A 52,614-nucleotide genomic window follows, 5' to 3' on the forward strand; every position below is an offset into this window, starting at 1 on the left:
TGTTTCACTCGATTTTCCGTACGAGGAAAATCGAAAGCTGAAAACGAAATGGGCCTCGCATTAATGGCTGTGAATTTACGAAAATTCACAGCCAACAAGCAAGAAGAAAGACGGCCTTATAATGGAAAGACAGAAAAAGGTGAAATGGAGCACATTCCATTTCACCTTTTTCATTATTTGAAGCTAGTTATGTCCCAGCCTCTTTTTGTTGGCAGCATTTTAGCTTTTTTAAAATCATCGATAGGTCGTTATCACTGTATATATGTAAGAAATTTTGTTTTACAGTATAATAATAGACAAAGAAAAGATGACAAGTGGAGTTAGGTGAATATAATGATCAAAGAAGTCAGAAGCTGGTCAAAACCAGACAATTTAAAAAATATCATTGGTAGAAAAAAGATCGATTTTTCTATGTTTGAATATGGGACTAGTGTACCTAAGGATTTTTATGAAGATTTTAATGAAGCAAACCAAACGAGTGCAATAATTCAAGATAAGAAAAAAATAGAATTAATCTATAAAGATCGTTCTTATGAAGCAGCTTTAGTAATGGTACAACGTAAAGACCATCCGGTATTACAAATTAGATATGATTCTAACAAAGAGTTGAAAGCATTATTGATAGAACAGTTTCAAACATCTTACAAATATATCTTGGCTAATAGGGACGAGAATTCTAAGAAGGCATTTATTACTCCACCTGAAATAGAAGAATTTATCGAATTCTACATGACTGATCAGCCATTTGTGTATGAAATGAATTTTCTTACGAAGAAAGTGAATAAGCCGATTCAATTTTGGTGGGTAAACCAAGGGCAAACACATGCACAGGAGAGAGATGGAGGTTATCTTTGGGCTCCTCAGCAGTCAAAACAAGGACGTCCATTATCACATCATGTTGATTTAGTTAAAGCGAAAAAAGGAGATTTGGTATTTTGCTATTCAGCTATGCATCTTAGATCCGTTGCGGTTGTGGAAGAAGAAGCTATTACTAGTGTTAAACCATCTGAGATAACAAGTCAGCAATGGCAGGATGCAGGATACTTATTAAAGGTGAAATACTTCCCACTAAATCCGTTTATTAATAAGGATCGTATACCAATTGATTGGCGTAAAGAAGAGACTGGTCCATTCGATGTGAATGGTAATGTGAAACAAGGATATTTTTTTACAGTATCTGATGGTTTTGTAGAAAAGTTATTTGATCAATTTAAAGAAGCGTTTCCAGATGAGATTAAAAACATTTTGATAGATTACAAAGTGGAAAGTAATAACCCAAATAATCAAATAAAGGAAAATAAAAATATGACTTATACGGATCTAACAACCCACATCCACTCCTACATCAAAAGCAAAGGCTTCTTTTATAGCAAAGAAGAAGTCATCAATCTTTTCTTATCTCTTAAATCCAAGCCGTTCGTTATTTTATCAGGCATATCTGGGACAGGTAAAACGAAGATGGTACAGTGGTTTGCGGAGAGTGTAGGAGCAAATGAGAAGAATGGACAGCTGACGTTAATTCCAGTTCGTCCCGATTGGAATGATGGATCGGATTTGTTAGGGTATGTTGATATTAAAGGGGAGTTTAAAGAAGGTCCACTTACAAAAGTGATTAAACGCGCTTTGGACAAGCCGCATTTACCTCATTTTATTTTACTAGATGAAATGAATTTAGCTCGTGTGGAGCATTACTTTAGCGATCTATTAAGTGTTATGGAAAGTAGAAAGTGGCAGGGAGAGAAGATGGTTACTTCTACTTTGCTTTCGAAAGAAATAACTGGTTGGCAGTCTGATTTAACCCTACCATCTAATTTGTATGTCATTGGAACGGTTAATATGGATGAGACAACGCATCCATTTAGTAAAAAAGTACTCGATCGAGCGAATACGATTGAGTTTAATAGAGTGGAATTATCAAATCTATCTTTTCTTGATGATATAGAAGAGATGGAACCACAATCCATACTAGATGATCAATTCCGTTCAAAGTATTTGCATCTGAAAGATGTATATGCTGAGAAGCAAGAAATTGTAAAGAAAACAACAGAAGTATTAGAGGATATAAATAAGGCTTTGCAGCTAACAAATGCTCATGTTGGTTATCGTGTTCGTGATGAAATATGCTTCTACTTAGCATATAATGAGGAAGGCAGACTATTAAAGTATGAGGAAGCACTCGACCATTGTATACTCCAAAAGATTTTGCCTCGTATTTCTGGCAGTGATACGCGTGTGGAAAAAGTATTGTTGGAGCTTTATTGCTTGTTTACGAATAAAAAGCTAAGTGATGATCAAGAAGCGAATGTTGAAGATATTAAAAATGCCCGTTATCCAAAAAGCACAACAAAAGTTCTTGAAATGATTGGGAGGTTAAGAGACGATGGCTTCACTTCTTTCTGGATCTCGTGAGGAGGTTGAGCTTGTCAAAATTGATCATCCTGACTTTTCGCTGGTTATTAAAGGACGACCGTTTCATGAACGCTATGAAGGGCTGAAACAATACCAAAGTATGGATCAGCATGATGTTATGCAGTTTGTAGTGAATAGTGATGAGGAGATCGTAGTAGAAGTGTTTGATGTGGAATCGATGGCATTAACCTCATCAACTGCAGTACGACCGATTTTTTTCGAAAATGGAACGTACCAGGTGATGATTGTGCCGAAAAATGGTATGAAGCTAAGCTTTTATCATGAGCATCCTATACTACGAAATGCTATATCTGAAATAGAGTTACCTCAAATGAACATGCTAATGGGCAATTTGCAGTTTCAAAATGAAGTAGGTTTAACAAGCTTTGAGATTCGTTCTGGAAATAATAGATTACTAGAGGTTACTTTAGAAATTTTTCCGACGAAGCTTGATTACAAGAAAGATTATCAGCGTTTGCTAGAGGAAGTGAATGATGAAATCTATAATCTAGCCTTTCATTTTATTAAGAAAACGTATTTGGGTGCTTCGATTAAGTTGGATGGTAATCCTTCGAGAGCAGAATTTTATCGTTTAATTTCCAAGCACTTTCAGCAATTTGTTCAAGCGATTACTCGGATTGAAGGGCAGCCACATCATAAGTTAGAACAGACGTATGTGAAGGTGCGTGGAGATCAGCTAAGTAAGTCGGATGCGACGACACGTAAGTATTTGCAGCAAAGAGCGCATGTATTTGTAGAGGTAAAGCAAGGAATATCCATTCGAGGAAAAACATACATGCCTCTTGAATGGCTAAAGCCGAGAAAACAATTGACCTATGATACGTTTGAAAATCGCTATGTCAAGTGGATGATGGAGCGTTTAATCCATAAGCTGAATGATTTACTTGATGCACTTTGTCAATCAAAGAGTAGATTTGAAGATAAGCCTGATGCGGAGTTAGTGGAACAATTGGAAGCTATGAAGAAAACATTAGAAGGTCGATTGAAAAATCTATTTTGGCGAAAAATCAGCAAACTGGACCGTAGTGTTATGAGTCTAGTTTTACAAATGGCACCAGGTTATCGTGATGCCTTTCAAATTTATTTGACCGTTTCAAAAGGATTAGTGTTACAAGGAAAAATGTATCGGATGTCGGTAAAAGATGTGGCGACTTTATATGAATATTGGACATTCTTAAAGCTTGGACAAATTCTTAGCAAGAAATATGAACAAGTAAGTCAAGATATTGTCAAAGTAAATCGTAATGGTTTGTTTGTCAATTTAGAAGCCAATCAATCAGCGAAGAGAGTGTTCAAGCATCCCATTACAAATGAGCGAATTGAACTGGTTTATCAAAAATATGTAGGGAAATTGCCAACTTTACCGCAAAAACCAGATACGATGTTAAGTATTCAAAAGAAAGGAAAGGAATACGATTACAATTATGTGTTTGATGCCAAATATCGAGTGGATTATGCTAATGAAGGTAGCTATTATGCCAATCGTTACAAAAAGACCGGACCATTAGAAGATGATATTAACACAATGCATCGCTATCGTGATTCGATTGTTGTAGAAAATAAAGGACCATACGAACGAACTGCATTTGGGGCATATGTGCTTTTTCCTTGGAATGATGAAGAGGATTATAAAGACCATCCTTTTTATGAGAGTATTGATAAGGTTAACATTGGCGGTTTTCCGTTTTTACCGAATGCTTCGAAAATGGTTGAGCAATTTATTGAACGGTTAATTGAAAAAAGTCCGGAAGAATTACAGAGTGAAGGCATTTTACCACGAGGTTCCTATGAAGAGTGGCAGTCTAGCTTAGTAGAGAAGGTGTTGGTGGGATTAGTCGTAAGTCCAGATGAGTATGTGGTATATAGTAAAAATGGCTATTACCGTATTGCTGCAGCTTCGTTGAAAAAGGGTTGGCAGGAAGCAAAGTATGTGGCACTTTATGTGAAAGCTGGTGTGGCACATTATAACGGTGTCTATGAATTCGGTGAGATTACGAGTGTTGAGCATGAGGATGGGTATGTTGTCTTCCATGTTATGTATTGGAATAAGTTAAAAAAAGTGATAAAGCCTATTCAATATGGAATTTCTTCTTATATGATGACGAGTTATTCACAGTTACAAGAAGCAACTGAATTACCAGAGCTTTATATGAAATCATCAGAAGAAACGAAGCTATGGCGGATGTTGCGTCGAGTGTCTGATCGAGTACAGGTTCAATTAGATCAACAGGAGATAGATGCTGCTTCTCAAGTTGATGAGTTTAGCTTTAGGGATGTTAAGGTGAAAATATTAAAAGAAGAAAATATGATTTATATCGAAAAGCTGGATGAGAGAAAACTAATAGACTTGCAAAATTTGGATAGTACTCCTTCTAGTGTGTTTAGGGAGATTTTGAGTTTTGGCTAGTAGTAATAAGTCCCATAGGGATGTCTTTGAAAATGACTAGATAAAGATCAATACTTCATTTTTTGATCTTTATCTAGTAAAGCTAAAATATATACTGTTTCTTACGTATTGTATAAAAATATCAATGATTTGTTATACCGTTTTCAGTTGCTTTATCATTTCTGACTGTACCCATTTTCGAGTTGTTTCTTTTTGAGGACACGGATGGTAGCAGTATAGTTCTTTTTTTGTTTGATGAATTTTCTGTCGCGAATAAAGAGCAATTTTTTTGTTTTTAGGAATTTCTTCTAAGAATTCAATTTTTCTTGAATTTAAAATGGTAGCGTCTTTAACGGACCATGCTGTCCAAATCCAGGGGTATTGTGTTAGGTTGGGTAAAGGTGAATGGAGCAAGATGTTGAATTTTGCCTTTTTAAGGAGTGTAGTATAAGTTTGAATCGCTTTATTTGAGTTCCCGCATCGAATGTTAAATAAATTAAGTATAGTCAGCCTGCCTTCTAATGTAGGATCACTATTTAACAACAATTCAACTACAGATTTCATAGTGGAGTCTAGTTTTAATTCATTTGAGATGCTAATGTTTTTAACCATTTTACTTTTTGATAAAAAGTCATCCCATTGATCGTCATCTGCTAAGCAAGAACTTCCTGGATTCAACATTATAATTAGTCCTATGTGCTTTGTAGAGTTTCCAAATTGTAGATATGCATTTGTACGAAATATATAGGATTCCAAAGATTCAAAAGTACCGAATGCTTTAACGTTCATAAAACCCTCCTTTATTTAATTGATATTATCTTCATTATAAATATATTTGTTAAATAAAGGTGATTAACTTTATATATTTCCATCTCAATTATAGCCTTGTACTGTGAAAAAAGATGCATTTTTTATTAAAGGATTGTCTAATTTATGTCTAAATGATAGGATACTTATATAAAATTCTGAATTTTTAAATAAAAGTGATGTGTGTTAGAAGTTTTGTTAAATTTCAAGTTGTATGACTTAAATGTATTAACAGTATTTAAGTTGGGAAATATGGAGATTTATCTAGGGGGAATGATCAAAAAGTGGCAAAAACAAAGAATAGGTGGTTGATTGCTGCCTCGGCGGTTGGGATTCACTTGTCAATTGGTTCTGTGTATGCGTGGAGTGTGTTTACGAAACCGCTCTCGAGTGAATTTGGTTGGGATTTGACAGATATTAGCTTAACATTTAGTATTGCTATTTTGTTTCTTGGTTTATCTGCAGCATTTCTTGGACATTTTGTTGAAAAATATGGTCCCAAAAAATCCGGGATTTTGTCAGCCACTTTTTTTGGTGTAGGGATTATAGGTGCTGGTGTAGCAACGAATTTGGAATCATTGCCTTTACTTTATATTACATATGGTGTTCTTGGTGGGATTGGGCTTGGTGTAGGCTATATTGCACCGGTATCGACGTTGGTGAAATGGTTTCCGGATCGTCGAGGCTTAGCTACTGGTTTAGCTATAATGGGTTTTGGATTTTCTGCACTGATTAACTCTCCAATTATGCAAAGTTTAATAGGTTCTGTTGGAATCGCAAATACGTTTTTTATCCTTGGAAGCGCTTACTTCGTTATTATGATTGCCTCATCTCTATACTTGGAGCCCCCTGAAAAAGGATGGCTGCCTGCTGGTTATAAAGAAAAAATTAAATCAGGTAAAGTGAAAGAGAGGCAGGACCTTTCACAGCTAACAGCCAATGAAGCAGTAAAGACAAAACGTTTTTATTATCTTTGGTTGATGCTGTTTATTAATGTAACTTGTGGAATTGCCATTATATCAGCCGCTTCTCCACTTGCACAAGAAAGTATAGGCTTAAGTGCCGTTGCGGCAGCGGCTCTGGTTGGTGTGCTAGGTGCTTTCAATGGTCTTGGCCGAATTGGTTGGGCATCTGTTTCCGATTACATTGGCCGTCCGAATACGTATACCGTCTTTTTTATACTTCAAGTTATCGCATTTCCTCTATTGATTGTTACGGATAACCCCATTGTATTTCAAATTTTATTAGCGATCATTTATACCTGCTATGGTGGAGGGTTTGCTTCGATACCTGCTTATATCGGTGATTTATTTGGAACCAAGCAGTTAGGAGCAATTCATGGATATATATTAACGGCATGGGCAGCGGCTGGGTTAGTCGGACCGATGTTTGCCTCATGGATAAGAGAAACAACCGGGAGTTACTCGCAAAGCTTAATTGTTTTCACAGGATTTTTCGCGGTTGCATTGATTATTTCCTTATTAATTCGATTAGATATAAAGCGCTTGAAAAATATGGAGACAAAGTTAGATCAACGAATTAGTGTGTGATGTTAACATTTCAGTAAAAAAGGGGAGTCCGAAAAGTGAGTTTCAATCACTTTTCGGACTCCCTTTGTTTAATGGTTTCCTATTATTTTCATAATACTAAGTAAGCAATAACCATAGCACCAATGGTAATTAGGACAATGCCTAGCTTTATAGGTAAGGAGAGGAAATCATTTTGTTGTTCGTTGACCTTCGACTCCTGTTCCTCGACGACTTTGCGATATTCTGGACTACAGCAGCCCATTAGGCTACCTTCTTCCAATTTGATACATCTTCATCAAGCTGGATATTGTTGGCACGTGCTTTCTTCGCTGCATGAAAGAATAGTGCAATCAGAATGGCCGCACCTATGAATCCACCAATCCAAGAGGTTGTCATCGATAGACCAAAGCCGATTTGTGCATTCAAAATGTAGGTAATGACCATGACCAACATAAATGATCCTGGGATCAGTGGTACGAAGTAGTTTTTCTTTGCAATATATAGATACATTGCTCCTACAAAAAGGGCGATTACTGCTGTAGATTGGTTTGCCCAGTTAAAATATCTCCATAGAATATTGAAATCTACTTGTGTAAGAATAGCTGATAGAACGAATAATGGAATGGCGATCCATAAGCGACTTGAAAACTTTTTCTGTGCGATATTAAAATATTCGGCAATAATCATACGTGCACTTCGGAAAGCAGTATCACCTGAAGTGATTGGTAAGACAACAACTCCTAATACAGCGAGTGTTCCTCCAATTGCTCCAAGAAGAGCTGTAGAAGCCTCACTTACAATCGCACCAGGGCCTCCAGCTGCTAAGATTTCATTTAAGCCAGTAGGACCGTTGAATAAGCTCATGGCAGCGGCTGCCCAGATCATGGCGATGATTCCTTCAGCAATCATCATACCGTAGAATATTTTGCGACCTTGCTTTTCATTTTGAGTAGTTCGTGAGATGATAGGTGTTTGTGTTGCGTGAAAGCCGGATAGGGCTCCGCAAGAAATGGTAAAGAATAATAATGGTAAAATAGGTGCTTGAGCAGGATGTAAGTTCTGTAAAGTAAGTTCAGGAATTGGTGCACCTGTTACAACAAGTCCGATCCCAACACCTAAAGCACTAATTAATAGTAATGCCCCAAAATACGGATATAAACGACCGATAATTTTGTCTACCGGTAGAAGTGTTGCTAAAATATAATAAGCAAAAATCGCTACAATGATAACAGTTAATGCTACCTTACCGTCCGTCAAAACATGAAGTAGACTAGCAGGAGTGGATACAAAGACGGTTCCTACTAATAATAGAAGAAGTACAGCGAAGCCGTTAACCACGTGCTTCATCACTTTTCCTAAAAATCTGCTAGCTAATTCTGGTAAATGGGCTCCCTTATTGCGGATGGAGATCATTCCTGTTAAATAATCGTGAACGGCTCCAGCGAAAATACAGCCAATGACAATCCAGATAAAAGCAACAGGACCGTAAAGTGCCCCCATAATTGGACCAAATACAGGACCAGTTCCAGCAATGTTCAGTAGTTGAATTAATGAATTTTTGGGTGTGCTCATTGGGATATAATCAACGCCATCACTATTTACATAGGCTGGTGTTGGTCGTGCTTCTTTAACCCCGAACATTTTTTCAACAAATTTCCCATACGTAAAATAACCAATGATTAAAAGTGCGATTCCACCTAAAAAGGTATACATGTGTTTCCTCCTTTTTTCACATAATGAAAGTGCTTACATGAAAATTATAAAGGAGAAAGCAGGGAGGAAGTGCTATTTAAGCTTAAAAGGTAGATAAACAAGGTTGAAATGCTGTTTTTGGGCTTTGAGATGCAAAAAATTTCTAAAGTTCTAAACGAGATCGTAATGCTTTCACATAATTTCGGCTAACGGAAAGCGTATCATTTCGATCCGCTATTTGTAGCTGATAGGCACCATTGAACCATGGTGTTAGCTTTGTAACGTATTCTAAATTGACGATAAAGCTTTTATGAATTCTAAAAAAACCGTGCATAATCAGTCTGTTTTCAAGCTCTTTCAGTGGAGTTCTTGTTTCAAGCTCACCTGTAGTTAAGATAAGCCTAGTTATTTTGTCATCTCTGTACATATAAAGAATCTCCTTTGGCTCTATATAAAAGATTTCACCATCCTGTTCAACAGCAAGTTTTCCAACAAAACGCTTTTCAACTGTAAATAATTTTTTTGTTATCCGATTAATCGTTACTTGCAGTCTTTCTTCATCATAAGGTTTTAGTAAGTAATCAATCGCATTATATTGAAAAGCCTCGGCAGCAAACTGTGGATATGCTGTAGTAAAGACAATTAATGGGGGCTTTTTTAGTTCCAAAAGAGCTTGTGCAGCTTGCATTCCGTTCATCTTCGGCATTTCAACATCTAAGAAAACGATATCTGGCTGCTGTTGAAGAGATTTTAAAACGGCAGTTTCTCCTGATCCAGCCTCATCTATAACTTTGATAGTGGGAAAAGCCCCTAATAAATGGTTAAGTTCTTCACGGCTGTATAGCTCATCGTCGACAACAATAGCTGTAATCGGTGAATTCATCTTACCCCACCTTTCTATAAGGCAATGAAAATACAATTTCTGTACCTTTATTTAACTCACTTTGGATCTGTAATGCTGCAGTAGCTCCATACATCATAGTGAGTCTGCGATTGACATTATAAAGAGCTAATCCAGCTCCTGTTTCTGAAGGAATGGGAGTTTTAATGATTTGATTAATTCTCTTTTGACTCATCCCTAGACCATTATCTGTAACTTTTACTACAATAGCTTGATTTTTCGAATAGATAGCAATTTTTAAGAAGCAATCCCTTTCCTTATTCTTCATCCCATGTTTAATCGCATTTTCTACTATCGGCTGCAAGGTTAGTGGTGGAATATACTGAGCAAGTGTATCATCTTCAACTTCATAGAAAACACTCAGCTTATTGGCAAATCTTGTTTCTTCGATTTCTAAATAGGCTTTTACATGATGTAATTCTTGCTCGAGTGTTGTCATGGTTTGTGTTGTGACAGTTAGATTTTGACGGATAAAATGAGATAAGGAAATGAGTAATTTTCTAGCTCTTACCGGATCAAGACGAATAAGAGAGAGAATCGTATTTAATGAATTAAAGAGAAAATGAGGACTAATCTGCGCTTGAAGTGTTTTGATTTCTACTTCTTTTGCCAGCTGATAAGATTTATCGGCATTTGCCATTTCAAGTTGATGGCTTAAAAGGGAGCTAAGTCCAGATATGAGCTTAATCATTACAGGAGTAATTTCCTTAGAAGAACGAAAATAAAAGATTAACGTTCCAATTGTTTCTTCGCGTTGCTTTAAGGGTGCAATGACAGCAGTTCTTAACAAACAGCTTTTTTCCGGACATTGTATGACGTGATAACGTAAGCTAGCATTCTCTTTAAATTTCTCCACATAAAGTGTTGTTTGATTTTCTGAAATATTCCCAGGACAAAAAATTGTATGACTATCTCCAACATGCGCTAATGTTTGGGAAGAATTTGTTATCGAAACAGCGCTAATATGTAGTTCTTTATGAATAATTGTACAAACGGTATGAGACGTTTGCTCTGTTAATCCATTTCTTAAGTAGGTCAGTGTCTTTTCTGCAATATGTAGAGTATTTTGTGCTTGAATCGCCAAAGCTTTTTCTTCTTCATTTATGACACTTTTAATAATTAAAAGGAAGAGTGTGGATCCAATGCCGTTTGCTAGAATCATAGGTAAGCCAATAATTTCGACTAATGCCCATGCTTTTTCAAACGGACGCGATAAAAGGAGAATAATGAGCATTTGAATGGATTCAGCAACAAATCCGATGAGAAATGCTGTATGTAATTTAACATGCTTGTTTTTTTTATAAAGTAAACCGGAAAGGAAGCCAGCTATAATGGTTGCGAATCCACAGGAGATAGCTGTGAATCCTCCTAATGTGAAGCGGTGTATTCCAGCAATTAATCCAGCTCCAATTCCAATCTTATATCCTCCAAGTAAACCAGCAATGACAACACCGATTACACGGAAATTTGCGATTGCTTCATCGACCGTTAACTCACTATATCTAGGGTTTAACTGAAGACTATCGGTATTTAGTGTCACACCGGTATAAGTGCCTATGATACCAAAAGCTCCGAAGAAAATAACGGCAATCACTTGTTGTCTATGATTCAGCTGCTCTTGATAAATCATATTTTTGAAAAATGGTAGTCTTGTCAAAATAAAAGCAATCATAACGATAATACCAAGCCGTTCAGCCATGATAATGAGCAATTCAATCATATAAAACCCTCTTTCTATTTTCCTATGTGATGTAGGAAATGGTGTTATTCCCTATGAAAACGTCTACATCTATTTTATCAGTCCTTTCCAATATAGTAAATTTATGACTCTATAATCAATAAGTTGTTCAATGAATGTAAAAAGCAGACTGATATATGTAAAAGAGACACTATTTATCAAGATAGTGTCTCTTTCAAATATATGTATAGTATGTTGGTCGTTATTAACACAGTTTTATCGTATTTCAGTGAATAGTGGTGTCTTCCAATACTTCTCATTTCCAGGTAAATCATCAAACCAAGCAGCATCTTCTGGACAGTCTAAAATCATAAATTTGCCGTAGTCTCCATCTCTGGATTGATGATATTTTACATAAGCCTTACCATCTTGAATAGCTAAAATTTCGATTTTCCCTGAAGAGTGACTCATGGCAAGCTTGACCCGTTTACCTAAACCAGAGGTTCTTGATTTTGCTTCTTCAACAATGTTGTACACTTCTTGTAGGCTTAATACGAATTCTTTATTACCGGCAACTGGTCGATTGACAAAAAAGTAATAGGGAGTAACTCCTGCCCAGGATAATTGATCTAATAATTCACTTAAAGTATAAGGGTCGTCATTAATTCCTTTTAACACAGGCGTTTGATTGACAACAATTGCTCCTGCGTTATGTAGAGCAGTGATGGCTTTTTTGGCTTCTGGGGTGATTTCTCTTGGATGGTTAATATGTGCCATTATGTAGATTCTTTTATCAGCACTAGAATATTGACGAATCAAGTCTAAGAGTTTTTCATCTTCATATATTCTCATTGGATTAAAAACGGGTAGCTTCGATCCTAGTCTTATAATTTTCACGTGATTTATACTTCTGAGTTCCTGTAGCAGGTTACCGATTTTTTTAGTAGATAACATGAGTGAATCTCCACCAGTTAGTAGTACATTATTGATTTCCTTATGCTGTTTAATATATTCAATGCCTGGACGAACATCTGTCGCTGCTTCATGTATATCATTTTTAAATAAACGTTTTCTAAAACAGTACCTGCAATAAGCGCCACAAACCTCTGAAACTACTAATAAGGCCGTTGTTGAATATTTATGCTGACAGCCTGGAGCAACATAGTTCATTTCTTCATTGGAGGCGTCCATGTGACCATATTCTAATAGTTCTCCTGTACTGGGAATCACTAATTTTCGAATCGGATCATTCGGAGCATTCCAATCAATTAGTGAAAGATAATAATCGTTTACTCGAAAAGCATACATATCTGATACAGCTCTAAGTGCATCCTTTTCTTCAATGGAAAGATCTTTAATTGCGTCAATTTTGGTTATGTATTTTGGAAGTGCCATAATAACTCCTTTCTTTGAAACGTGTTGAAATATTTCTAATATAATAAAGTGTATAGGAGTGTGACATCAGATAAAACAGTAATTCGTTAATTTTCGGAATATTGACATTAATTTGAAGACTTTTGGACTAAGATGTATTGGGAATAGGGGGTATAAAGCAGCATGGCGTAATGGTGAGGGCTTGAGATGTGACATGACAAGTCGGTGCTAAAAAATTGATATGGACAGTAGATCATGAAATGCCAACAGTAAAAATCGAGTTATAGACGGTAAATGTTGAATAAGAAAAAAATATGATGATTGGCGCGGGATTATTTCAGATACCATAATGTATTAATTGTTTACAATATGATTGAAGATAGAGCTATAATGGAAAACACTATTGTATGGGTGAATCGTGTAGAATTTATAATTGATTTAAAAGTATTTGATAGGAGGATTACTTGTTGTAACGCGATATTGAATGTTGCAAGAACGCACTGTAATCCGATCAAAGTGGATTTAACAGATCATACTAATGATTCGGTATAAGTAAGTTTTATCTGATTTAGGTAAGTTAAGGAAGATATGAATATTAAATTAGGCGTTAGATGATGTTCTAACGTTAGTTCCTTAAAAATCCTTGTCTAATTTTTATATTAAAATAACAATATTTATTTTTAACGAAAAATTAACTTTTTTTACAGAAATAAAAGAAAAGAAAAAACATCGAATGTCGTTGGTAGCAATGAATATTCGATGTTTTTTTATTGTAGAGACTTATTTGTGTATGTCTTTTGTAAAGGGAAAAGTCGTTATCTTAATATTATTTTAATGTATTTTCTCTAACTTAACATTAACTTTATACTCCTTTAATTTTCATGCGCTATTCTACTTTTGAAAGAGATTAGTAATGAGGAGGATGCAATGCTTCAAGAGTACGATTTATTGTTTTGGGATATTGATGGAACATTAATTGATGGAAAACATCTATTACCCGCTGTGCCCGATTGGATGACTACATTACGCATGCAAAATAAACGAATGTATTTTGTAACCAATCATCCAATACGATCGAAAAAAGCACATTGTAAATACTTAAATAAGCTTGGCTTGAAAATTCATGAAAAAGAACTTATTACCCCTATTGATGCCTTACAATGTTTTTTTCATTCTATTCAAAAGCCGTTCTCTGTCTATCCTGCTTGCTCAGTAATGATTAAGGAACAGTTAGAGAAATGGAATATCCCTGTTATAAATAATGTACATAGGACTTCAGAAAATACTTACGTTGTTTTGGGATTATCGCTTACTAGTAATTATCGAATGTTGCAGGATGTTTTTTTACATATTCAAAGAGGCGCGAGGTTAGTGGTGTTAAATGAAGATTTCTCCTGCCCATTTAATGGAGAGAAAATGCTTGATACCGGGGCATTTCTGTCAATTTTTCAACAGTCTGGCGAGCTAAAGGAAGAGCCAATTCCTGTAGGGAAACCTTCTGTTTGGATGCAACAAATAATGCGTGAAAAGATGCAATTATGTTCAGGTAGAAGTGTAATCATTGGTGATAGTTTGTTAACTGATATTGCAATAGGAAACGCTCTTCATATGGATACGGTATGGCTAACAAAGGATGTAGAGCATCATGACGCTCATAAAATGAAGCCGACTTATATATTTGAATCTTTGGCGGCTATTCATTTAGAAAAACGATTTTTATGAGTAATTATAATATTCAATGTAGAAAGAGGTTACTAATTAATGAAGAAAATCATTTCTGTATTTCTTGTTTGCCTAATGGCCCTAGGTTCTTTAATAGGATGTAGTAACACGGATTCGGAAACAAAGACAAAAGAGTCAGGTGACTCGATTGAACTATCTTGGTATTATCCAGTCAATGTAGGTGGTGCCATTACAGAGGTCATTGATAAGCTGGCTAAAGAATTTAATGAATCTGGAACGGAAGTTAACGGTAAAAAGGTAACAGTTAAACCTATATACAGTGGAAATTATGAAGAAACGATGACAAAGGTTCAAACCGCCGTGAAAAATAAGAAAACACCTGATTTGGCTGTTCTCCTATCGAATGATTTATACCAAATTAAAAATTCTGTTCAGCCATTAGATGATTTCATTGCTAAAGATGAAGATTTAAAAACAATGATAGATGATTTCTTTCCTGCATTTTTAATGAATGCACAGGATGAAGGAGAAACATACTCTATTCCTTTCCAAAGAAGTACAGTATTACTTTATTACAATAAAGACAGGTTTAAACAAGCTGGGCTTGATCCAGAAGTAGCACCTAAAACATGGGAAGATATCGTGACTTACGGTAAAAAGTTAACGAAACCAGGTCAATGGGGAATTGAATTACCAGCAAATATTAGTGTGAACTGGATTTATCAAGCATTAATGCTTCAAAGCGGTAATGAAAACCTTATGAGCGATGATGGTAAACAAGTAAACTTTAACACGCCAGCAGCTAAGGAAGCACTTCAATATTGGGTAGATTTAATTAACAAAGATAAAGTGATGCCAAGCGGAATCTTAGATTGGAATACGGTTCCAACAGACTTTATCCAAGGTAAGACAGCGATGATGTTAACGACAACTGGTAACTTAACAAATGTAAAAAATAATGCAAAATTTGATTTTGGAGTAGCTTACCTACCAGCAAATGAACGTGTTGCAACGCCAACAGGTGGAGGAAACTTCTATATCTTTAAGGATACTCCTGAGGAAAGACAATTAGCGGCGATGGAATTCATTAAATGGATGTGTACACCTGAACGTGCAGCTCAGTGGAGTATCGACACAGGCTATATTGCAACTCGTCAATCAAGCTATGAAACTGAGAGTTTAAAGAAATATACAGAATCATTCCCACAAGCGTTAACGGCGATGGAGCAATTAGAGTATGCTCAGAAGGAATTTGCTGTTTATGAGCAAGGGAAAATTAATAAAATTTTAACGGATGCAATCCAAGCTGCAATTAATGGGGCAGATGTCGATCAAGAGTTAGATCAAGCTCAAGAGAAAGCGGAACAAATTCTAAAAAAATATCAATAACTTCAATGAAGAGGTGAGGAAATGAGAAAAAGCAAACGCATAAATGATAATGTTACAGCTTGGCTTTTTCTCCTTCCGTCACTCATATTCCTTATCACTTTTACATTGTATCCAATTGTAAAAACGATTTATTTAAGCTTATTTCAATCGGATTTATTAACAGATGATCCTCTTTATGTAGGTTTAGATAATTTTAAATTGATGTTGGAAGATGAGACGTTTCGGAAGGCGTTTAAGAATAATATTTGGTTTGCAGTAGGGACAGTTCCGACAAGTTTAATGCTAGGTCTTGGCATGGCTGTACTAGTGAATCGTTCATTTAAAGGAAGCAGTTTTGCAAGAACATTTTTCTTCTATCCAACTGTTATTCCTATGGTGGCAGTGGCATTCATCTGGCTATTCTTTTATACACCAGAATATGGATTGATTAGTTCGTTTTTTCGTATCTTTGGAGCTGGTGAATTGAATCTACTCGGGTCATCTGGCACAGCGTTATTAGCGATTATTGTCATGGTTGTATGGAAGGAAGCAGGTTTTTTTATGATTTTCTATTTAGCTGCTCTTCAAAATGTTCCGCAAGATTTATATGAGGCGTCTCATATGGATGGAGCATCAAAATGGTATCAGTTTAGAAGGATTACTTTTCCTCTCCTAATGCCTACAACGTTATTTTCATTTATTATCGCAACGACTAATGCTTTTAAGACCGTAGATCAATTAGTGGTTATGACACAAGGCGGACCAGATAATGCGACAAATCTGTTACTATATTACATTTATGAAAGTGCCTTCCGCTTTATGGATTATGGCATGGCTTCAACTATTTCAGTTGTTGTACTAATTTTAATGATTCTTATTGCGGCTATACAATTCTTTAGTGTAGAGCGCAAAATTCATTACAGTTAAGGTGGTCTTTGATTGAAACGTCTTATTACAATTTCAACACATGTATTAGCTCTACTTTGGGCGTTGCCGCTCTTTTGGATTTTTTATATGGCCTTCAAAAATACGAAGGCAGAAGGCTATTCTTTTACACTTGATAATTTCATCAATGCATGGAATACTGCGCCATTCGGACAGTATTATGTAACGACTTTTATTGTTGTAATAGGAATACTACTAGTTCAAATCGTGACGATGACATTAGCTGCCTATGCTTTTGCAAGATTGGAATTTTTCGGTCAGAACATTGTTTTTATGCTTTTCTTAATACAAATTATGATTCCTATCGAAGTGTTAATCTTTCCAAATACAGATACGATTACACAGCTAGGACTGTATGATTCAAAGTGGGCAATTATGGTGCCATACTTTGTAACTTCGTTCGGGATCTTTTTGATGCGACAAACTTTTAAAGGCATACCTTATGAGCTAGAAGAAGCAGCTAAGATGGAAGGTTGCAATCGACTGAGTATTTTATGGAACGTATACATCCCATTAGCAAAACCTACCTATATTGCGTTTGGATTAATTTCAGTAAGTCATCAGTGGAGTAATTTCTTATGGCCGCTTATTGTGACAGATTCTGTTGAGAATCGACCATTAACGGTTGGATTATCGATGTTTGCGAAAGCTTCAGAGTCAGGTGCTCAATGGGGAGTTGTCGCCGCAGCTACACTGTTTGTAGCATTACCATTATTGCTAGCATTTTTTATCTTTCAAAAACAGTTTATTTCAAGCTTTATGCATTCTGGAATTAAATAAGAGAATGATGAAAGTGAAGGAGGAAGGGTATTGCACTATTCAATCTCGACTTATACATTATATGATCAATCTATATTTCAAGCTTTAGAAAAACTGGTAGAACAAGGATGGAAGTCCGTTGAAATCATGGGAGAAGGTTCACAGCATGGTCTACCGTTCTTGCAGATGAATACAGAGCAAATTGTGAGACTGATGCAAATGCTTAAAGAAAATGACATCACTTTAGGCTTTCATTTGCCAGTTTTGAATTTTAATCCTGCTTCCCCTGATGAAGAAACGGAACGAACGTGGCTCCAATCTAGAATGCTGTTAGAAATTATTCCTTTTGATTATGTTCTTATGCATCCAGGTAAGAATGAGTCAATTGAACAAGGAATAGTCAATGCTAGAAAATTTGGAGAAAGACTTTTAACTCAGCTACCTGAAAGTACAATAATTGTATTTGAAAATGTACCGTATGCAGAAGGAGCAATCGGAACATCGGTAAGTGAGTTAATTGCAATCGTGGAAAAGTTAGATTCAAATCGTTCAAAAATCATGTTTGATACAGGCCACAGCTATATGAATCATAGAGATGATATTATAGAAGAATGTCAAAAGGCACTTCCTTATTTATTTGGATTGCACATAAACGATAATCATGGACAGCAGGATGAACATTTGCAAATTGGAGAAGGTACCATTCCTTTTCAAAGAATTTTTGAAATTGTAAATGACAGACAAATTAACCTTGTATTTGAAACGAATACGGTTGAGCGAGCAGTTCGCTCGAAAGAGATAGTGGAGAATTTTTTACAGTGAGTAGTTCGGAGGAGAAGGAATGGCAACAATCGAGTTAAAGCAAATTGCAAAAAGATATCATAAAAGTAAACAGTATTCTGTTGAAAACTTTAATCTACATATTGAGGATAAAGAATTTATCGTGTTAGTTGGTCCTTCTGGTTGCGGGAAATCGACAACATTACGAATGATTGCAGGATTAGAGGATATTTCAGATGGAGACTTGCTCATTAATGGTGCTCGAATGAATGAGGTAGAATCGAAAAATAGAGACATCTCAATGGTTTTTCAAAACTATGCCCTGTATCCACATATGTCGGTGTTTGAGAATATGGCATTTGGTTTAAAGGTAAGAAAAGTACCGAAAGAAGAAATCAAGCAAAAAGTAGAAGAAGCTGCCAAAATTCTTGGCTTAACGGAATTTCTGAAGCGAAAGCCGAAAGAGTTGTCAGGAGGACAGCGACAAAGGGTTGCATTAGGAAGAGCGATTGTTCGTCATTCGAGCATCTTCTTGATGGATGAGCCATTATCAAATCTAGATGCGAAGTTACGTGTTCAGATGCGAGCAGAAATTACTAGATTACATCGCAAGCTCGGGACAACGACTATCTATGTAACACATGATCAGACAGAAGCGATGACAATGGCGACCCGAATTGTCATTATGAAGGATGGTTATATTCAGCAAATTGGTCGACCAATTGATGTGTATAATAAGCCAGCAAATATCTTTGTGGCAAGCTTCATTGGTTCACCTGGTATGAATTTTATAACAGGTGATTTAGTAAGCCAGCAATTTATCATTGAAGCAGGAAAAGCGATTTATACAATATCAGAATCCAGCCAAGCAAAAATGATAAGAAATAACAATCATCCTGTCATTATGGGAATTCGACCAGAGCATATCAAAATTCAAAAAGAAAAAACAACGTTCCCAGTAACAATTGATTTAATTGAAACAATTGGTTCAGAAATGCTCGTTCATACGAAAGTTGCTAATAAAAAAGTCGTCATTAAAGCTGCGACAGACGATACGTATAAGGTTGGCATGCAAGTATTTTTATCCTTCTCAGAAGCGAATGTACATTGGTTTGATAAAGAGAATGAGAAACGATTGGTTTAAATCTAATAAGAATGTTAGTAGTTTAATAGAATGTCCTGAATGTGGATTAAGGAACCACTTTCAGGACTTTTTTGTAAAAAAGAAAAGCTTATGTATGGTTTTAAAAAATTCTTCCTTGATAGTTGATTTCCTCCATAGCCATTCTATCAATCAGTAGATAAGGAAGATCCAAATTATTGGTTCATTTCCTAATGCATGAATTTTAACGATATAATTCTAAATAATAGAATATCTGTGGTAAAACGTTTCTCATAAGAATAAGAAAATCTTCTTTTTCGAGAGAACATGATGGAACTACATTTATAGAATTTAATATTCTGTACTTGCTGTAAGTAAATAAATAGATAGATATGGACAGTAAATCATGAAATACATGTCATTACCTTTAGATGTGAAAGTGAAATTCTTGTTTTAGCTATGAATTAATGCAGATTGAATTTCATTTCTTAATTCCTCTGTTGTTATTTCTTTAGGGTATTGGTATTCTTTGTTATTGATGAAAACAGTTGGTACCATTTTAACCTGTCTTCGAATCGCTTCCGCTGTTACGTTTAAGCTGATTTCTGTATTCTTCGGTTCTTCCTTTAAGTTATATTTTTCTTGTAAAAATGCTTTAATCTCTTGATTATTCTTTTGATCCCATTGAGGTTGTGTTGCGAATAACTCTTTTAAGATTTCTTTTGTGCGTACGGGATTCTCGTAATCTAAAAATAAATTAATCAATGTGCCATTTAACAGCATTTCTCTTGGTTTGTCATAATGTTTTATGATGAATTCTACTTGTCCATTTTCTATGTACCCATCTAATGTTTCCTCAGCAATTTTAAAAAAAGTAGCACAATAAGGGCATGTCAAATTTAAAAATACCTCTACCTTTACAGGTGCATCCTTCTGTCCAAAACTCAATTGTCCATTCTCTATTAAGGCTGTCATAATTATCACTCATTTCCATAAATTAGATTTTTAGAAAATTATAATAATTCATACCTGAATTGTCAACATTAACCTGAATAGGTGAATTCTTTTTAAAGACGAGAGATGGGTATTTTTCTTTAGATGAGTATGAGAACATAGGACTAATTTTTTATTGGAATTTTTTTGTTAATTAAAGGAGATCGTTATCCAAAAAACAAAATGAAGAAAACAGCTGCAAGGAGTATATTGTATGAGGACAGGGATAAGAAATATTTATTAATGCTGTGTATGTCCATATGGTTAGTTAGTTGTGTGGATAAGAAAGAAAAGTACCGAGAGGACTTTGTGAGAATTCAAGATTACAAGGGAGAAGGTTATACTCTACGAAATAGTGGTACCGAAACGAGCAAAATTGCTAAAAAGAATCAAAAAGAGATTGAAATTGCGGTAATAAAGTTCTTTAAAGAGACCTATAAAACAGAAGTGAAGGTTCATAATATCGTAGGAGCTAAAGATTAAGGCTCTGTTTTTATTGAATCGATTGGCGAACCCCATTTTTACACCTTTGCGATTGTACCCATTGATATCGAGAAAAAAGAAGTGAAAACAGATGAAGTTTGGTCACAAGAGGGAAAGTGGAGTATGCGATTAAAGGTGCCCTATATGCAATGATCTTTGAGAAGGAATTCGCGAAATTAGATGGATACTTAGAGAGTGTAGTGAATGAATTACCTGTAGTTGGAACACCTATTGAAGCTATCGAAAAGGTTGGTGGTAATGGATACAATATATCTTTTTATTATCTTAGTGCGATAGGAGAAAAGTTTGAAGATATTTATAATATGTATATGAAAAATCCTCGACTAAGTAAACAAATATTAAAAAATGCTCTTCTTAGGAATGAGTTTAAAAGTGAAGATGTGCGAGTTGTAATTTACTTATATATGAAAGAGGGAAAAGTAGAACCAGATAAAGCCATCTTTAATAAAGTAGTCAAGGGTATCGAAGCGATGGTAGGTATACCAAAAGGAGCTTATTCAGATTGTTGAACGATAATTTAATTGATCGTAAAAGAGCTAACGGTAATAAAGATAATACATTAGAAAGATCTGTGCCAAATGAAATATTAAAGGAATAGAGAAAGAATAAAAACTATTTAAACCAAAAGGGTAATAATTAAAAGGATATTTATCACATGACAAAATACTTATTTTCAGTAAGACATAGCTGAATGTAAGAAAATGATTTCACAATAAAGAGGAATTTAATTACAATAAAATGGATATTACTGTAATGCTAATGGTTGGATTATACATAAAAAGTATTTTAGGGTTTTTGCTGAAAATTCTAATAAGGAGGTTCATGAATGCATTTAAGGAAAAGCTCCATAATTGTTTTAGGTATGGGTGTATCATTATTGCTAGGAGGATGCGGTATGAATGAAACAAAAGATAGAAATGAACCAAACGTTGAGACAGTTAATAGCAAACCTTCGAAAGAAGATTATAGTGTAAATTTTGTCAGAATTCAAGATTACAAGGGAGAAGGTTATACCTTACGAAATAGTGGTACCGAAACGAGCAAAATTGCAAAAAAGAATAAGCCAGAAATCGAAATCGCGGTAAAAAAGTTCTTTAAAGAGACCTATAAAACAAAAGTAAAAGTTCATAATATTGTAGGAGCAAAAGATGGAGCCTCTGTTTTTGTTGAATCGATTGGCGAACCCCATTTTTATACTTTTGCCATTGTACCTATTGATGTAGAGAAACAAGAAGTGAAAATAGATGAGGTATGGTCACAAGAGGGGCAAGTCGAACATGCTATTAAAGGTGCCCTATATGCCATGATTTTTGATCAGGAATTTGCCAATCTTGATTCGTATTTTGACAATGCAATTAACAAATATCCGATAGTCGGAACACCGAGTGAAGCTATTCAAAAGGTTGGTGGGGATGGGTACGCTACACCTTTTTATTTTATAAATACGTTGGGTGATTGGTTTGAAGAGGTGTATCAAAAGTATATAGAAAATCCAGCTATTAGCAAGCAAGATTTAAAGAAAATGATTACAAAAAAAGATTTTCAAAGTGACAGTGTAATTGTAACGATTAATCTATATATGAAAGAGGCTGATGTAAACCCTGATCAAACTGTTTTTAACAATGTAGTAGATGATATTGAGAGAATGAATGGATTACCAAAAGGTGCCTATACGGTATTATTGCATGATAATAAAATTGATCGAAGAAGAGCGATAGGAAGTAAAGAAAATACTTTGGAGCGTTCTACTCCAAATGAAATAATGAAAAATTAGGAAGGTGTGTACGGAATGAGCGTTGTCAAAGAAGTCAAAAGATCGAATACTAATGATCAAGATTTAGTCGAGTTGGCAGGCTATCACTCCTATCAGCACTATGAAACAGGAAACATCATAACTGTAAACAGAAAAGAATTTATTGTTAAACAGACAACATATAATACATCTTCAGGTCTTGATGCACTTACCGTAGAAAATAATATCACCAAAGAAATCACCATCGTATTTGTTGGAAGTGAAGATGATAAGGATTGGTTGGAAACAAATCCCAGATTATTAAGTGAAGTTCCTCCTAAACAAATCGAAGATGCCAAACAATATTACATAGATATGAAGAGAAAATATGGAGAAATTCATTCTGTTACGGGTAATTCACTGGCTGGCGCTTTAACGAATTCGGTTGCTATGGATCATCCAGAGCTAAAAGCTATTACACTGAATCCAGCTATTTTACCTGCAGGTATGGTGGATTCGAATAAAGAGTATAGCAATATAACCAATTATTATAGTCAATTTGACTTTTTGACTGGAACAGAAGAGTCGCTTGGCCTAGGTAATCGAATCCCAGGCAATAAGTATAACATCAATAATGGCATCCCGATTTTTTCCTCAATAGGGCCGAATCATACTGGCTATGTTGATATGGATAAAGATCAGGAATTTAAGGTTGAAATAGGGATAAAAGGAGAACCAGGTTATGGTTTTATCCATGTTGGAGCGGACGATCATATTGTTACAAGTATCTGGACTGGAGAGCCAATTTATTACGGAAATTCTGAAAAGATTAAGATAAATAAGGCAAGTATGACATTGCTTGCAGATGGAATTAGGGATCAGGTTAAAGGTCGGATTACGAATATGAATCAATATTTAGAAAACTCGATTGACATCGTAAAAGATGAAAGTGCCAAGTTTGTTGATCGTGTTAAGGAGTTTCAAGAAACGTTTCAAACCATGCTCGAAGAAACAGCTGGAGAACCTATGATGAGAGGGATTGCTGGTACAGGCACTATTATTAAATTGTATCTACTAGATATGATAGACCTTTTAGATTGTGCAGAAGAAAAATGCCGATTTCTCAATAGTATCTTAAACTCAGCACCTATGGAACTCGTTGAAAATTTGTTGTCCGTTGATATCAGTGTAGAGAGCTTCTTTGAACAAGGAAGAAGAAACTTGAATAATCTTTGTCAGGAAGTCGATGAATTTGTTTATAATGCTCAGAATGTGATAACGAAAGATATTCCCGATTTGTTTAAAGGCGGAACAGATCAATTTATAGATGCTGTTGTAGATGAAAATAATGCCCATTATGAAATTATTCGGAAGAATAAGCAAAGCTTACACCATCAATTAACAGAGTATTCCGAACAAGTATAAAGTATTGCTAATGCTTTTGAACATAAAGACAGCAGTTTGGCAGGGGCTATTAATCGAATCAATTCATCTGTTTCTGAAACAGAAAATATAGTGAAAACAAAAGTCTTTACGATTGAATCATCTTCTTATATGCCGATTGGTTTAAAGATTAAGAACATTCAAGTGGAAGCGTCCCATATCCTAATTAAACAGCTAGGGAACCGAATATTGATACCTCCATTTTAGTTACAGCAAGAGGCTTAATCCTTGTCATTGAATCAGTCATTGAATCTATTAGTATTGCAGTTAAAGCTGCTTTAAATATTGCTTTGTATGGAAGTCCAACTAGTTTAATCATCAGTATTTTTACAGATTATGATGACAGAATTCGTGCAGCTGTAAAAAACGCACTTAAACCACTAGAAGAGCTTGAAATCCTACTTGAGGGAATTGGTAGAGGGGTAGGTAATCTCATCACTCATTTACCAGCTATGCTAGAAAATTTCAAACCATATTTGAATACAGCGATTTTCGAATCAGGAAAGTATCAAAATGTTCGTTTATATAACGTTGCTTCATTAGCTGTGTTAGAAGAGATGGAACTATTATTTAACGACATTGTATTTCAATTATCTGAACAAAAAGCGAATGCCATTGAAGCAACATTAGAAATCTCACAAAACGTATTAAGAAACATACAATTACTGAAAGAACAAGTCCAACTTGGGACCCTCCATTGATTAGACCACAACGAATAATCCCATCTAGAGAGTGTATTTTATAAAACAAGGAAGTATATAATTTTGGATTGTCATACATCCCCAGCTATAAGCCATTTTTTGAAAATAACAGCCTATTAGACAGTCTAGCTCCAGTGGTCAGCTCTTCGGGTGGCATAAACCAATCTGTCCAGAAGGCAAAGAGCACTTTCTAGCCAGTTGTCTAATACTGGTCGGAGCACAACGGATCACTTCCGCTTTTCACTTACTCCCACATGTCTCCTTTTTGAGTAGAAGCATATCATGGTATGAAATGAGTACATGGATTTACAACTTATCTAAGATAGCAGCTATACCAAAAAGGATCGGTAACGTTTTTTCTGGTGTTCTTTGCTAATTGAATGCTATCCACTAGTCTATCTCATTTTCATTAGGTAAAATGAAAGTTTGTAAATGAAAAAATTCGGGAAAAATAATGTGTAGGTATTCGTCATGAAATAGGAGATTAGAAGTTTCTAACTATAGGATATATTAGAGGTGTAGACAAATGGGCATGAACAAACAAGAGAGCAAAGAGTTTGTTAAATCAATTGATTCACAAATAAAAGCTAGTTTACTAAGCTTCGTTATTGGTGATGCGATGGGAGTTCCAATCGAATTTCTAAGCAGAGAAGAACTACGTCATAACACAGTTACTACGATGACAGGGTATGGTTCACATCCAGTACCAGCAGGGACGTGGTCTGATGATACATCAATGACTTTAGCTACCATGAAGGCAATTGTTGATTCGGGAATAATCGATTATACAAAAATCATGGATAACTTTACTTTATGGGCGGATCATGGTGAATTTACAGCGGATGGAAAAGTGTTTGATATGGGTATTACCTGTCGTAATGCGATTTTGAATTACGAAAACACAAAATGTAATCCGATTGAGGCTGGAATGTCGGATTTTTATAGTAATGGTAATGGCTCTTTAATGAGAATGCTTCCTATAGCTTTATATTGTCATGTGAAGAAGCTAGGGGAGCATGAAATAGTGGATATTGTTAACAAAGTATCCTCGCTTACTCATTCTCATGAAATCAGCTGTTTAGGTTGCTATTTATATGTGAAATATACTATGTTTTTATTGGCTGGTGAGTCGAAGCAAGCAGCCTATGAAAAATTACTGACATTAGATATAAGCTGTTATAGCGAAGAAGCGATTGCGACATACGAAAGAGTACTTAATGGCAATCTAAAGACACTTTCAATTGATGAGATTAAATCATCTGGTTATGTGGTTCATAGCCTAGAAGCAAGCCTATGGGTACTCTTGAATACAAGCAACTTTAAGCAGGCTATTATCGGTTCTATTAATTTAGGGGAAGATACGGATACAATTGGAGCGATAACTGGTTCATTGGCAGGTTTGGTTTATGGTATGAAAGAGCTACCCGTCGAGTGGATTGAAGCAATTCGTAATAAAGAATATTTACTAACATTGGTATCTGATTTTACTGAAGTCATAAAAAAATAGTGATTGATCTAGATTAGAATGTTTTTTATTTAGGCGAGTAAAAAAGAATCTCTAACTTGAGAGATTCTTTTTTGTTGATTGATTTGGTAAAACACTTATTGTTTACTCAAAATCTTGTCTCTTTCATCTAATATAAATTTCATATATTTCTCATCCAAAGCTTTAATATTTGGATCATCCCATTCAGAACCAAAGTGCTTATGATAGTCTAATAAATAAATTAACTTACTAAATTGGCGAGAGTTTAGTAAGTAGAGAAAATAGCCAAGATAGTCGACCATATATGTATTTAATGTTTTCATATCCTCTTGTGACAATTGACTAATCGCATCTCGAGGAAGATCTGTCGGCCATTCTTCAAATGGAATGCCAGCGTGCATCCCTTCAATCGGGCCGTTGCGAAAGCAAAGATGTGTGAGAGCGATAGGCAATGAACGCATATAGTTTTCACCGCCAATTAACTCTAGTATTTCTGGAATCTCTGGTTCTATTTTAGATGAAAGAAGTTCTTCTACTGCTTCATCGAAAGAGAGTCCCTTTTCTTTTGCATGTAAGATTACTTCTTTTAATTCCATGATAAGTCCTCCTTTGATGTACGGTTTGTACTATGACTATTCCCAACAAGGACATTATTTGAAACATCATCAATATCGAATGGTAGCGTTTTATTAAACGTTCTCCTTAAGTTTAGAGATAATCTCATTTACAGACCTATTATCCTGGTTCCAAAATTCATGCATTGGACAATTCATTGTAGTCAAACGATGTAAAACAGAATGTATCGTGAATTGTTCGATTCGTAGATCATCGTTCACTTCATTCCAGAAGAGTGGGGCTGCGACAGTAGCATCTTCTTTTCCACGGGTTGAGTATGGGCAAATAATCGTTTTGCCTTCTGCATGCTGAACATAATCAATGTATAACCTATTGTCCCGATTTTTCTTTAATCGCTCAATCGTAAAGTCATTTGGATACCTTTCAATTAAATAATTAGCGATAAATGATGTGAACAATCGCGTTTCATCGTATGTAAGAGTGTTCTTGGATATGGGTATATGAATTTGTAGCCCTTTGCTTCCAGAAAGCTTGGGGTAGCTCGCGATATGAAAGCTATCGAAAATAGATTTCATTTCTTTGGCTGCTTTAATAGCAAGATGAAATTTCGTGCGGTCAGGTGGATCTAAATCGAATACAATTTCTGTTGGATTATTCGTATCAACGGTCTGGAACGGTATATGATACTCGATGGCTAATTGATTTCCAAGCCAAATAAGTGTTTCTAAATTATTACAGACTATAAATTGATTCTCATCTTGCAGGAATTTTTGAATGAACTCAGGAGCATAAGCTGGGCAATTTTTTTGGAAAAAGGCTTCACCAGCAATACCGTTCGGATAACGAATCGTAGTTAAAGCTTTATTCTGTAAAAAAGGGAGCATTCGTGATGAAATCTGAATAAGGTAGGCGATGAACATTTCTTTTGTTGTTTTCGATTGATCCCATATCATTTTATCAAGGTGAGTTACTTTCACTGCATCTGGAATATAATTATCTAAAATGAGTTTCTCCCATGTACATGTTTGCCATGAAGTATTCAAATGAAAGCCAGAAAAAAAAGCATCCTCTAAAGTTCCATTTACTATTGTTTGAAAGGATAATTCAACGCAAATTCCTGGGTCAATAAAAGATGTTTCCTTACTGAAAGATATTTGATTTTTCAATATAATTTGAATTAAAGATTGTTTTTCTTCTTCCTGTAACCCTCTTGAAAAAGTGCCTATATGTACAGTTTTCTCATTTTGGAGAATGCCCACTAAGAAATCATCCGCTTTAGAATGGTATCCTAGAATAAAAAAAATCCCTTTATACTTCTTTCTTATAGAAGGAAATAATTCTTTCAGATTCATCAATCTCTTCCTTTCTATTGATTAAAAGTACATGTTTCAGTGTCTTGAGTAACGAATGCTTGAATACTTGGTTGTCTAAGAGAGTGACCAATTGGCCATTCGATATATTGAACTTTAACGGTTATCAAGGGTCTTAACCATTGGACATCTTTTACTCTTTCTGGCGTATTATAAAAGGGCATCTGATCTTGCTTTATTGGTTCGATGGCATGTGTAAAAGTAAGCCAATCTGCTTTGGTAAGTTTGCCAGTCCCGACATGACCTATATATTGGAACTTCCCTTGATCATCAAAAAGACCAATAAGCATTGAATTGACAGTACCTAATCGAAAGGTAACTCCGCCAACAACCGCTATTAAATCTTTGTAGTTTTTGATTTTTTTCCAGCTGGAATTTTTACCGTTTATACTATATTTGCTCGATAGATTTTTACAAACGATCCCTTCTAAATGGTGATGCTTTACAACCTCAAATAAAGCAACACCATCCTCATGAACAGGAACGATTTGGATTTTTTCATTTGGTTCAACTATATGATGAAGGACTTCAAAGCGATCTTTAAGAGGATAGTGATTAATCCATTTGCCGTTATAAAAAATAACGTCAAAGATCATATAATAAATGGGTACTTTTTCACTTACTTCTTGTACTCTTTGTAATCTCTTAATGCCGTCACGCTTCATGACTTCATGAAAAGAAGGCTGTCCATGATTGTCAAGAGCAATGACCTCGCCATCAAGAATGACGGATTGTGCAGAACAATAAGACTTAATATGAGTTAACTCAGGAAAAATGTCTGTTCGTTCATTAAGTTTACGATTATAGAGTTTTGCTTGATGAGAAGCATAGTATGTTAAGACTCTGACTCCATCCCATTTAATTTGTGAAATCCACTCATTCCCGATAGGAATTTCTTCTGAGAAAACAGGCTCAAACGGCTTGATTGGGTCTAGTTTCATTAATGTACTCCTTATGAGATTGTAAGCAATTCTTCTCTGTGTGCAGCAATATCAAAAAGCCTCCTTACACTGTATTAAGGGATATGTTTAGGACGTAGCTTTTGTTCAGTGTTTTGATATCCCATTGAATTCTTTAATTGCAGAATGGTTTATTAACTCGTTTTCTTAGTGGATCTTGCTTTGGTTTTAGCCTTAGTCTCTTTCTTCGGTGGTTGTGTTTTTTCAATAGAGGCTTGGAGAGCCGCCATAAGATCTACGACATTGCTTCTATCTTCATGTTCTTTTGCCTCTGGTGCAGCTATGTACTCATTTCTTTCCATTTTTTGGTGAATTAAGTTTTCAAGAGCGGTACGATATGTATCTGTATATTTTTCTGGTTCGAATTTGGTTGTTAATTGGTCAATAAGCATCATACCTACTTCAAATTCTTTATCAGAGACAGCTGTTTTAGCCACATCAATCGGTACGTTTTCTGAATTTCGGACTTCATCTGGAAAATGTAGTGTCTCTAAAAGAAGTATATTGTTATGTGGTCTGATCGCAGCAAGTCGTTCCTTGCTTCTAATGGAAATCTTTGCGATGCCAATTTTCTTAGCTTTTTTAAGTATTTCCGAAAGTAAAGCATAGGCCTTTGAACCACCTGTATCAGAGCCGATATAATACGTTTTATCATAATAAATAGGATCGATTTCAGATAGCTTTACGAAGTCAATAATAGCTACTTGCTTTTGTTCATGTTCTTCTTTTAATTTTTTTAATTCATCTTCCGTAATCTCAACAAATCGCCCATTTGGTGATTCATAGACCTTAATAATTTCATCGGCTGTCACATTATCATCGCAGTCCGTTACTTTTTGATATCGTATAGGAGTTAAACAATCCTTGTGAAATTGGCGAAATTTAATGTCTTTATCTTCAACAGCTGAAAATAATTTCACTGGTATGCTTACTAAACCAAATGCGATACTTCCTTTCCATACTGTATGCATAACTATTCCTCTTTCCAATATATTTGCTTTTATCGTTTGTATTTTTTAGAAAAATATCCATTCATACAACTAAGGTCTTAGCCAAAATTAATACTGAAGATTATTATGAAATCTTTGACAATTCTCTATGATGAAATTATAGAAATAACGGAAAAATGGAGGAGAGGAATATGAAAAGGTCAATATTCATCGGGGCAGCAGCAGGGTTGTTATTGATTCTAACGAGCTGTTCGATTCCTTTTATTGGCGATGAAAAAGAGGAATCGATACTAGTAGAAAAAGATAAAGCCAAACAGCTAGATGTAGAACTGAAGGTTGGAGTTGGTGAGCTAGCTATTTCAAATGGTACAGACGAATGGGTTGAGGGGAATGTTAAACATAATGTGAAGAAGCTCGAACCTGTCGTATCCTATGATAAACGAGGGAATAAAGGTGCTATTGTGATTGAACAGAAAGACATTAAATTTCCGAAGGTTGGTAATATCAAAAACAAATGGGACATTAGGCTAACAAATGAAGTACCAATGATTTTGTCAGTCAATGCAGGTGCATCCATTTCAAAACTCGATTTACAAGGATTAAAGCTGAAGCAATTAGATATTGAAGCAGGTGTAGGAGATCTTACGGTCGATTTGGGTGGAAAGTGGGAGAAAAACTTTGATGCAAATATAAAAACAGGAGTAGGAGAAGCTGTTGTAATCTTGCCTTCAAAGGTCGGTGTAAAGATTACTTGTGATAAAGGTGTTGGAAAAATCCGTGCACAGGATTTGATTTCTAAGGGCAATGGCGTATATGTGAACAAGGCTTATGAAGACGCTGATGTTACTTTGGATGTAAATGTAGAAATGGGTGTAGGAGAGGTTACATTTAAAGTAGATTAATTTGTAGAGTTGGATGAATATCAAATCTTTATCTAAAAAGTCAGAGAGATCATTTATAAAGAGAAAGAGGATTTATTGATAGCGATTATATTTTTTAAGGACTCTCTACTTTATTTTCTTAGAGGATAAAGCTTCCTTATTGTCGGATTATGTATTAAGAAAAGCGAATAAATCAGGTCGATAGTAACTATTAGAAAATGGTAATTATTGCTAGAATTCAGTTAACAACTTAAGAGAAGCTTCTATGTAGTGGCTAGGTTAACCTTAGGTCCCTCTTTACAAATAAAGAAGGTATGGGGGTATAAACCAAGTCACTTATGCTTTTGTTCTATCATTCTGACAGGAGGGAATAAAGATGGAAAGATTGATGCATTTGTTTCCGTATCAGTTAGAAGAAAAAGAAGAAGTATTGTCAGAGCTTCCTAGAGGAGTTGAACTTATTCAAGCACCTATGCTGTGGAATAAGACAAAAGGTAAAGGGATTACTGTAGCTGTTTTGGATACGGGTTGCGATGTAGAACATCCAGACTTGAAGAATCGTATTATAGGTGGGAGAAATTTTACCAAGGATGATCGAGGTAATCCTGAAGTGTTCAAGGATTATAATGGTCACGGAACGCATGTAGCTGGTACGATTGCAGCAGAGGAAAATGGATCTGGTGTGGTCGGGGTTGCACCAGAAGCCAGTCTATTGATCGTCAAAGTTCTGGACAAAAGTGGATCCGGTTCGTATGAAGGTATTATTAATGGTATTCTTTATGCCATTGAACAAAAAGTTGATATTATTTCGATGAGTCTCGGAGGTCCAAATGATGTTCAGGAATTACATGAAGCTGTGAAAAAAGCTACCAACCAAGGAATCTTAGTTGTGTGTGCTGCTGGAAATGATGGAGACGGTGATGATTCAACGGATGAATATGGTTATCCTGGCAGCTATAACGAGGTTATTAGTGTTGGAGCCATTGATTTAGAAAGACGTTCTTCAAGGTTCACTAATTCCAATAATGAAGTTGATTTGGTAGCACCAGGAGAGAAAATATATTCTACGTTCTTAAATGGGACGTATAAAAGTTTAAGTGGTACTTCGATGGCAACACCGCATGTCTCTGGAGCACTTGCTCTTTTAAAAAACATTGAAAATGAAAGCTTTGGTAGAAAGCTAACAGAACCAGAATTGTATGCGCAGTTGATTAAACGAACGATTTCTGTCGGCTATTCTGCTAAACTAGAGGGCAACGGCTTACTGTATTTAACAACGGAAGAACAGCTAGAGCGTATATTTAGTGAGAGAATTCAGCAATTAATACTGCATTTATAACATAAATGTAGATCCCCAAGTCATAATGACAATAAAGCTCTTAAAAAAGTCCAGATAAGACCATTTAGATAAGCGACAAAAGGTATGGAGAATTTTCTCTTCGGCCTTTTGTCTTTTTTATGTCTTCTTAATAGGGAAGCGGAGGATGCTACCTCTGAATGAACAAATGGATCGTCATCCTAGTCTAGCCTTTCAAAAGGATGTTTTCTTTAACTAAGTTTATTAGCCAAAAAAGGTCGATCGGAGCTGGATTCAACAAAGTCCCTAGGTCTATATTCGCTATTTGTTTATAGGCAACAAAGTATGTGAAAACAGTCCATCAGAAAAGGATATAAAGAATCTAATCAAATGAATGAATTGCACCTTCCTTTTGGTTTATGAAAAATAGGTTCGGGTAATTATATTAATATATTAAAACAAGCTTTTGTAAATGGTGTTTGATTTTACAAGCTTGTTGAATAGTATGATTCGTTCAAAACTTTTTGATTGGAGTTAATAGTGGAATGAATAATTCTATTTGAGTGGAAAGACAGTCAGCTAAGACTTTGTATTAGGCTGTGAGATTTATGAAACAGCAAACAGTAGAAAAAAAGATGGTAATGAAGAGAGATGATTATTATTTTTATATTGAAATAATAATATATCTTGTGAATGGTGAATGTGTGATACATAAATGTTCCCCTTACTATTTATCTCATTGTGATGGCTGATTGTTCAGACAACAGAAAGGATGATTTAGTATGAGTAAGGAAATTAGAAATATTGTATTATTAGGGCACCAAGGTTGTGGGAAAACGACAACAGCTGAAGCATTATGTTATCTATCAAACAATATTACTCGATTTGGACATATTGAAGAAGGAAATACAGTCAGTGATTATGGACTTGAAGAAAAAAATCGCAAAATATCAGTCCAAACATCCCTCGTCCCAATACTGTATCAAAATTATAAATTGAATATTCTAGATGCACCAGGCTATTTAGAGTTTGAAAGTGAAAGAATTCAAGGGCTTCAAGCAGCTGATGCAGCATTCATTTCTGTTAGTGCTCGTTCTGGTATTAAAGTTGGAACAGAAAGAAACTTTGAAGCTGCAAAAGCAAAGCATCTGCCCATAACATTTGTAATCAATAAAATAGACAAAGAAAACAGTAGTTTTGAAAAGGTTTACAATGAGCTTAGAGTTCAATTCGGTCAAAATGTTGTAGCCTTACATATTCCTGTTGTTCGAGATCATTCAATTGAAGGAATTATTGACGTATTACATGGAACATATTCAGTATATGATTTCTTGAAAAACAAAACGACTGAGAAGGAAATACCTAATGATTATTTGGAATATGTTCAAGAAGCATATGAGACATTAATGGAAACTATTTCAGAATCCAGTGAAGAGTACTTAATGGCGTATTTAGAGAAAGGTTATTTAACAAAAGAAGAGATGGTGGATGGACTAAAAAAAGGATTAAATGATGGTGAAATGTATCCAGTCTTATGCTGTTCTGCACAATCAGGGAAAGGAATTCAATTGTTATTGGACTATATTTGTGAATGTGTACCAGCTCCATTTGATAGAACGATACATACTGTAGAAGCTCATATTAGTGGAGCTATTGTACATCCATCTAATGATGTTAATCATACGATGGCGCTTGTATTTAAAACGATAGCTGATCCTTTCGTAGGCAAACTTTCATTTGTAAAAGTATTAACAGGTTCCATTTCTGGAAATTCCATGATCTATAACGCTAATAAACAGAAAGAAGAACGTATTAATAGTTTATACTCTGTTCGTGGTAAAGAGCAAAAACCGATTGATTGTATTGAAGCTGGTGATATAGGAGTCATTGCGAAGTTACAATACACTAATACGGATGATACGCTATGTGATAAGGACTCTCCTATCATCATTGAACAACCAAGCTATGAATCTCCAACATTTGAAAGAGTTGTTGTTGTTACTAAAAAAGCAGACGAGGATAAAGTATTAAGCGCACTATCTAAAATACAAGAAGAAGATCCATCCATCATTGTATATCGAGATAGTGAATTTTTAGAATTACGAATAATCGGTATGGGTGAAACACATTTAAATATTATTAAAAGCAAATTATTAACGAAATTCGATATTGAAATAGATTATGAATTACCAAGTATTTCATATCGTGAAACGATTAAAGGAAAAGCCGATGTACAAGGAAGATATAAAAAACAAAGTGGTGGTCATGGTCAGTTTGGGAACGTGAAAATAATCTTTGAGCCACGTCACGATGGTGAAGATGACTTATTATTTATCAATAAAGTTGTAGGGGGAGCTGTTCCAAGACAGTATATACCTGCTGTTGAAAAAGGTATCGTTGAATCAATGGAAAGAGGTGTATTAGCAGGATTTCCATTGATCCGTTTGCAAGCAACTTTGTATGATGGTTCTTATCATTCTGTTGATAGCTCAGAATACGCATTCAAGGTTGCAGCAAGCTTAGCTTATAGGCAAGGAATGGAACAAGCCAAACCATGTATATTGGAACCAATCATGAAGGTAGAGATGGAAATTCCTTCTGAATATGTTGGTGATGTCATTAGTGAGCTAACAAGAAAAAGAGGTAGAATTTTAGGGATGGATGAGGAAAAAAATGAAGAATGGATTACAGCAGAAGTACCTCAAGTGGAATTGTTGAGTTTCACTACGGAATTAAAATCATTAACAGGGGCTAGAGGTAAATTTTCTACAAATTTTGTTCGATATGAAGAGCTTACTCCTGATTTAGCAGAGAAAGTGATTCACCAAATGGAAATGATTTAACTTCATTTAAAAAACGGTGCTATCAAAGTGAAAGTATTAGGATAGCACCGTTTTTCTAAACATTATGAACTATATTGGGAGTAAAGATCAGTATTTTGAAGAGCATACATGATAAAATCAATAATGAGATATTAATCAGTTGACAAGGAAAGTGATTATGTGTTAAATTTATCTCGAAGTAAAGATAATTTAAGTTGAGATAATAAGAAAACCATATTTCTTAAGAAATATTTAGTAGTGATGAGGAAATTTTCGTTAATCCATTTTTACAGTAATATCTCGAAATGAAGATAAATGAACTCGAATTAAATAAAAATCATTATTAGGAGGAATAAAAATGAACCATTTAAAAGGAATTCACCATGTTACAGCTATTACAAGTAGTGCAGAAAAGAATTATCAATTTTTCACGTATGTCTTAGGGATGCGTTTAGTAAAGAAAACCGTAAATCAGGATGATATTCAAACCTATCATTTATTCTTTGCGGATGATAAAGGAAGTGCTGGTACAGATATGACATTCTTTGATTTTCCTAATATTCCAAAAGGGGTACATGGTACAAATGAAATTTCTAAAACATCTTTCCGTGTACCAACAGATGCAGCATTAGCGTATTGGGTGAATCGTTTTGACAGACTGAATGTGGAGCATACAGGGATTAAAGAGCAATTTGGTAAAAAGACTTTATCGTTCGTAGATTTTGATGACCAACAATATCAATTAATTTCTGACGAAAACAATGAAGGAGTAGCTTCTGGAACACCTTGGCAAAAAGGACCAATTCCTTTAGAGTTTGCGATTACAGGTTTAGGACCCATTTTTGTACGTATTGCCGACTTTAATTATTTCAAGCAAATGCTAGAGCAAGTCATGTTATTTAGAGAAATTGCCTCTGAAGGTTCTCTTCACTTATTTGAAGTAGGTGAAGGAGGAAATGGGGCACAAATTATTGTGGAACATAATGTTGTAATGCCGAATGCAAGACAAGGTTTTGGTACGGTTCACCATGCTGCTTTCCGAGTAGAAGACCGTGCAGTATTAGATGAATGGACAAATCGTTTTGAAAGTTTTGGATTCCATACCTCGGGTTATGTTAATCGTCATTTCTTTGAGTCACTATATGCGAGAGTGGCACCACAAATTCTATTCGAATTGGCAACAGATGGCCCAGGATTTATGGGAGATGAACCGTACGAAACTGTGGGTGAGAAGTTATCATTACCACCATTCCTTGAGCCAAAACGTGAACAAATTGAAAAGCTAGTCAGACCAATTGATACTGTGAGAAGTACGATTGAGTTTGAGAAAGAATATGAGTAATGAAACATTTATAAAAAATGAATTGGGTAAATAAAATTAAGAACAGAGAACTACTAGGAGGATTTTAAAATGTTGAAAATTGGTATTATTTTAGGAAGTACACGCGAAGGTCGAGTTAGCCCACAAGTAGGAGCATGGGTGAAAAGCTTAGCTGATGAACGAAATGATGCAGAATATGAAATCATCGACATTGCAGATTTCAAATTACCATTCCTAGGTGATCCTATTGGTGATCCTTCAGGCATTGCTGCTTGGTCTGAAAAAATTAATGGATGTGACGGATTTGTCTTTATTGTTCAAGAATATAATCATTCAATAACAGGTGCATTGAAAAATGCATTAGACCTATTACGTGAAGAATGGAATAATAAAGCAGCTGGTATTGTAAGCTATGGATCAGTTGGTGGAGCACGCGCAGCTGAACACTTGCGTGGAATCTTAGGTGAATTATCCGTAGCCGATGTTCGTGTTCACCCAGCTTTATCATTATTCACTGATTTTGAAAATGGTACTGTATTCAAACCAGCCGATGTGCAAGCTTCTTCAGTAAATCAAATGTTAGATCAAGTTATTCCTTGGGCTACGGCATTAAAAACAATTCGATAAGTGAGAAGTGATTCATGTTATTGTAGCAGCTCAAGTGGCTATATCCTAAAAATGAGTAAAATGTTTGGCCATTTTGCTCATTTTTTCATTGTTTGCTTCTTTTATAGGAAAAAGTTAATTAGACTTTTTCCTAATATATGTTTTTTTATAAGATAAAGGGGAATAGGAATGAAAGGGCAAGAAAATGAATACTTTACATGTATTTCGATGTTTATCCGTTCTACATACTAGTTGTAAAGGGGAGAGTTCAATGAAATATCGTATGGAAAAAGACACAATCGGAGAAATACAAGTACCAGCTGATAAGCTTTGGGGAGCTCAAACACAGCGCAGTAGTCAAAATTTTAAAATTGGAACAGAAAAAATACCGACTGAAGTCATTCAAGCATTTGCGGTTTTGAAAAAAAGTGCAGCACTCGTTAATCAAAGCTTAGGAAAATTAGAGGCAGTTAAAGCTGAAGCTATTGTGAAAGTGGCTGATGAAATTCTAAATGGCCAACATAAAGAACAATTTCCTTTAGTTGTTTGGCAAACTGGAAGCGGAACACAGTCCAATATGAATATAAATGAAGTGATAGCACATCGAGCAAATGAAATATTAACAGCTAGTAAGGAAAATGTAAGGATTCATCCGAATGATGATGTGAATAAATCCCAAAGTTCCAATGATACTTTTCCGACAGCAATGCATATTGCGGGTGTTCTTGCAGTAGAGGATCAGCTCTTACCAGCATTGCAATCGTTGAAAAAAACATTAGTGGGCAAAGCAGAGGAATTCGAGAACATTATCAAAATTGGCAGAACCCATTTGCAGGATGCAACCCCTTTAACCTTAGGGCAAGAAATTAGCGGTTGGGTTCGGATGCTGGAAAAATCCGAAAAGATGATAGAAGGAAGCCTTGAGTATATGAGAGAGCTAGCAATTGGTGGAACAGCCGTTGGTACTGGTATTAATGCACATCCAAAATACGGAGAAATGATGGCTGAGCAAATTAGTCAGTTAACAAAGAAAACGTTTATTTCAGCTCCAAACAAATTTCACGCTTTAACAAGTCACGATGAAATTGTTCATGTTCATGGTGCACTAAAGGCTTTGGCGGCTGATTTAATGAAAATTGCAAATGATGTTAGATGGTTAGCCAGTGGTCCTCGTTCAGGTATTGGAGAAATCACCATCCCTGCCAATGAACCAGGAAGTTCGATTATGCCAGGAAAAGTCAATCCAACTCAGAGTGAAGCGTTAACGATGGTTGTTTGTCAGGTGATGGGGAATGATGTGACGATTAGTATGGCAGCAAGCCAAGGAAATTTTGAGTTGAACGTATTTAAACCAGTTATTATTTTTAATTTCCTTCAATCCGTTAGACTTCTTTCTGACGCCATGAATTCATTTAATAATCATTGTGCTGTTGGAATTGAGGCAAATACAGAGGTCATCCAACAAAATCTTGAGAAATCACTTATGCTAGTTACAGCCTTAAACCCATATATTGGCTATGAAAAGGCGGCATCCATTGCCAAGCTTGCTCATAAGGAAGGCTTAACGTTAAAAGAAGCAGCAGTAAAATTAAATCTATTAACTGCCGATCAATTTAATCAGATGGTTCGACCAGAAGAGATGATTCATCCTAAGGTATAAGAAGACTCATCATAAGTAAAAAAGCCAAGCAGAAGAAAAATAGCTTGGCTTTTTATATTGTAGAAAAGAGAAGAAAGAAATTAGTTTTCAACAACTGCTATTAAACTTTGGTTTTGTTTTAATAGCAAGTAGAAATAGTGCTAATTCTACAAACGCTAATATGATTAAAATGTATAGTAGTAATGTATAAGAATGATTGATGTTGTAAATGGCCCCTGATACTACAGGTGTAATAGCTGCCCCTAAATAGATAAATAAAGAGATAACCCCGAATTTTGCTCCAAATTCTTTTTCACCAAAAAGAGCAGCAGTCAAAAACGAAGGAGTGACAGTAATAGCTGTTGCTCCCAAACCAGATAGCAAGGTATAAATTAGACCCGGTATGACTTGGTTACCTTGCATTAAAAAGATAAAGCTTAGGAAACTTCCTGAACAAACGACTAGTAAAGTAATAATAGTTCCTAGCATATCATAAAGTCGTCCAATCACTAGTTTTCCGGCAACTACCATTGCCATCCAATGAATAGTAGTAAAGCAGCATTTTTGGCTGTAGCACCAATATCTATCAAATAAGGAGCAAGGTTTATAATCATTCCATTCACGACGATACTAGCTACAACGATCGCAAGGCAAAGAGACCAAAACGAAACAGATTTTAAAGCCTCTTTCTGTGTAACACCTATTGGTTCTGAATTTGTGGATTGAATTTCGCCTAGTGGTAAAAGAGCTTTATCCGCTGGTTTGAATTTAATTACGAATAAGGCAAATGGTAGTATGACTATTAAAATAATGATTCCCGTTATAAGATAAGCATTTCTCCATCCGTAATCCGTTATTAACCAATTTAGTAATGGGCTAAGAACGACACCACCAAGTCCGCTACCAGATAAGGCAATACCTAAGCATAAACCACGTTTTTCATTAAACCAATTTGTAATAAGTACGGATGTAGGTATCATTGCAGCTCCAGCTATGGAAATGCCCATTGGAATGGCAAATAAGTAAAAGTGAATAAGAGCTGTTGAGAAAGAAAATCCAATATAGGAGATCGCTCCAATAATTGTAAAGATAGACAAATATAATTTTATATTTAGTTTTTTTATAAGTTTTCCAGCTATTGGGCTCATGATCATCGAAACGAATGCCATTATTGTATAATATGTCATGAATTCAGATCTACCAAAGCTTAAATCTTCAGTAACTGGTAAGGTAAATAATGAAACTAAGTTTACAATTGGAGCAAATAAAAATGTCATGATGATTACGCATGCGAGTACAATCCACCAACCGTAAAATATCCCTTTTTGCTTGGTCATGTTGTTTTCCCAAAAACTTTGTGTCAATTGCTGTGTGATATATTATTTCTAAGCTTGTACAGCTTCAGCAAACGTTTCAATATTTTCTTCAAGAATTTTTGGTTGTTTAGAAGGATCGTCCCCAATGGATTTCAAGGCTATTTTGGCAATCATTCGATCTAAGCCTTTTTGCTTTTGTAAATCGATTTCTCCTCCAAAAGTATCCACAAGTAATGTATGATTAATGATTTCGGTTGGAAAATTTCGCTGAATGACTTCCTCTGTCTGATCAACAATTCCATTACAAATATAAAAGGCACATCTTTTCTCTAGTAAAATATCTTGGTTGTCTAAAATAAATTGTTTAGTTTTTTTATGTAGTTGACCCATACGAATACTTCCACCTATAATGACCGTTTCGTAATCTGAAAGATCTGGTTGCTCATTTGTTAAGTTACATAATGTAGCATTTTCAAAATAAGTTGATAGGGTGTGGGCACATTTTTCAGTTGTGCCCGTTTTACTTGCAAAGGCAATAAGTGTTTTCATGCTGAAGTCTCCTCTGTTAAAGATCTTGACTAGCTGCTCTTTTTTCTAAAATATGATCTATGTATTACAAATGTTTGTTAACTGCTTATTTTGGAAGCTTTCCATCTAAAGATAAATAATAATGTTGAATAGGCTTTAATTGTTCATCAAGCTCGTAGACAAGTGGTATACCTGTCGGAATATTTAAGTTTGCGATTCCGTCACTTGATATATTATCTAAGTATTGAACTAAAGCCCTTAAAGTATTTCCATGAGCAGAAATAATAACTTCTTTATCAGCTAATAGCTGAGGAACAATTGTTTTATTCCATTCCTGTAAAACTCTTTTTTCTGTATCTGCTAGATTTTCAGTTAGAGGAATTTCTTCCACTGTTAGGCGTTGATACTTGTATTCATTGCCAGGATATCTTGTGTCTTCTTTCGTTAATGCCGGTGGACGAATATCAACGGATCTTCGCACTGATGAACTTGTGCTTCACCATATTTATCAATTGTTTCTTGTTTATTTAACCCTTCCGTAATGTCTCTCGTTCAGCTTCCATGATTTTACTATAGGTATCGACATCAAATCCATTTCGTGCAAAATAAGCCATTGTGTATGAATCGCTCTTTTGAGCATAGATGTATGTGCATAATTAAAGGTAAAGCCATTTTCTTTTAAAATTCGACCTGCTTTTCTGGCTTCTTCGAGTCCTTGAATCGACAGGTCAACATCAGTCCAACCTGTAAATCGATTTTCAACATTATAAATGTTTTGACCATGTCTAATGAGTACAAGTTTTTTCAATAATCCCAGCTCCATCATGAAAATCTCTTAATAGTTCTTTTTGCTCATACCCTATTCTTCTTGTAGATATGCACCTATGGAGAGGTTCACATTTTCTTTTACGCACTTTGTAAAAGTCGAATAATTTTGAATTTAACGATTTCTAGTAGTACTATGAAATAGATATTTACATAATTTTCGCACGTTTTTATATGTTTCATATATAAAGAAGGAGAGGTTAGACATGAAGAATGTGACAAATTTAGGACCGTTTAAGGCAGATCATGTAGGAAGTTTCCTTAGACCAGCACGTTTAAAGCAGGCTCGTTTACAAAAACAGAGCGGTGAGTTTTCAGCGGAACAATTAAGAATAATTGAAGATGAAGAAATAACTCGAATTGTTGAGAAGCAGAAAGAATTAGGGTTACAAGCGGTAACTGATGGAGAACTAAGAAGAACTTGGTGGCACTTTGACTTTTTAGGTGGGCTTGTTGGAGTTGAATTCTATAAAAAAGATAGTGGGCTCCAGTTTAAAGGGATTGAAACTAGAGCTGATGGGATTCGAGTAATTGGGAAAATTGATTTTGGTCATCATCCTTTTTTAGAAGATTATGCATTTCTTCATTCAATTGCTGGAGACCATATAGCGAAATTTACGATACCTAGCCCCAATATGCTACTTGCTAGAGCTACAGTAGATGAACAAATTTATTCAACTGAGGAAGAGTTAATCGATGATTTAATCATTACATACCAAAAAGCAATTCAAGCCTTTTATCAAGCGGGATGTCGTTATTTACAATTAGATGACACTTCTTGGGCATCTTTATTCTCTGAAGAAGGTAGAGAAAAACTTCGAGTAAAAGGGCAAGACCCGAATAAATTAGCGTATATTTATGCGAGAGTTATTAATGAATCCCTCGCTCATAAGCCAGAGGATATGACGATAACTATGCATATTTGTAGAGGCAATTTTAAATCTACATATATGTCAAGTGGTGGCTATGAATTTGCAGCAGAAATTATTTTTGGGGGCTTAGATGTAGACGGATTATTTCTCGAATTTGACGATGAAAGATCAGGAGGCTTTGAGCCATTACGTTATGTAAACAGGAAAGATTTGAAGATTGTATTAGGGTTAATTACCTCAAAATTTGGTGAATTAGAGGATCCTGAAAAGATAAAAAAGAGAATAAAAGAGGCCACTCGATATATTCCATTAGAACAATTATGTCTTAGTCCGCAATGTGGATTTTCTTCTACTGAAGAAGGAAATTTGATTACAGAAGAAGAACAATGGGACAAGATTAGACATGTTATTAGCATTGCAGAGAATGTATGGAAATAATCTCTAGTAATAGAAAGACGAGCTTGTTGAGAAGAGAAAGATACTCTTTTCAATAAGCTCTTTTTTAAAGGACTGTTATATGTGGCTTTTCATTCTTAACAAGAAATGAATAGTGGGAAAGTGAATGAATCGATTGATGAATAACAATGAAATGTAACAAATTCTTATGAAGAAAGAGGATAATATTTTTAAAAACACTTTATCCTATAAAAATACTATAAAAGATAAAAAATATTTTTTTCGACATTTTTCGCCTGTTTTTCTATAATGAAAGCGTTTCAATAGAAAATTTTAAAAATTTATTATATTGACAAATTTCGATTTAATTAGTACTATCGAAATTACAAAAAATCAATAAGAAACTTATCCAGAGTGACCGAGGGACATGGCCCTATGACGTCCGGCAACCCCCAAAAGGGAAGGTGCCAATTCCTGCAGAATGATTTTCATTCTGAAAGATAAGTCGAAATTAGTCGGATTTCGGTGCCTCTTTCAGATGAAAGAGGCATTTTTTGTATGGTTGGCATAGTGAACTGTTTAGAATTTATTTGGTTTTATTAGATGGATGATGATATCTGTAGATTGAATCATTTCATGCGTGAATTTTTCTTTAATTTGCTAACAGAATGAAGCTTTACTTGATTGAAAACTAACAAAACCAGAGATGGTTTTCTTATACGAAAGGAAAGAGGGTTAAGTATGATAAAAATACAAAATCTTTCGAAAAATTATCAAACGAAAAGTGGCATAGTAAAAGGTGTTGATAACGTCTCTCTAACAATTGAGAAGGGAGAGATTTTCGGTATTGTAGGATATTCAGGAGCAGGGAAAAGCTCTTTGCTACGATGCATTAACTTATTAGAAAGACCAACCTCAGGAAGTGTAACTATTGATGGAGTCAATCTTACATCTTTACGCAGTGGAGAGTTACGCTTAGCAAGATTAAAAATCGGAATGATTTTTCAGCATTTTTATTTAATTAGTCAAAAAACGGTATATGAAAATGTAGCTTTTTCCTTAAAAGCAGCGAAAGCACCTCAAAGCTCGATAAAGGGACGTGTAGAGGAGCTCTTAGAAATGGTTGGTCTGGCTGATAAGCGTGATGTATATCCTTCGCAGCTTAGCGGAGGACAAAAACAACGTGTTGCCATTGCTAGAGCTCTTGCGAATAATCCAACAGTTCTTTTATGTGATGAAGCAACCTCAGCCCTCGATCCAACTACAACAAAGTCAATCTTAAATTTATTGAAGAGAATCAATAAAGAGTTGGATATTACTATTGTATTAATTACTCATGAAATGAACGTGGTCAAAGAAATATGTAATCGAATGGCTATCATGCAGAATGGAAAAGTAATAGAGGATGGTGATGTATATGACATTTTCGCTAGTCCAAAAGAGGATTTAACAAAAGAGTTCATTTCAAGTGTTGTATCATTTGATATTCCAAATATCATTTTGGAGAAATGTCAGGATCCGATTGTAAAAGTAACATTTAGAGGGGAAGTTGCTGGAGAAGGGGTTATTTCAGACATGCTTCAGCAATTCAATGTGAAGGGGAATTTCCTACATGGATCGATTGAATATATACAAGACTTGCCACTAGGAATTTTCTTAATGGAGCTAAAAGGAACGAAAGAAGAAATTCAAAAGGCCATTACTTATATTGAAGAACGATATGCACAGGTGGAGGTGTTACACAATGGGCTTTGATTTAAATCATTTGATCGAATTAATTCCAGATATTAATACGGCTTTTTTTCAAACCGTTTATATGGTTTCGATTTCATTAATTGTTTCCGTTGTTATCGGATTACCAGTAGGTATTCTTTTATATGTTACCGATAAAGGCTTATTTATGGAAAATCGTGCAGTTCAAAGTATTTTAGGATTTATCGTGAATCTGGTTCGATCCATTCCATTTATTATATTAATTGTGGCTCTTATTCCGTTAACTAATGCAATTGTTAAAACAACCATTGGACCAGTAGCGGCTAGTGTATCACTATCAGTTGCAGCTATACCTTTTTTTGCAAGAATTGTAGAAACAGCTTTACGAGAGATTGATAGAGGAATTATTGAAGCAGCTACTGCGGTAGGAGCTACTCCGTGGATGATCATAAAAGATGTTCTTCTTTTAGAAGCTAGATCAGGGATTATTTCTGGTATTACATTAACATTAATTAGTTTAATTGGTTTCTCGGCTATGGCTGGAACCGTTGGTGGTGGCGGTATAGGGGATTTAGCAATCCGCTATGGATATTATCGTTACGATAACACTATTATGATTGTCACAGTGTTAATTTTAATTATTTTAGTTCAGGTAATCCAATTTGCTGGTGATTTTATCGCCAAAGTTGTAGATAAAAGATAAATAGAAAGTAGGAGAAGAATAATGAAAAAGTGGTTAACAGCAATTATTTTATTAGTAGTAGTGGCTGCACTTGCTGCGTGTGGTAATGACAGCAGTGAGAAGTCAGGAGCAGATTCAAAAAGCATCAAATTTGGTGCAACATCAGGTCCTTATAGTGATATGGTGACAAAAGCGATTAAACCGGGCTTAGAAAAATTAGGCTATAAAGTAAAAGTAGTTGAGTTTAGTGATTATATTCAGCCGAATAAAGCGTTAAATAATGATGAGATTCAAGCGAACCTTTTCCAACATACGATTTATCTAGAAAACTTTGAAAAAGAAAACAAAATGGATTTAACAGCATTAATTTCAGTTCCAACTGCACCAATGGGTATTTATTCTAATAAATATAAATCGTTAGATGAAATTAAAGAAGGTTCAACTATTACGATTCCGAATGATCCAACAAATGCTGCTCGTGCATTTAATACATTGCAAGATGAAGGTATCATTGTTGTAGATAAAAAAGCCGATCCATTAACTGTTTCCGAAAAAGATGTAGTAGAAAACAAGAAAAAACTTAAATTTCAACCGTTAGAATCAGGTCAGCTACCACGTTCTGTTGATAGTGCTGATTTAGCTGCTGTACCAGGTAACTTTGCACTTGCTGCTAAAATGGATTTATTAAGTGCTTTAGCTCTTGAGAACATGCTTGATCCTTACAGAAATATTGTAGCTATTACAGCCAAAAATGAGGATTCACAGCTAGCAAAAGATATTAAATCTGTTATTGAATCGGATGAATTTGAAAAGATCATTGATGATGAGTTTCCTGGCTTTGGAAAACCAACATGGATGAAATAAGGTATGAATGAATAAAAAATCCCCGCTTAAATGATGGATTACCATCATTTAAGTGGGGTTTTCTAGTATGAAAATAAACAAGAAATAAATTGAAGAGAGTGATAAATATGGAAATTTTCTCGGTGCATGGTGCACCAAGTGAATATATATTAGCTGAGGGTGCATTAAATTTACTAGAAAAAAAGTTACTTGAGCGTGGTTTGAAGAAGGTGCTTGTAGTGACGGGGAAAAAATCATGGAATGCAGCTGAAGACTATTGGCCCGAAATAAACAAAGTACATGTAAGTTTTTTTCATTATCAAGGAGAGTGCTCTTTAACTGAAATTGATAAAGTAGCTAATTTAGTAGTTAAGCAAAACTATGAAGCTATAATTGGTGTTGGTGGTGGGAAGGTACTTGACCTAGCAAAAGCAGCATGTAATCAAACGCATAAGCAGGCGATTCTTATTCCGACATTAGCCTCTAACTGTGCACCATGGACACCTCTTAGTGTACTTTATGATGATGATGGTTCTTTTATTCGCTATGATATCTATCCTGTATGCTCTAGCTTAGTTTTGATAGAGCCCAATATTTTATTACAAGCACCTATAGAAATGCTAGTTGCTGGGATTGGGGATACTTTAGCAAAATGGTATGAAGCAGATGTACAAATGGCTACTATAGCAAATAAGCCAGTAGCTCTTGAAATCTCTCATTACACAGCAAAACAATGTAAGGAAGTGCTTGTGACTTATTCGAAGGAAGCTCTGAATGCTGTAGAAAATGAATCGTTAAATGAAGCTTTTATTAAAGTAGTTGAAACGATAATAGTTTATGCGGGAATGGTTGGTGGCTTTGGCGATCGTTATGGTCGCATTGCTGGTGCTCATGCTATTCATAATGGCTTAACTGTACTCGAGGAAACACATCATGCCCTTCATGGAGATAAGGTAGCATATGGTATTCTAGTGCAGCTTGTTTTAGAAGAAAAATGGAAAGAAATAGAAGGTCTATTGCCGTTTTATCGAGAATTAGGATTACCTTATTCGTTAACACAGTTGGGTGTAAAAGAACTTTCAGAGAACATAATGGCTGCTATTGCTAAAAAGGCTACGGCACCAGAAGAATCTATTCATGTAATGCCTATTGGTACGATAACAGCAGGAACTGTTCAAACAGCCATTGTATCTTTAGAAAAGTATGTTAGTAAAATATAGTGGATCATTGGAAGTTGTATTCCGAAAATGAATACAGCTTCTTTTTATTAGAAAAGAAAGTGTGTTCATTGTGATAGCTTGTTAATAAAAGAAGTGATATGATGCTCGTAAAGAAATATAGGAGAGTGTCATAGGACTATGATTACATTTAGACAGCCAACTATAGATGATGCACTACAAATGGTTGCTTTTTATAATATTGTTGGAGGAGAAACAAGCTATCTCAGCTTTGAAAAAAATGAATATCCATTAAGTGTAGAAGATCAAGCAAAGTCCATTCAATCAATGAATGGACAATTAAATTGTAAAATGATTCTAGCTATGGATCATGATGAAATCATAGGAATTGGAACGATCACATCAAGCCAAAAAATAAAATCTAGACATCAAGGTGAGCTGGGTATTGTTGTTAAAAAGGCTTATCACGGAAGAGGAATAGGAAGTCAGATTATTCAACAATTGATAGATTGGGCAAAATCAAATGGTGTGACAACTAGAATACAATTAGATACACGCTGTGATAATGTTGGAGCTGTGGAGCTTTATAAAAAGTTCGGATTTGAAATTGAAGGACGTTTAAAAAATGCTACATTATTAAATGGTGCGTATTATGATTTATATGTAATGGGTTTGTTGATTTAGATGAGTAGGGCGATGTCTCAAAAGGGATTAATAATTCCTTTTGAGAGGCCTGACGCTTTAACTAGCTTTTTTAACAATACGTTAGGTTTTTACGTGTTGTAAAATGATTGGTTTAAGGTGCGAGAATCCAGGGATAGCGGGGCAGGTGAGACCTCACAGGCGTTTTACACCTATGTGGCACACTCCCCTCTCACGGAAAGCGAGCATCCCGGTGCGGATTTTAATCTCTACTCACTAATGGAGTTAAAGTCTGAGAAAGAGTAACCTATACGATTTTGGCTAGAATCACTACTTTATTTTTGATTAATATTTTCATTAATGCGTAACCCATAAGTGCACCTGTGAAGGAGCTGATGGTAAAAGCTGGTATAAGACCGAATAATGTCGCTTCTTGACCTAACAGCAGAGTGGCAATTGGATAGGTTGCCATTGCTCCTATAATTCCTGTACCGATTACTTCACCAATAGCTGCATAGCCGATTTTATTTGTTTTTGCAAAAAGTATTGCTGCAAATAAAGCACCAATCATACTTCCAGGATAAGCAAATAAACTACCTGTACCTAGCATATTTCGAATGGTTGAAGATAGAAATGCTTGGATGACAGCATACCAAGGACCAAGTAACACGGCAGACAATAGATTGGCCAAATGCTGAATAGGAAAGATTTTTGCGAAACCAATTGGAATATAGATAAAACTACTTGATACACTTGTTAAAGCTGCTATAAGAGCCGTTAATGTTAACTTTTTTGTTTTCTCCATCAGATTGGACACCTTTCTATTGTTTTTCAAATATGATGTTTACAAATGCTTCATCAGGTTTAATTTTTTTCTTAATAACACCATTTTTGTAAAGCCATTCAGCAGTATCCTGCCATACTGCTTTTTCTTGATAGCCATATGGACCATTGTTATTTTCCATTAAAGGTAATAGTATTTGCAGACTTTCTTTCTCTACTTCTTTGTCCAATGGAAAACTATCATTTTCATGGTTTAGTAGTATTTGTAGTCCTGCATCTGGATTCTTTTTTACATCTTCCTGTCCTTTAATAACAGCTTGCCAAAACTTTTTGATAGATTCTTTTTTCTTATTCAGTGTTTTTTCTCCAGTAACAACAACTAATTCATAATTATCTGGAATTCCGTAATCTGTTAATTGAATCAGATCCATGTTATATCCTTCTTTTTTCAAAAGAACTAACTCGTGATTAATATAAGCTCCGATTAGTGCGTCTACTTGATCTGTCGCTAAAGATGGCATCAAATCCCAGCCAACATCAGTCATTTTCACTTTTTTCATATCTCCACCATCTTTTTTGACCATAGAAGCTACTACTGCCTCGCTAACACTAGATGAGGAGTATCCAACTCTTTTATCCTCTAAATCTTTCGGTGATTGGATGCCGTTTTCTTTTTTATACATAATGGCATCGAGGGAATGTCTAACCAAAGCACCAACGGAAACAACGGGTATATCCTCAGCTCTTGATACTAGAAGCTGAGATTGATAACTGATAGCTAGATCTACTTTGCCAACGGCCGCGAGTTTTAATGGGTCGTTCGTGTCGGCAGGCATTTCAATTTTTACATTTAATCCTTGATCTTCAAAATATCCTTTTTCCTGTGCAACATAAATGGCTGAATGGACTGCATTGGGATACCAATCTAACATGATGCTAATATCCTCAAGTCCTTTTTTAGAGCTTTCTGCCTTGTTGCTAGAACAGCCACTAAGAAATAAAGCGACACTGCAAACTAACATAATATATATAAATAATTTTCTCATTATGCATTAAACTCCTTTTATTTGGTTTTCCAGCGTAATACATATTTTTCGATTGCCGTAATGAGTGAAAAAAGCAATATGCCTAATATAGTTAAAATGGTAATAGCAGCAAAGACTCCTTCTGCATTTAAGTTTCCAGACATTCGTCTGCTATAGTAGCCTAAACCTTCACTTGCTCCGAGCCATTCACCGATAGTTGCACCTACAAGTGCATAAACGATGGCTAGCTTAAGTGATGAGAAGAAGGAGGGGAGTGCCATAGGAATATGTAGTTTTTTGAAAATATGCCACCGATTTGCACCCATTGATCGGAATAGTTCAACATATTCAGGATCGCTAGATTTCAAGCCGTCATAGGTTCCAACAACGATAGGAAAAAATGAAATCAGGATTGTAACAGCAACCTTACTCCAAATTTCATAGCCAAACCAAAGCACGAAAATGGGAGATAAAGCAATGATGGGAATCATTTGTGAAATAACTACGGCTGGATAGAGCATTTTTTCAATCGTTATGGAATAAAACATACATATTGCTAACAATATCCCACCAATAACAGCAATAAGAAAGCCTATAGCAAATTCAAGTATTGTAACCGGAAGATGCTGTAAAAAGAGTGCTTTCCAGTTTTCCATAATTAAAATGAGCACACCAGATGGTGCTGGGATAATAAAAGATGGAATAAGCTCTAAACGAACAGACCATTCAATAAATAGTAAGATGCCAAAGCTAAATAAGAGAAATAAACGATATGTTTTGAGCCAATTTTTAATGGTTTTCATAAGTAATTTTGTTCTCCACATTTTTTCTTAAAGAGACGAAAGCACTATCATGAAGAAGATCCTGATGACGAGGACGCTTAAAAGGAACGCTAATTTCTTCTATTGTTTGGTCTGGATGTAATATAAGAATACGATCACTTAAAAAGCAAGCCTCTTCTAAATCATGAGTAATGAATAGAACTGTTTTATTCAATTCCTGCCATAAGGAAAGTAACCAAGCTTGCATGTCTTTCTTCGTAAATGCGTCCAATGCACCAAATGGTTCATCTAGCAATAACATATCTTTTCCTGTTAAAAGTGCTCGTAAAAAGGCAGCTCTCTGCTTCATTCCACCCGATAATTGATGTGGTAAAGCATTTTCATAATCCCTTAATCCAACACGATCAAGCCAATTTTTAGCTTCCTCTTTGGAAATAGAATGATCCTTTTTGAATTCAGTTGCTAGCAAAATATTCTCTATAATAGTTCGCCAAGGAAGCAAGAGGTCTCGTTGAGGCATATAGCCGACATCTCCGAGTTTTACTGGATTATCTGCAATCGTTATTTCCCCATGATCCGGCTTTAAAAGACCAGTGATTAATTTTAAGATAGTGCTTTTTCCTGTGCCACTCTTTCCGATTAAAGTGACAAACTCTCCTTTTGAAATGGTTAAATTCAAGTTTGTAATAATTCTTTTGCTAACTTTTCCTTGATTTTGAAAAGTGTAGGATACATTTCGTACTTGTAATGTCATATGTTTTCACCAGCTTTTCGAAATAGATAAATGTCGGTTTTATACAAAAGCTTTAGCACCTAGTACAAGTTGATGATTCAACTTAATTAGGAGGTTATTCTTACGTCTGTCTGCTTCCTCTATAGGAATGAATGCAAGTAGAAGCAAAAAGTTGGCATATAGCCGTTTTTCATAACTTGCTAGGTGCTAGAGTTTTAGTTTCTAAATAGGCCAGTCTTGTTTATGGTAATTCATATCCCAAAATAAAAACTCATATTTTGATGTAATTTGAAAATGTTTTTCTAAAACAGCGAGTTCGTGTTCAGGCTTACCTTCTGCAAGCTTGTCCATGAACTCAATGAGCCATTTACTTCCCTCAGCAAAGGATGGAGAATCATAGGTTTCAATCCATTTAGCATATCGATTGTTTGATAATTTCTCGCCATACTGCAGTCTTAAAAGCTTTCCAATTTCCCAATAATCCCATGCACAAGGGAGTAGGCAAGCAACAACATCTGCCAAACTACCATTTTGCGAAACGTTTAGCATGTAGCTTGTATATGCTAGATTAATAGGTGTTGGTTTTGTAGCTTCAAGCTCGTCTCGTGTTATGCCAAATTCTGCGGCATAAGCTCGGTGTAATTTCATTTCTACATGAAGGGTATCGTATAAGATCCCTGCAAACTTATCCATTGTTTCAAGGTCCTCAGCTTTTGTTGTAGCAAGAGCAAATAACTTGGCATATTCAATTAAATACACATAATCTTGCTTTAAATAGTGAATGAATTTCTCTTCGTCTAATACTCCTTGACCAAGTTCTTGAACGAAAGGATGGTTATGGTTCTGTACCCATATAGGTTGAACATTTCGAAAAAGCCTGTTAGTGAAAGTTGACATGTAATTTCCTCCTTAAATATAAATAAAAACCGCCTCCACATAAGGGAAGCGGTAAATAAAAGAAATAAACGTTTTCTTTCATTCCTACTTCCCTACGCTAGTCCTAACTAGATCAGGTTCAGAGGGTTCGTCTCAGCCATTCGGCGCCCCTAGTAGATGAATATGAAAATAGAAAACCCCACTCACAGACGATGAGTGGGGTGAATAAGGCAATCTTATTCAACGGATAACCACTTTCCTACGCCAGTATGAACTAGATCAGGTTCAGAGGGTTTAGAACAATTGTTCAGTCTCAGTCTTTTAAAAGACACCCCTAGTGAGTTACGGTTTATTATTAATAGCATAGCATGAAAAAATGAATATGCAACATAAATTTGAAAATTATTCCTTTCGCGAAATATCTGACTTAATACAAAAGGGAATTATCAAAAGAAATAAGGAGAAAAAATCTGTGTCATTTCTGAGAGAATAAGTGAGAATAGTATAACAGCATAGTGAGGAGTCAGCAAGTAGGCTTGTCTTGTGTTTAAGGAATGGAGAAGTTATTAAAGTAATTAGTTGTACGATACATGAGAAAGTAATATGTAATGATAGATGTAGGATTTATAGATAAGAATAGTTAGGTCCCTTAATAATGATAAGTAATCGTATGTTTCAATGGATTGTCAGATGTAGCTTTCAAATG

Annotated in this window: 46 protein-coding genes, 2 pseudogenes and 3 riboswitches; of the genes and pseudogenes, 28 read left to right on the plus strand and 20 right to left on the minus strand. The window is 35.3% G+C overall.

All coding sequences use genetic code 11. From position 1 onward, the window contains the following. From BN349_RS26265 to BN349_RS03520, 3 genes and pseudogenes are all read left to right on the plus strand, one after another. Positions 1-324 (plus strand): annotated as a pseudogene (locus tag BN349_RS26265) (hypothetical protein); the annotation flags it as partial. 9 nt (positions 325-333) lie between these two features. Then, a complete protein-coding gene (locus BN349_RS24715; RefSeq protein ID WP_019240895.1) occupies positions 334-2,409 on the plus strand; it encodes an McrB family protein in 2,076 nt (691 codons plus the stop codon). Then, complete coding sequence (locus BN349_RS03520) at positions 2,381-4,837, plus strand: restriction endonuclease-like protein (protein WP_019240896.1); 2,457 nt, start codon at positions 2,381-2,383, stop codon at positions 4,835-4,837. Before BN349_RS24715 ends, BN349_RS03520 begins: the two co-directional genes overlap by 29 nt. Positions 4,838-4,969: 132 nt before the next feature. On the opposite strand, the gene BN349_RS03525 is transcribed toward BN349_RS03520, so the two are convergent. Then, on the minus strand, positions 4,970-5,605 hold the full coding sequence (locus BN349_RS03525; RefSeq protein WP_019240897.1) for a hypothetical protein: 636 nt from the start codon (positions 5,603-5,605) through the stop codon (positions 4,970-4,972). Positions 5,606-5,907: 302 nt separating this feature from the next. Between BN349_RS03525 and BN349_RS03530 the strand changes: the two genes are divergently transcribed. Beyond that, positions 5,908-7,173, plus strand: coding sequence for an L-lactate MFS transporter (locus BN349_RS03530; RefSeq protein ID WP_019240898.1), 1,266 nt, complete (start codon positions 5,908-5,910; stop codon positions 7,171-7,173). Between the two features lie 88 nt (positions 7,174-7,261). Here BN349_RS03530 and BN349_RS25760 read toward each other — a convergent pair whose 3' ends face one another. The 5 genes from BN349_RS25760 to BN349_RS03555 form a co-directional block, all read right to left on the minus strand. Then, positions 7,262-7,432: a hypothetical protein gene (locus BN349_RS25760; protein ID WP_157381011.1), complete on the minus strand. Its 171-nt coding sequence runs from the start codon at positions 7,430-7,432 to the stop codon at positions 7,262-7,264. Next, positions 7,414-8,865 (minus strand): carbon starvation CstA family protein, encoded by a 1,452-nt coding sequence (locus tag BN349_RS03540; RefSeq protein ID WP_019240900.1) that lies wholly within the window; start codon positions 8,863-8,865, stop codon positions 7,414-7,416. The genes BN349_RS25760 and BN349_RS03540 overlap by 19 nt, the downstream gene beginning before the upstream one ends. A 142-nt stretch (positions 8,866-9,007) precedes the next feature. Next, the gene (locus BN349_RS03545) at positions 9,008-9,727 is read right to left on the minus strand and encodes a LytR/AlgR family response regulator transcription factor (protein WP_019240901.1); all 720 of its coding nucleotides are present in this window, start codon (positions 9,725-9,727) and stop codon (positions 9,008-9,010) included. 1 nt (position 9,728) lies between these two features. Further along, on the minus strand, positions 9,729-11,465 hold the full coding sequence (locus BN349_RS03550) for a LytS/YhcK type 5TM receptor domain-containing protein (RefSeq protein WP_019240902.1): 1,737 nt from the start codon (positions 11,463-11,465) through the stop codon (positions 9,729-9,731). Positions 11,466-11,699: 234 nt separating this feature from the next. Further along, the gene (locus BN349_RS03555) at positions 11,700-12,818 is read right to left on the minus strand and encodes a KamA family radical SAM protein (protein WP_019240903.1); all 1,119 of its coding nucleotides are present in this window, start codon (positions 12,816-12,818) and stop codon (positions 11,700-11,702) included. 906 nt (positions 12,819-13,724) lie between these two features. Here BN349_RS03555 and BN349_RS03560 point away from each other — a divergent pair. Genes BN349_RS03560 through BN349_RS03585 form a run of 6 tightly spaced genes read left to right on the plus strand, consistent with a single transcriptional unit; the run spans position 13,725 to position 19,476 of the window. Next, positions 13,725-14,519: an HAD-IIA family hydrolase gene (locus BN349_RS03560; protein WP_019240904.1), complete on the plus strand. Its 795-nt coding sequence runs from the start codon at positions 13,725-13,727 to the stop codon at positions 14,517-14,519. 39 nt (positions 14,520-14,558) lie between these two features. Further along, positions 14,559-15,869: an ABC transporter substrate-binding protein gene (locus tag BN349_RS03565; RefSeq protein ID WP_019240905.1), complete on the plus strand. Its 1,311-nt coding sequence runs from the start codon at positions 14,559-14,561 to the stop codon at positions 15,867-15,869. A gap of 21 nt (positions 15,870-15,890) precedes the next feature. After that, on the plus strand, positions 15,891-16,775 hold the full coding sequence (locus tag BN349_RS03570) for a carbohydrate ABC transporter permease (RefSeq protein ID WP_019240906.1): 885 nt from the start codon (positions 15,891-15,893) through the stop codon (positions 16,773-16,775). A gap of 12 nt (positions 16,776-16,787) precedes the next feature. Continuing rightward, positions 16,788-17,573 (plus strand): carbohydrate ABC transporter permease, encoded by a 786-nt coding sequence (locus tag BN349_RS03575; RefSeq protein WP_019240907.1) that lies wholly within the window; start codon positions 16,788-16,790, stop codon positions 17,571-17,573. A gap of 30 nt (positions 17,574-17,603) precedes the next feature. Beyond that, complete coding sequence (locus BN349_RS03580; RefSeq protein WP_019240908.1) at positions 17,604-18,374, plus strand: sugar phosphate isomerase/epimerase family protein; 771 nt, start codon at positions 17,604-17,606, stop codon at positions 18,372-18,374. A 19-nt stretch (positions 18,375-18,393) separates the two neighbouring features. Then, positions 18,394-19,476 (plus strand): ABC transporter ATP-binding protein, encoded by a 1,083-nt coding sequence (locus BN349_RS03585; RefSeq protein ID WP_019240909.1) that lies wholly within the window; start codon positions 18,394-18,396, stop codon positions 19,474-19,476. A 411-nt stretch (positions 19,477-19,887) separates the two neighbouring features. Here the strand turns inward: BN349_RS03585 and BN349_RS03590 are convergent, their stop codons facing one another. Further along, on the minus strand, positions 19,888-20,409 hold the full coding sequence (locus BN349_RS03590) for a thioredoxin domain-containing protein (protein ID WP_019240910.1): 522 nt from the start codon (positions 20,407-20,409) through the stop codon (positions 19,888-19,890). A 165-nt stretch (positions 20,410-20,574) separates the two neighbouring features. On the opposite strand from BN349_RS03590, the gene BN349_RS26575 reads away from it, so the two are divergent. The 6 genes from BN349_RS26575 (at position 20,575) to BN349_RS03625 (ending at position 26,314) form a co-directional block, all read left to right on the plus strand. After that, positions 20,575-20,910, plus strand: a complete 336-nt coding sequence (locus BN349_RS26575) for a DUF1672 family protein (RefSeq protein ID WP_157381012.1) — start codon at positions 20,575-20,577, stop codon at positions 20,908-20,910. 116 nt (positions 20,911-21,026) lie between these two features. Continuing rightward, positions 21,027-21,440 (plus strand): DUF1672 family protein, encoded by a 414-nt coding sequence (locus BN349_RS26580; protein WP_026089146.1) that lies wholly within the window; start codon positions 21,027-21,029, stop codon positions 21,438-21,440. A 317-nt stretch (positions 21,441-21,757) separates the two neighbouring features. After that, positions 21,758-22,705, plus strand: coding sequence for a DUF1672 family protein (locus tag BN349_RS03610; protein WP_019240912.1), 948 nt, complete (start codon positions 21,758-21,760; stop codon positions 22,703-22,705). Positions 22,706-22,720: 15 nt separating this feature from the next. Next, positions 22,721-24,088: an SA1320 family protein gene (locus BN349_RS03615; RefSeq protein WP_026089147.1), complete on the plus strand. Its 1,368-nt coding sequence runs from the start codon at positions 22,721-22,723 to the stop codon at positions 24,086-24,088. 308 nt (positions 24,089-24,396) lie between these two features. Next, a complete protein-coding gene (locus tag BN349_RS03620; protein WP_026089148.1) occupies positions 24,397-24,807 on the plus strand; it encodes a hypothetical protein in 411 nt (136 codons plus the stop codon). 532 nt (positions 24,808-25,339) lie between these two features. After that, positions 25,340-26,314, plus strand: coding sequence for an ADP-ribosylglycohydrolase family protein (locus BN349_RS03625; protein ID WP_157381013.1), 975 nt, complete (start codon positions 25,340-25,342; stop codon positions 26,312-26,314). A gap of 95 nt (positions 26,315-26,409) precedes the next feature. On the opposite strand, the gene BN349_RS03630 is transcribed toward BN349_RS03625, so the two are convergent. The 4 genes from BN349_RS03630 to ku form a co-directional block, all read right to left on the minus strand. Further along, positions 26,410-26,889, minus strand: a complete 480-nt coding sequence (locus BN349_RS03630; protein ID WP_019240915.1) for a hypothetical protein — start codon at positions 26,887-26,889, stop codon at positions 26,410-26,412. Positions 26,890-26,982: 93 nt separating this feature from the next. Continuing rightward, positions 26,983-28,221, minus strand: coding sequence for a DNA ligase D (ligD, locus tag BN349_RS03635; RefSeq protein WP_019240916.1), 1,239 nt, complete (start codon positions 28,219-28,221; stop codon positions 26,983-26,985). Positions 28,222-28,235: 14 nt separating this feature from the next. Further along, on the minus strand, positions 28,236-29,180 hold the full coding sequence (locus BN349_RS03640) for an ATP-dependent DNA ligase (RefSeq protein WP_019240917.1): 945 nt from the start codon (positions 29,178-29,180) through the stop codon (positions 28,236-28,238). Positions 29,181-29,332: 152 nt separating this feature from the next. Next, complete coding sequence (ku, locus tag BN349_RS03645; protein WP_019240918.1) at positions 29,333-30,169, minus strand: non-homologous end joining protein Ku; 837 nt, start codon at positions 30,167-30,169, stop codon at positions 29,333-29,335. Between the two features lie 170 nt (positions 30,170-30,339). Between ku and BN349_RS03650 the strand changes: the two genes are divergently transcribed. The 6 genes from BN349_RS03650 to fumC all read left to right on the plus strand — a co-directional run bounded on the left by BN349_RS03650 (position 30,340) and on the right by fumC (position 38,735). Beyond that, positions 30,340-31,050: a toast rack family protein gene (locus tag BN349_RS03650; protein ID WP_019240919.1), complete on the plus strand. Its 711-nt coding sequence runs from the start codon at positions 30,340-30,342 to the stop codon at positions 31,048-31,050. A gap of 355 nt (positions 31,051-31,405) precedes the next feature. Then, complete coding sequence (locus tag BN349_RS03655; RefSeq protein ID WP_019240920.1) at positions 31,406-32,368, plus strand: S8 family peptidase; 963 nt, start codon at positions 31,406-31,408, stop codon at positions 32,366-32,368. Between the two features lie 740 nt (positions 32,369-33,108). Next, positions 33,109-35,169: an elongation factor G gene (locus tag BN349_RS03660; protein ID WP_019240921.1), complete on the plus strand. Its 2,061-nt coding sequence runs from the start codon at positions 33,109-33,111 to the stop codon at positions 35,167-35,169. Between the two features lie 337 nt (positions 35,170-35,506). Then, positions 35,507-36,490 carry a ring-cleaving dioxygenase gene (locus BN349_RS03665; RefSeq protein WP_019240922.1) on the plus strand — a complete coding sequence of 328 codons (984 nt, stop codon included), beginning with the start codon at positions 35,507-35,509 and terminating at the stop codon, positions 36,488-36,490. Between the two features lie 69 nt (positions 36,491-36,559). Then, positions 36,560-37,096 (plus strand): NADPH-dependent FMN reductase, encoded by a 537-nt coding sequence (locus BN349_RS03670; protein WP_019240923.1) that lies wholly within the window; start codon positions 36,560-36,562, stop codon positions 37,094-37,096. A 250-nt stretch (positions 37,097-37,346) separates the two neighbouring features. Continuing rightward, complete coding sequence (gene fumC, locus BN349_RS03675; RefSeq protein WP_019240924.1) at positions 37,347-38,735, plus strand: class II fumarate hydratase; 1,389 nt, start codon at positions 37,347-37,349, stop codon at positions 38,733-38,735. Positions 38,736-38,822: 87 nt separating this feature from the next. On the opposite strand, the gene BN349_RS03680 is transcribed toward fumC, so the two are convergent. The 4 genes and pseudogenes from BN349_RS03680 to gpmA all read right to left on the minus strand — a co-directional run bounded on the left by BN349_RS03680 (position 38,823) and on the right by gpmA (position 41,384). After that, complete coding sequence (locus BN349_RS03680; RefSeq protein WP_019240925.1) at positions 38,823-39,245, minus strand: MFS transporter; 423 nt, start codon at positions 39,243-39,245, stop codon at positions 38,823-38,825. Further along, the gene (locus tag BN349_RS03685) at positions 39,239-40,051 is read right to left on the minus strand and encodes an MFS transporter (protein WP_019240926.1); all 813 of its coding nucleotides are present in this window, start codon (positions 40,049-40,051) and stop codon (positions 39,239-39,241) included. The genes BN349_RS03680 and BN349_RS03685 overlap by 7 nt, the downstream gene beginning before the upstream one ends. A gap of 48 nt (positions 40,052-40,099) precedes the next feature. Beyond that, positions 40,100-40,579 (minus strand): flavodoxin domain-containing protein, encoded by a 480-nt coding sequence (locus BN349_RS03690; protein WP_019240927.1) that lies wholly within the window; start codon positions 40,577-40,579, stop codon positions 40,100-40,102. Between the two features lie 85 nt (positions 40,580-40,664). Continuing rightward, positions 40,665-41,384: pseudogene (gpmA, locus tag BN349_RS23255) on the minus strand (2,3-diphosphoglycerate-dependent phosphoglycerate mutase). Between the two features lie 205 nt (positions 41,385-41,589). Between gpmA and BN349_RS03700 the strand changes: the two are divergent. The 6 genes from BN349_RS03700 to BN349_RS03725 all read left to right on the plus strand — a co-directional run bounded on the left by BN349_RS03700 (position 41,590) and on the right by BN349_RS03725 (position 47,751). Beyond that, positions 41,590-42,693 carry a 5-methyltetrahydropteroyltriglutamate--homocysteine S-methyltransferase gene (locus BN349_RS03700; RefSeq protein WP_019240930.1) on the plus strand — a complete coding sequence of 368 codons (1,104 nt, stop codon included), beginning with the start codon at positions 41,590-41,592 and terminating at the stop codon, positions 42,691-42,693. Positions 42,694-43,053: 360 nt separating this feature from the next. Next, positions 43,054-43,158, plus strand: a riboswitch (SAM riboswitch). A 234-nt stretch (positions 43,159-43,392) separates the two neighbouring features. Then, a complete protein-coding gene (locus BN349_RS03705) occupies positions 43,393-44,406 on the plus strand; it encodes a methionine ABC transporter ATP-binding protein (protein WP_019240931.1) in 1,014 nt (337 codons plus the stop codon). Continuing rightward, positions 44,396-45,067, plus strand: coding sequence for a methionine ABC transporter permease (locus BN349_RS03710; RefSeq protein ID WP_019240932.1), 672 nt, complete (start codon positions 44,396-44,398; stop codon positions 45,065-45,067). The genes BN349_RS03705 and BN349_RS03710 overlap by 11 nt, the downstream gene beginning before the upstream one ends. A 21-nt stretch (positions 45,068-45,088) precedes the next feature. After that, positions 45,089-45,910 carry a MetQ/NlpA family ABC transporter substrate-binding protein gene (locus tag BN349_RS03715; RefSeq protein WP_019240933.1) on the plus strand — a complete coding sequence of 274 codons (822 nt, stop codon included), beginning with the start codon at positions 45,089-45,091 and terminating at the stop codon, positions 45,908-45,910. 107 nt (positions 45,911-46,017) lie between these two features. Further along, a complete protein-coding gene (locus tag BN349_RS03720) occupies positions 46,018-47,109 on the plus strand; it encodes an iron-containing alcohol dehydrogenase family protein (protein ID WP_019240934.1) in 1,092 nt (363 codons plus the stop codon). A gap of 138 nt (positions 47,110-47,247) precedes the next feature. After that, the gene (locus tag BN349_RS03725) at positions 47,248-47,751 is read left to right on the plus strand and encodes a GNAT family N-acetyltransferase (RefSeq protein WP_019240935.1); all 504 of its coding nucleotides are present in this window, start codon (positions 47,248-47,250) and stop codon (positions 47,749-47,751) included. 265 nt (positions 47,752-48,016) lie between these two features. On the opposite strand, the gene thiW is transcribed toward BN349_RS03725, so the two are convergent. The 5 genes from thiW to tenA form a co-directional block, all read right to left on the minus strand. Continuing rightward, positions 48,017-48,514 (minus strand): energy coupling factor transporter S component ThiW, encoded by a 498-nt coding sequence (gene thiW / locus BN349_RS03730; protein WP_019240936.1) that lies wholly within the window; start codon positions 48,512-48,514, stop codon positions 48,017-48,019. 16 nt (positions 48,515-48,530) lie between these two features. Next, the gene (locus tag BN349_RS03735) at positions 48,531-49,538 is read right to left on the minus strand and encodes an ABC transporter substrate-binding protein (RefSeq protein ID WP_019240937.1); all 1,008 of its coding nucleotides are present in this window, start codon (positions 49,536-49,538) and stop codon (positions 48,531-48,533) included. Between the two features lie 17 nt (positions 49,539-49,555). After that, positions 49,556-50,320 (minus strand): ABC transporter permease, encoded by a 765-nt coding sequence (locus BN349_RS03740; RefSeq protein WP_019240938.1) that lies wholly within the window; start codon positions 50,318-50,320, stop codon positions 49,556-49,558. Continuing rightward, positions 50,307-51,053 carry an ABC transporter ATP-binding protein gene (locus tag BN349_RS03745; protein WP_019240939.1) on the minus strand — a complete coding sequence of 249 codons (747 nt, stop codon included), beginning with the start codon at positions 51,051-51,053 and terminating at the stop codon, positions 50,307-50,309. The genes BN349_RS03740 and BN349_RS03745 overlap by 14 nt, the downstream gene beginning before the upstream one ends. Before the next feature lie 201 nt (positions 51,054-51,254). After that, on the minus strand, positions 51,255-51,929 hold the full coding sequence (tenA, locus tag BN349_RS03750) for a thiaminase II (RefSeq protein ID WP_019240940.1): 675 nt from the start codon (positions 51,927-51,929) through the stop codon (positions 51,255-51,257). Between the two features lie 72 nt (positions 51,930-52,001). Beyond that, positions 52,002-52,090, minus strand: a riboswitch (TPP riboswitch). A gap of 57 nt (positions 52,091-52,147) precedes the next feature. Further along, positions 52,148-52,254, minus strand: a riboswitch (TPP riboswitch). Positions 52,255-52,614 lie beyond the last annotated feature (360 nt).

It is taken from the genome of Bacillus sp. AP8 (genome assembly GCF_000321185.1).
Taxonomy (GTDB): Bacteria; Bacillota; Bacilli; order Bacillales; family DSM-1321; genus Bacillus_AD; species Bacillus_AD massilioanorexius.

Excerpts from the sequence above, each read along its gene's own strand:
- BN349_RS24715 (WP_019240895.1), top strand. The coding sequence starts at position 334 with ATGATCAAAGAAGTCAGAAGCTGGTCAAAACCAGACAATTTAAAAAAT.
- BN349_RS03520 (WP_019240896.1), top strand. The coding sequence starts at position 2,381 with ATGGCTTCACTTCTTTCTGGATCTCGTGAGGAGGTTGAGCTTGTCAAA.
- BN349_RS03525 (WP_019240897.1), bottom strand. The coding sequence starts at position 5,605 with ATGAACGTTAAAGCATTCGGTACTTTTGAATCTTTGGAATCCTATATA.
- BN349_RS03540 (WP_019240900.1), bottom strand. The coding sequence starts at position 8,865 with ATGTATACCTTTTTAGGTGGAATCGCACTTTTAATCATTGGTTATTTT.
- BN349_RS03545 (WP_019240901.1), bottom strand. The coding sequence starts at position 9,727 with ATGAATTCACCGATTACAGCTATTGTTGTCGACGATGAGCTATACAGC.
- BN349_RS03550 (WP_019240902.1), bottom strand. The coding sequence starts at position 11,465 with ATGATTGAATTGCTCATTATCATGGCTGAACGGCTTGGTATTATCGTT.
- BN349_RS03555 (WP_019240903.1), bottom strand. The coding sequence starts at position 12,818 with ATGGCACTTCCAAAATACATAACCAAAATTGACGCAATTAAAGATCTT.
- BN349_RS03560 (WP_019240904.1), top strand. The coding sequence starts at position 13,725 with ATGCTTCAAGAGTACGATTTATTGTTTTGGGATATTGATGGAACATTA.
- BN349_RS03565 (WP_019240905.1), top strand. The coding sequence starts at position 14,559 with ATGAAGAAAATCATTTCTGTATTTCTTGTTTGCCTAATGGCCCTAGGT.
- BN349_RS03570 (WP_019240906.1), top strand. The coding sequence starts at position 15,891 with ATGAGAAAAAGCAAACGCATAAATGATAATGTTACAGCTTGGCTTTTT.
- BN349_RS03585 (WP_019240909.1), top strand. The coding sequence starts at position 18,394 with ATGGCAACAATCGAGTTAAAGCAAATTGCAAAAAGATATCATAAAAGT.
- BN349_RS03590 (WP_019240910.1), bottom strand. The coding sequence starts at position 20,409 with ATGACAGCCTTAATAGAGAATGGACAATTGAGTTTTGGACAGAAGGAT.
- BN349_RS03610 (WP_019240912.1), top strand. The coding sequence starts at position 21,758 with ATGCATTTAAGGAAAAGCTCCATAATTGTTTTAGGTATGGGTGTATCA.
- BN349_RS03615 (WP_026089147.1), top strand. The coding sequence starts at position 22,721 with ATGAGCGTTGTCAAAGAAGTCAAAAGATCGAATACTAATGATCAAGAT.
- BN349_RS03625 (WP_157381013.1), top strand. The coding sequence starts at position 25,340 with ATGAACAAACAAGAGAGCAAAGAGTTTGTTAAATCAATTGATTCACAA.
- BN349_RS03630 (WP_019240915.1), bottom strand. The coding sequence starts at position 26,889 with ATGGAATTAAAAGAAGTAATCTTACATGCAAAAGAAAAGGGACTCTCT.
- ligD (WP_019240916.1), bottom strand. The coding sequence starts at position 28,221 with ATGAATCTGAAAGAATTATTTCCTTCTATAAGAAAGAAGTATAAAGGG.
- BN349_RS03640 (WP_019240917.1), bottom strand. The coding sequence starts at position 29,180 with ATGAAACTAGACCCAATCAAGCCGTTTGAGCCTGTTTTCTCAGAAGAA.
- ku (WP_019240918.1), bottom strand. The coding sequence starts at position 30,169 with ATGCATACAGTATGGAAAGGAAGTATCGCATTTGGTTTAGTAAGCATA.
- BN349_RS03650 (WP_019240919.1), top strand. The coding sequence starts at position 30,340 with ATGAAAAGGTCAATATTCATCGGGGCAGCAGCAGGGTTGTTATTGATT.
- BN349_RS03655 (WP_019240920.1), top strand. The coding sequence starts at position 31,406 with ATGGAAAGATTGATGCATTTGTTTCCGTATCAGTTAGAAGAAAAAGAA.
- BN349_RS03660 (WP_019240921.1), top strand. The coding sequence starts at position 33,109 with ATGAGTAAGGAAATTAGAAATATTGTATTATTAGGGCACCAAGGTTGT.
- BN349_RS03665 (WP_019240922.1), top strand. The coding sequence starts at position 35,507 with ATGAACCATTTAAAAGGAATTCACCATGTTACAGCTATTACAAGTAGT.
- BN349_RS03670 (WP_019240923.1), top strand. The coding sequence starts at position 36,560 with ATGTTGAAAATTGGTATTATTTTAGGAAGTACACGCGAAGGTCGAGTT.
- fumC (WP_019240924.1), top strand. The coding sequence starts at position 37,347 with ATGAAATATCGTATGGAAAAAGACACAATCGGAGAAATACAAGTACCA.
- BN349_RS03680 (WP_019240925.1), bottom strand. The coding sequence starts at position 39,245 with ATGGTAGTTGCCGGAAAACTAGTGATTGGACGACTTTATGATATGCTA.
- BN349_RS03685 (WP_019240926.1), bottom strand. The coding sequence starts at position 40,051 with ATGACCAAGCAAAAAGGGATATTTTACGGTTGGTGGATTGTACTCGCA.
- BN349_RS03690 (WP_019240927.1), bottom strand. The coding sequence starts at position 40,579 with ATGAAAACACTTATTGCCTTTGCAAGTAAAACGGGCACAACTGAAAAA.
- BN349_RS03700 (WP_019240930.1), top strand. The coding sequence starts at position 41,590 with ATGAAGAATGTGACAAATTTAGGACCGTTTAAGGCAGATCATGTAGGA.
- BN349_RS03705 (WP_019240931.1), top strand. The coding sequence starts at position 43,393 with ATGATAAAAATACAAAATCTTTCGAAAAATTATCAAACGAAAAGTGGC.
- BN349_RS03710 (WP_019240932.1), top strand. The coding sequence starts at position 44,396 with ATGGGCTTTGATTTAAATCATTTGATCGAATTAATTCCAGATATTAAT.
- BN349_RS03715 (WP_019240933.1), top strand. The coding sequence starts at position 45,089 with ATGAAAAAGTGGTTAACAGCAATTATTTTATTAGTAGTAGTGGCTGCA.
- BN349_RS03720 (WP_019240934.1), top strand. The coding sequence starts at position 46,018 with ATGGAAATTTTCTCGGTGCATGGTGCACCAAGTGAATATATATTAGCT.
- BN349_RS03725 (WP_019240935.1), top strand. The coding sequence starts at position 47,248 with ATGATTACATTTAGACAGCCAACTATAGATGATGCACTACAAATGGTT.
- thiW (WP_019240936.1), bottom strand. The coding sequence starts at position 48,514 with ATGGAGAAAACAAAAAAGTTAACATTAACGGCTCTTATAGCAGCTTTA.
- BN349_RS03735 (WP_019240937.1), bottom strand. The coding sequence starts at position 49,538 with ATGAGAAAATTATTTATATATATTATGTTAGTTTGCAGTGTCGCTTTA.
- BN349_RS03740 (WP_019240938.1), bottom strand. The coding sequence starts at position 50,320 with ATGAAAACCATTAAAAATTGGCTCAAAACATATCGTTTATTTCTCTTA.
- BN349_RS03745 (WP_019240939.1), bottom strand. The coding sequence starts at position 51,053 with ATGACATTACAAGTACGAAATGTATCCTACACTTTTCAAAATCAAGGA.
- tenA (WP_019240940.1), bottom strand. The coding sequence starts at position 51,929 with ATGTCAACTTTCACTAACAGGCTTTTTCGAAATGTTCAACCTATATGG.